Here is a 57,671-nt window from a genome sequence, read left to right as displayed (position 1 = left end):
CGGAATGCCAACCTATCACTTGGCGAATATTGTAGACGACCATTTAATGGAAACGTCTCATGTGATTCGTGGAGAAGAATGGTTACCTTCTCTACCCTTACACGAATTGTTATACAAAGCTTTCGGATGGGAAGCACCAAAATTTGCACACTTACCGTTAATTTTAAAACCGGTTGGAAATGGAAAACTTTCCAAACGAGATGGTGATAAACTAGGATTTCCTGTATTTCCATTGGATTGGAACGATCCGGTTTCGGGAGAAAAATCGTCGGGATATCGCGAAAAAGGATTTTTCCCGGGCGCAGTTGTTAACTTCCTGGCTTTATTAGGATGGAACGACGGAACCGATCAGGAGTTATTCACATTGGATGAATTGGTAGCGAAGTTTGATTTAGGACGTGTACACAAGGCCGGTGCGAAATTCGATCCGGAAAAAAACAAATGGTTCAACCACCATTATCTGGTACAACAATCGGATGCTTCTCTTGCTTTAGCATTTGATGGTATTTTAAAAGAAAAAGGAATTAACAAAGACATCGCTTATGTTGAAAAAGTAGTAGGACTGGTAAAAGAGCGCGCTACTTTTGTAACCGACTTATACGACTTATCGGATTTCTTTTTTGTAGCTCCAGCTACCTACGATGAAAAAGCTGCTAAAAACTGGAAAGAAGACACCGGTTCTATTATGCAGGAATTGGTTTCAGTTGTTGAAAACATAGGTGACTTTACTTCGGTCAATATTGAAACGATTGTAAAGGACTGGATGGCCAAAAACGAGATTGGAATGGGTAAAGTAATGCAACCGTTCCGTTTAAGCCTTGTAGGCGCCTTAAAAGGCCCACATTTGTTCGATATTGTCGAAATGATCGGAAAAGAAGAAACCGTACAACGAATTCAAAAAGCGATTAGTACTTTATAATGACCAAACCTCCTTTTTAGGAGGTTTTTTTATAGAATTTCGTATCTTAACCGAATAAACCATTAAAAACTACATTTTATGTTTAGTTACTTTATTATTGTTATTCTCGTATTTCTCTTTTTAGCCTCGTTTTTCACGGTTAAACAGCAAACATCCGCGATAGTGGAACGTTTTGGAAAATTCAACAGCATCCGTCATTCCGGATTACAATTAAAAATTCCGGTTATTGACCGTATTGCCGGTAAAGTGAATTTAAGAATCCAGCAGTTAGATGTGATCATTGAAACGAAAACAAAAGATAACGTATTCGTTAAAATGAAAGTTTCCGTTCAGTTTAAAGTAATTCAGGAAAAAGTGTACGATGCGTTTTATAAACTGGAATATCCGCACGATCAGATTACGTCGTATGTATTTGACGTAGTGCGTGCTGAAGTACCGAAATTAAAATTAGACGATGTTTTTGAAAGAAAAGACGACATTGCGATCGCTGTAAAACGTGAGTTAAATGAAGCGATGACAACATATGGATATGATATTATCAACACGCTAATTACCGATATCGATCCGGATATTCAGGTAAAAAATGCGATGAACCGTATTAATGCCGCCGATCGTGAAAAAACAGCTGCAGAATATGAAGCGGAAGCCAGTAGAATTCGTATTGTAGCCAAAGCGAAAGCCGAAGCCGAAAGTAAGCGTTTACAAGGTCAGGGTATTGCCGATCAGCGACGTGAAATTGCGCGCGGATTGGTAGAAAGTGTGGATGTATTAAATAAAGTAGGAATCAACTCTCAGGAAGCCTCAGCATTAATCGTTGTAACCCAACATTATGATACGTTACAGGCAATCGGATCGGATACGAATTCGAATTTGATTTTATTACCGAACTCACCACAAGCCGGAAGTGATATGTTAAACAACATGGTAGCTTCTTTTACAGCATCGAATCAGGTTGGTGAAGCGATGAAAAAAGCGCAGGGAAAGAAGAAATCGAATGATGATTTCCAACGTCCGGATCATTATGATACCACAGCATTACCGGAAACGGAATAAATAAAACAAAAAAAGCGGCATTAGCCGCTTTTTTATTTGAATAACCGGTTAAAAATAAAACCGATTAATAGATTTTGAATTGTTCCCGATTTCGTAAAAAATGAACCTATGGAACGAACCACTCCGGAAGTAAATACTCCTGGTGTAAGATCATCCCGTGTTTTTTCGACTGCATAGACCAAACGTCTGTAATCCAGTTCTTTCTGTACTTTTAAGATTTCCAGTTCACGGTTGATTTCATCATATGACGAATATTTTTTTCTTTCCATAGTTAATCATTAAAAAAGAATTCGGAAAATTTTTCCAGTATCGGGCCTTCCACGATTTTATCTTTGATATAGTAAACCACGATACAAAGGATCAGATAAATGACACCCACAATTAAGAAACCGAGTGCATAACTACCCAACATATTACCTAAAGCAAAGGCACCGGCTATAGACAAGAAAAGTACCATCAACATCAGGAAGATACTCAAAAGGAAAATTTTAAGTATCATTGTTGTTGACTTCATGGCGACTTTAAAAAACCATAGTTTATAGTAAGCCACGTTGGAGTCGAATAATGCTTTGGCATTATCCTGAATTTGTTCGGTATTTTCTTTTAATTTTTCAAAAGCCATAGCCTACTTTATTTAGTTGCTTTAGCGTGCTGTTTTTTAAGATCTTCTAATTTTCTTTCCAACGTAGCAATAACGTCTTCGGTTTTATGATCAACATTAGATACTAAATGATCAAATTCACTTTCCAAATCCATTTTGGCTCTGCTAAATTTATGTTTGAGGTTATGGGTTGCCTCGTTAAACTTGTCTCGTAAGTGATCTCTTTCCTTGTCGAAACCATCTTTAATTTTTCTTCGGGTTTTAGATCCTTTATCGGGAGCAAATAAAATTCCGACACCGGCACCGATAGCTGCTCCGGCTAAAAGTGCCAATAATGTGTTACCTGTGTTATTAGACATAATCTCACTTTTTAAAAATTAATAATTATAAACTTACGAATTTAATATTCATAAATACGTTAATAAGTCGTTAATAAAAACTTGTTTTTTAAAATAATGAAATTAAAAGCTTTTTAAATACGTATTTTTTTAGAGATGCAAAATCTATTTAACCAAAAAAGATAATGGATTTAACAGCGTTTTATAAAGTCATTTTTAATAGATTTTAAAAATAATAATTATAATTTTAATCGATATAATATATAATAGAAAAGAGCTTCTAAAAAGAAGCCCTTTATCATTTTTGTCTATTTGCTCTTTCTTCAGCCCGAAGTTTGGCAGATGTTTTAAAATCTCCGGTATGTGACCATCCCGGAGGATAAAAAATATATTTTAGACGATCGGAAAATTTAATATCCGGTTGAGAAGCATCCCGCCAGATATCTTTCCATTCGTGGAATACAATATTAAGGGGTCCTTTATCTTCAATTTCGGAAGTAAGTCCGAAACGCACTTCTTCATAATTCGGATCTTCTTTTTCAAAAGTTCCAAAAATACGATCCCAGATAATTAATCCCATTCCCATATTACGATCCAGGTAACGCGCATTCGAAGCATGGTGTACTCTGTGATGGGATGGTGTAACCAAAATCCATTCTAAAATACCCATACTTTTTACGGTTTTGGTATGTACCCAGGTTCCGTAGATCTGAATAATCGCATAAGCGGCCATAATATGCCACGGATTAAAACCTAAAAAGGCTATTGGCGAAAAGAACAAATAGCGGTATAAAGGTTGTAAAACCGGTGATCGAAATCCGGTGGTAATATTAAAATAACCGGAATTATGATGCGTTACGTGTACAGCCCAGAACATTCTGGAGTGATGATCTACATAATGATGGACATAGTAGGCAAAATCCTGTAAAAGGAAAACACCAATCCAATACCAAACACTGCTGTATTCCAGATCGAAAATGCGGTGTTCGTAAAAGTAGAACATAACCCCAATAGCAAAGGCTTTCATGATAATGTCCAAACCATAGTTCAGACAAGCCATATAAATATTGGTAAGCGTATCTTTCGTATTATAAAAATGCTTTTTATGCGAATAGCTGTAAAACATTTCAAATAAGATGATTAGGATATGCAACGGAGCCGAATATAAATATACATTGGCTACGGCCTGTTCTCCAAAAAAATGATCTAACATAACTTTATTCTTTACTTTCCACTTTTGCCCATGTATCGCGAAGGCCAACGGTTTTGTTAAAAACCAGTTTATCAGCAGTAGTGTCGCGATCTACACAGAAATATCCCAAACGTTGGAATTGGAATCGGTCACCATCGACTGCCGTTTTCAGGCTAGGTTCCAGGTATCCGGTAATGATTTCCAATGAATTAGGATTTAAAAACTCTTTGAAATTAATCTCTTTATTACCATCCGGGTTTTCATGTGAAAACAAACGGTCGTAGATTCGGATCTCAGCCGGAACAGCATGCGCAACCGATACCCAGTGAATGGTACCTTTTACTTTACGCTGACTTGCTTCCGAACCGCTTCCACTTCTACTGTCTTCATCATAAGTAGCATGAATTTCGGTAATATTTCCATCAGCATCTTTAACCACGCTTTCCCCTTTAATGATATAGGCATTTTTTAAACGCACTTCTTTTCCAAGGGTCAAACGGAAAAATTTACTGTTCGCTTCTTCTAAAAAGTCCTCTCTTTCAATATATAATTCTTTTGAAAAAGGCACTTTTCTATAGGTCATTATTTCTTCTTCCTGATTGTTTTCGGCATCCAACCACTCCTCTTTTCCTTCTGGATAATTGGTAAGGATCAGTTTAACCGGATCCAATACGGCCATTACGCGTGGTGCCGTTTTGTTTAGATCTTCGCGAACGCAGAATTCCAGTAAGGAAACGTCAATCAGGTTATCGCGTTTGGCAATACCAATTGTATCAGCAAAATTACGGATGGCAGTTGGTGTATACCCTCTTCTGCGCATTCCGGAAATGGTCGACATTCTAGGATCGTCCCATCCGGTAACATGTCCTTCCTGAACCAATTGTAGTAATTTACGCTTACTAACGACGGTGTGCGAAAGATTTCTACGTGCAAATTCACGTTGTTTCGGACGTACTTTGTCGGTATCAATAATCTGATCTAAAAACCAGTCGTACAATTCGCGGTGAGGTAAAAATTCCAGTGTACAGAACGAATGTGAGATTTGCTCCAGGTAATCGCTTTCACCATGTGCCCAGTCGTACATCGGATAGATACACCATTTTTCACCGGTTCTGTGGTGGTGTTTGTGTAAAATACGATACATGATCGGATCACGCATTAGCATGTTGGTAGAAGCCATATCAATTTTGGCTCTTAAAATATGCGTACCTTCTTCGAATTCACCGTTTTTCATTCGTTCGAATAAATCCAGGTTTTCTTCTACCGAACGGTTTCGGTACGGACTATCAACACCCGCTTGTGTAGGCGTTCCTTTTTGTTTGGCCATTTCTTCCGAAGTCTGACTGTCGACATAGGCTTTTCCTTTTTTGATCAGCGCTACAGTCCAGTCATACAATTGTTGAAAATAGTCGGAAGCATAACATTCTTCTGCCCATTGGTATCCTAACCATTGTACGTCTTTTTTGATTGCATCTACGTATTCCTGCTCCTCTTTAGCCGGGTTGGTATCATCAAAACGCAGGTTAACCGGCGCCTGATAATCCAATCCTAATCCAAAATTAAGACATATGGAACTGGCATGACCAATGTGTAAATAGCCATTAGGTTCCGGTGGAAAACGGAATCGCAATTTATCTTGAGATAAACCATTTTTTAAATCTTCCTCAATGATTTGTTCGATAAAATTTAATGATTTTTCTTTTGTTGACATAAAATAAAATTAGAAAGGCAAATTTACCAAAAATGTTGTTTATGTCGGTATATCTTTAAAGGGTTATTATCAAAATGGCTTTAAAAATTCGTACTTTTATCCGTCGAAGGACTAATCTATTATCGAATACGTTTAAAAATGGGAATCATTAAGTTAAAAAACATCCGAACCTTTTCGTTCCACGGGTGTTTGGAAGAAGAAAGTAAAATCGGATCGGATTACAGTGTGGATTTGGAAGTAAAGACAGATTTGCGGAAGCCGTCTGAAACAGATGAATTGGTCGATACGGTCGATTATGTACATTTAAACCGGATTGTCCGGGAAGAAATGGCGATCCGTTCGAAATTATTGGAACATGTAGCGAAGCGTATTCTGGTTCGGATTTTTAAGGAAATTCCTTCAGTATCGAGAATTACAGTAGCAGTTTCCAAGCTAAACCCACCAATTGGCGGCGATGTGGAAGCGGTTACGGTTCAAATGGAAGAATACCGTAGTTAACAGCCTGTTGAAAACGAGCGCATTATAAAATAAGTACAATAAAATGTCGAAATTGAATTTGAATTTCAAAATATTTTAGTAAGTTTGCGCCCTACAATACTGGCATCGTGGCCGAGAGGCTAGGCAGCGGTCTGCAAAACCGTCCACAGCGGTTCGAATCCGCTCGATGCCTCAGGAAACAAAAAGAGCGGTTATATTAACCGCTCTTTTTTTATAACTATAATTTACTATTATTTTTTCTCTTCTATTTTTTCCAGTGTATTTTTTACAAATTCCTTTTCTTTAGGAAACCATCCCTGGAACATCAATACCAATCCGAAAACGATTAACAAAATACTACTTAATTTTTTAACTTTCAGAATGTTAGCTGGAGTCAGTTTCTTACGAAGTTGTTTGGCTAACAAGATTTTTCCGATATCCGTAATGAAATAGGAACCAATCACTGCACTAAAAAACGTTAACATACGGGAAGGCACCATATCCAGTTTTGGTCCGAAAGTAATGATAATCGCCAGCCAGAATCCTAAAACCCCGATATTGATAAAATTAAGTAGGAATCCCTTGATAAAAAGGCTGAAGTAATCTCTTTTGATCAATTCGACAACTTCCTCATCTTCTTCAACGGATTTACTTTGTCTGCGGAGTTTAAAAAAGGTAATCATACCATAGGTAAACATCAGAATACCGCCAAAAATAAACAAAGCCGGATCGTCTTTAATACTTTGAATCAGTCGGACACTACTAAAATAAGCAATAGCAATAAAAACGATATCCCCTAAGACTACTCCAACGTCAAATGACATGGCCGCGCGAAATCCTTTGGTAATACTGGTTTCCAAAAGCACAAAAAAGACAGGGCCGATCATAAAACTTAAAAAGAATCCTAACGGAATTCCGGTAAGAATATCGTCTATCATGAAAAGGTATTTAAGGTGAATAAGCGTAAAAACACTGTTACTACAATGTTAAATTACAAATATAGTTTAAAAAATCCGATAGGTTTAAAACGATTGTCTCAAATCGACCGGAAAGCGGGGTTATTATATAAAAAAATCCCAACTACTAACGAGTCGGGATTTTTGCTATTTTGTTTCAGTTGTAGTGGAATTATTTTTTAATGACGTCGATATTTCCACCGGCAAATGTTTTCTGATTCACTTTTTTCGGATTTCCGTAAATGGTAATGTCTCCTCCTGCTCTAGTTTTGGCATCAACCAAATCGGTTGCAAAAACATCGGCTTCGCCACCAGCATTCACCGCAACAGTTGTTTGCGACGTTTCAAAAGTTTTGGCATTTACAATACCACCAGAGTTGATCACAATATCTTGATTTTCGGCTTTACCACTCAGTTTAACGATTCCGCCTGTAGTAGCACGAATACCCGCTTTTTTAACATCCAAAGCCACTTTAATTTGACCGCCTTTATTGGCATTCACGGTAAAATCCACGCCTTTTAAAGTAGCATCACTGGAAACATAAGCACCTTCGCTGGCTTCGATACTTTCTACATTTTTACAGTAAATAATTGCGGTGATGTCTTCCCCTTTTAGGAATTTATCCAACGGCATACGGATTTTTAAATCGCCATTTTTGTTTACAATTTCCACTTTTTCAGCACCTTGACCTTTTAATTCAATTTTGCTTTCGGAAGAAGGAACTAATTGAGCCGAAATTTTATCGAATACTTTTACCGCTGTAAAATCACCTACGTTTTTAGTCACCTGAGCAAAACCAAACTGCGTTGCCAATAGGAATGTGACTATTGCGAAACTGTTCTTAAAAGTTGTTTTTAGCATCGTTTTCTGTTTTTAAAATGTTACGAATCTTTCTTTTTGATAAAATGAAAATCCAGTTGTTTTTTAACCAGATCGGCATTTTTCACTTTTACGATGACTTCGTCGCCCAATTGGATTATGTTATGTGATATTTCGCCAACTAGAGCATATTGCTTTTCGTCGAATGTATAGTAATCGTCGCGGATTTCGCGGATACGCACCATACCTTCACACTTATTTTCAATAATTTCCACATAAATACCCCATTCGGTCACACCGGAAATAACGCCCAAAAACTCTTCGTCTTTATGATCCTGCATATACTTCACCTGCATATACTTGATACTGTCGCGTTCGGCATTGGCTGCCAGACTTTCCATGGTAGAGGAATGCATACATTTTTCTTCGTATACTTCCGCATCGGCCGACGCACCGCCATCGAGATAATGTTGTAGCAAACGGTGTGCCATAACATCGGGATAACGACGAATTGGTGATGTAAAATGCGAATAATAATCAAAAGCAAGTCCGTAGTGACCTATGTTTTCGGTTGAATAACTGGCCTTACTCATACTTCGAATCGCCAGTGTATCCACCAGATTTTGTTCTTTTTTACCCTGTACATCTTCCAATAACGTATTCAGGGATTTTGAAATCGAATCCTTGGATTTGAAATTAAGCGAATAACCGAATTTAGAAATCACAGTTTGTAAGTTGATCAACTTATCCTGATCCGGTTCGTCGTGGATACGATACACAAATGTTTTCTTTTGTTTTCCGATAAATTCTGCCACTTTTCTATTGGCCAGCAACATAAATTCTTCGATCAGATGGTTGGCATCCTTAGCGACTTTAAAGTACACTCCGGTTGGTTCGGCATTTTCGTTTAGGTGGAATTTCACTTCTACTTTATCGAACGAAATAGCCCCGTTTTGCATTCGTTTTTTTCTAAGGATTTTAGCCAGCTCGTTTAATTTTAGCGTCGCTTCCACAATAGGTGCATCTACGGTATACTCGTTTCCGGTAAGCGAAATTTCGGCTGGAATCTGATTTCCTTTGGTTTCGATAATGTGTTGTGCTTCTTCATAAGCAAAACGCTGATCGGAATAAGTTACTGTTCGACCAAACCATTGGTTGACCAATTCGGCTTTTTCATTCAATTCAAAAACAGCTGAGAAGGTATATTTTTCCTCATGTGGACGTAGTGAACAGGCAAAATTAGAAAGCACTTCCGGAAGCATCGGTACTACCCGATCGACCAAATAAACGGAAGTCGCACGTTGGTAGGCTTCATCGTCCAATACGGTTCCTTCCTGAACATAATGCGAAACATCGGCAATATGGATTCCGATTTCATAGTTTCCGTTTGGAAGTTTCTCGAACGACAAGGCATCATCAAAATCCTTAGCATCTTTCGGGTCGATCGTAAACGTAAGCGTATTCCGCATATCGCGACGCTTTAGAATTTCGCTTTCCTGAATGGAAGTGTCCAGTTTTTTGGCATAGACCTCTACTTCTACAGGGAAATCATACGGAAGTCCGTATTCAGCCAGGATCGCATGGATTTCGGTATTGTGTTCACCTGGTTTTCCAAGCACTTTTGTAACCACCCCAAACGGGCTGTCAGCTTTAGCCGGCCAGTCTTCGATATGAACCAGAACGACATCGCCGTTTTGCGCCTCTCCCATTTTTTCTTTCGGGATAAAGATATCGGTATACATTTTCGGATTGGCCGACGTCACAAAAGCAAAGTTCTTTTGGATATCGATCACACCTACAAAATCGGTTTTTTTGCGTTCGATAATTTCAACAACTTCTCCTTCCGGTCTTCGTCCTTTTCTACGATTGTAGATATAAATTTTTACTTTATCCCCATCTAAAGAATGGTTCAGATTATTGGTTGGAATAAAGACATCATCTTCCAGATCCGGACAAACAAAATAAGCTGTTTTTCGGCTGGTCATATCGATTACACCTTCAAAATAATCGGCTTTTGTGATGATACGGTATTTACCGCGGTCCACTTCTTCTATCTTTTCTTTGGCGGTAAGGTATTTTAATTCTTTGATGATTTCATTCCGACTTTGGGTATCATTCAGTTCCAGAACAGCAGCTATTTGTTTGTAGTTGAATGTTTTGTTAGGATCTTTGGAAAGTATTTTAAAGATTTTTGCAGAAAAGTCTTTCCCTTTGTTGCCTAACTTTTTGTGTTTCTTACTCATAAATTCTTTTCTAATATACTGCTAAAATTACGAATTAGTATTCACAATCGGGGAAGAAAGAATAAGAATTATAGAAATAATAACTTTTGTATCTTTAGCAAAACCTTTAAACGATGAATGAATTTGTTACGGTAGCCGTTTTTGATTATCCGCACGAAATTGCCGTGCTAAAACATTTATTGGAGCAACAGGAAATCCGTTATTTTTTTGAAAATGAGACGATGATGAACATTGCGCCTATGTATTCGCAGGCTTTGGGAGGGATTAAACTAAAAGTACATCCGGATGATATTGAAGCCGTACGGGCGATTCTTAAAAAATTAAACGACGACACCAATTTAAAAATTGTTTAACAGTATTCTTTGCTAACTTTGCAGTAAACAAATAAACAACAACACAATGAGAATTTCAATAGGGAACGACCATGCCGGTCCGGACTATAAACAAGCGATTTTAAAACATCTGGAAGCCCAGGGTCATACGGTAATGAATCATGGAACTGACACTTTCGACAGTGTGGATTATCCCGATTTCGGTCACCCGGTTGCATTGGATGTTACAGAAGGAAGATCCGATTTTGGTATTGTAATTTGCGGAAGCGGAAACGGTATTGCCATTACGGTTAACAAACATCAGGGAATCCGTGCGGCATTGTGCTGGACAAAAGAAATTGCAGCTTTAGCGCGTCAACATAACGATGCGAATATTATCAGTATTCCGGCGCGATTTACCTCAATTCAACAGGCTGTGGAAATGGTAGATACCTTTTTAGCAACCGCTTTTGAAGGCGGACGTCATGCGAATCGTGTGAATAAAATCCCGGTTTGTCAATAGACTAGAGAATAAAGAATAAAGAGAAAAGACTCCGATAGCGTTATAATAAAAAAGCTTCCATTTGGAAGCTTTTTTTATTTGTTACAGTACACCTGACAGGTTTACGAAACCTGTCAGGTGTACTAGGTATAGCACATTTTAGACAATATCTTTAATAAACTCCTGAAAAGTCCCGAATGGCAAATTGCTTTTTTTCATATTCGAAATAAACTGATCCAATCGGTTTTCCATTTTTACGCCGGTATTTTTACGGACATAACCCGGGAATCCAAAACGTTCGAAATCGTCCAGATCGGTAAATTCCCATGGGTGGAAATAAATGTTAAGGTACTTATCTTTTTTATAGGTCCATTTGGCAATGCGGCTATACAAACCCAATGGAAGATTGTGAAACGACAACCAGAAAAGCGGAAACCGTACCAATGGACTCACCGAAGCCGGTATCTGTAAAACGTTGTCTTTCGTATAATAAGTCCGGGAAATATGCAGGTTGTTATACCTTCCGGGAAGATAGGTCGGATTAATCGAACTGTTATACACATAACCGGCTTTGGCCACCTCTTTTTCATCTACCGGCATCATGCGCGGCATACGGAAACCGGTTACGGTCATACCGGACAGTTCTTCCAGTTTTTCTTTGGATTCCTTTAAATGCGGTACTTCAAAATTGGAATGGTAATAGGTATGGGAAGCCAGCTCATGCCCTTCTCTTTTGATACGTTCGATAATTTCAGGCGCATTAATAGCAAAAGTGGCCGTACTAAAGAACGTCGCTTTTACCTGATGTTTTTGGAGAATATCCAATATTGCATGTGAACCGGTAATAGACATTTGAATCTGATCGTCGAATGAGATGTCTTTTCCGTATTCGAACGGCATGTCGAATTCTTCAATATCAAAACTTAATAAAATCATGACTGATCTTTTAAATTGGTAGAACGGATAATATAATTTGGTCGGTTTTTGGTTTGCATAAACATCTTACCTACATATATACCAATGATTCCCAGCATAATAAGCTGTAATCCACCAAAGAAAACAATGGTAATAATAATGGAAGCCCAACCGGAAACTTCGATATGATTATAAAAAGCATACACCACATACGGGATATATAACAACGATAATAACGACATGATCAATCCTACATAAACCGCAGTGTACAAAGGTTTTATACTAAAAGAAGTCACCCCATGTAAGGCCAGGCGAACCATTTTTTTAAAGGAATACTTACTGGTACCGGCAAAACGTTCGGCCGGTTCATAACGGATACCATATTGTTTAAAACCAAGCCATTTGGTAAGTCCTCTTAAAAAGGGTTCGGTTTCATGAAAGTTTCGGAACACATTTACCACTTTACGATCCATCAGTCTGAAATCGGCTGTACCGGCTTCGAGTTCAATGTCCGAAAGGGAATTAACCAGTTTATAAAAAAGATTCGAACTGCTTCTTTTGGCTTTCGAAAGCCGTTTGTCTTCTTCACGGATGGTATATACGATATCAAAACCTTCCTCCCATTTTTGAAGCATTTCCGGAATGATTTCCGGTGGATGTTGCGCATCGCAGTCCAACGAAATCACACAATCACCATAGGCATTATCCAAACCGGCTTTTACGGCCAGTTGATGTCCGAAATTCTTGGAAAACTCCAGAAAATAGGCATTGTTATACTTGTTTGCGAGTTCTTTTACGGTAACCAGTGTTTCATCCTTACTCCCATCGTCCACAAAAATAACCTCCCAGTTATACGGTAGCGTACTAAAAACGGAATGAATATTTGTAAAGATATTCCGGATGTTATCCGCTTCGTTATAAGCAGGAATTACAATAGAGACTAATTTTCGCATACGGTAACGGATTTAGGTTTGAAATCTTTTGTGAGCATTTCATAAATTATTGTAAACCAAATGATAACACAAGGTAAGGCTTTTAACGCATGATTACGGATAAAAACACGGGCCACTTTAGGAAACAAATCGGTTGGTGATAGCGAGGTTAGTAAAATAGCAAAAATCAATAACGCGATTTCCCATTTGGAATGTTGCGCTTTGCTCATAAACCAGATGGCCACACCGGTAAACGCGATGATATAGGTTGGCGATTCGGAACCACTGCTAAAAATCACAGTAAAAATCAACGTCGATGCCAGTAATAGCAAACGAAACTCCAGGAATTGAAATTGTTTTATTCTGAGATAAGTCGCGCCAAAAAGTACTACACCGCCCAGTAAAAACGGCGTATTCGGAATGGTAGAATCACCCAAAGACCGTCGAACCATTCCCATAAAGGAAATATCCTGGTAGGAATCCAGACTGATATTCGACGAATTTTTATAAACCAGTGTATTGAACCATTCTACGTAGGTATCGATAATAAACTTAGGCGATGACAAAAGCATTGGTACCACAAAAAGTACCACCGCCCAAAAAATAAGCCCAAGAATAAACTGTATTTTTTTCTGTGTAAAAAAGAAAAATGCCAGACCAACAATTCCATATAATTTGATCATTGTACAACTTACAATAGGGAAGGAGGAAATAAAATTTTTATTTTTCAGTGTATAGGAAAAGGCAATCAGAATAGCGCCCGTCAGGAAAATATTAAACTGAAAACTCAGCAAAGCCGTAATCAACTCATTGGCGCAGATTAGTGCGATAATGGCCTTTACTTTGTTCGAAAGTGGCAAACTTTTAATTCCGAAAGCAAAGACAAGTACACTACATACATTCCATAACAGCATTCCCAAATAATCCGGTAACAGCGCAAAAGGAGCGATAAATAAGGCAAAAACAGGCCCATAGTGATTTCGATCCCAGTATTCCTCAGGATAATGTGCATAAAGCGATTTGGATTCGATTAAATGCCAGAACGTATATTTAAAAATCGAATAATTATTATAACTACCGTGGTTATACTGTTTAATAGCAATTAAAGCCGCCACTGCCACGAGTATACCAAAAATATATTTGGGTTGTAGCAGAAAAGAAAACCGGGAAAACTTATTTTTTGTAAGATTCGGTATCAAAATATCTTGAATTTAGTAAGGGATTGGACAAATATATAGATTTCAGCGGAAATATTCCGGGCGGTTTTTATTATGATCAAATGATAATATCAAAGATCAAAATAATGTCTGAGCAGCATCAGTATTCCGATTTGCAAAACCAATACTACCGAAAATTTCCATAGAAAAGACGATTTGGCGGTTTTATGACCAAAAAGCAACATTGCGCCTATAGCACCGATACTTCCGCCAATAAAACTAATCGCAAGCAATGTTTTTTCGGATATCCGTTTTCGTTGGGTAACCGCCAGCCATTTGTCGATGCCAAAAACAACGAAAGCAAAAACATTCATGCTGAGTACATAACAGAATAATGGCTGCATTGTTATAAAATTTCTGCCAAAGATAGTATTTTAGCCTGCACAATCCGTTTTTTAAAAACAGGGTTTGCGACATTTTAACAAGCAATTTATTTATAGGATGACGAATATTGAGTATATACTAAAGCATGTTTCGACGGCTCCAAAGAACATAGAAAGTACCTTACAGCTTTTGGCAGAAGATTGTACGATACCCTTTATTGCCCGTTACCGAAAAGACAAAACCGGAAATCTGGATGAGGTTGTTATCGAACAGATTGCGAAACTAAATGTGGTTTTCGAAGCCATTAGTAAACGAAAAGAGGCCATTTTAAAGTCCATTGCGGAACAGGAAGCCTTAACACCGGAACTGGAACAAAAGATAAGTAGCAGTTTTAATCTGAACGAATTGGAAGATTTTTACCTGCCGTATAAGAAAAAAAGAAAAACCAAAGCCGATGTAGCCCGTGAAAACGGATTGGAACCACTGGCTAAAATCATCATGGCGCAAAATGCCGATGATCTCGATTACATTGCCTCAAAATACCTGAATGACAAAGTAGCAAACGAAGACGAAGCACTTCAGGGTGCGCGCGATATTATAGCCGAATGGATTAATGAAAACATGTATATCCGTAAAAACCTGCGAAGAATGTTCCAGCGAAAAGCGGTGATCGAAACCAAAGTGATAAAAGCGAAAAAAGACGAAGAAGGAGCCAAAAAATTCGAACAATACTTCGAATGGTCGGAACCGATAACCAAAGCACCGTCACATCGTTTACTGGCGATGTTACGTGCTGAAAAAGAAGGCTATATCAAATTAAAAGTCGATATCGAACAGGAGGAAGCGCTGGAGTTTATCGAAGAAAACATCATTAAAAACAAGAAAGAGACCGCCACGCATCTCAAAAAAGCGATTGGCGACAGTTATAAAAGATTACTGGAACCGGCGATTTCGAACGAAACCTTACAGGAAGCAAAAGCAAAAGCCGATGCGAGTTCGATTCAGGTATTTGCCGGAAATTTAAACCAGTTGCTATTGGCACCGCCATTGGGTGAAAAACGCATTCTGGCAATCGACCCGGGATTCCGAACCGGATGTAAGGTGGTTTGCCTGGACGAAAAAGGGGATTTGTTGTATAACGAAACCATTTTTCCGCATGCGCCACAAAATGAAACGGCAATGGCAATGAAAAAAATCCGCTCGATGGTCAATTCGTATAAGATCGATGCAATTTCGATCGGAAATGGAACGGCGTCCCGGGAAACGGAATTTTTTATTAAAAAAATAGCGTTCGACAAACCCATACAGGTATTTGTAGTAAGCGAAGCCGGAGCGTCGGTATATTCAGCGTCCAAAATTGCCCGTGACGAATTTCCGAATTACGATGTTACCGTTCGTGGCGCTGTATCGATTGGAAGACGATTATCAGATCCGTTAGCCGAACTCGTAAAAATTGATCCGAAATCGATCGGAGTAGGACAGTACCAACATGATGTTGATCAGACGCAGCTTAAAAGCGAACTGGATACGGTGGTAACCCGTTGTGTAAACTCCGTTGGAATTAACCTGAATACGGCGAGTAAATCGTTGTTGCGTTATGTGTCCGGAATAGGCGAAAAGATGGCCGAAAACATCGTGGCGTACCGATCGGAAAACGGCGCTTTCGAAAGTCGGAACCAACTAAAAAAAGTGCCGCGACTGGGCGAAAAAGCCTTCCAACAAGCGGCAGCTTTTATCCGAATCACAAATGCCAAAAACCCGTTGGATAATTCGGCGGTACACCCGGAAGCTTACGGCATTGTGGAGAAAATGGCAAAAGACCTTAAAATATCGGTTAACGATTTGATTGCGAACAAAGAAAAAATAAGTGCGATACCATTGGAAAACTATGTTACCGATGCGGTTGGACTATTAAGTTTAAAAGACATTGTAAAAGAGTTGGAAAAACCGGGATTGGATCCGCGGAAATCGGCCAAAGTTTTCGAGTTCGACGCCAATGTTAAAACGATCCGCGATTTGCGCACCGGAATGGTATTACCGGGAATTGTAAACAATATTACCAATTTCGGCTGTTTTGTGGATATTGGAATCAAGGAAAGCGGATTGGTTCATATTTCCCAGCTCAAAGAAGGATTTGTGAGCGATGTAAACGAAGTGGTAAAACTACACCAGCATGTACAGGTAAAAGTGACCGAAGTCGACGAAGATCGTAAACGTATACAGTTAAGTATGATACTGTAAAGCAAAATAAAAAGAGGCTGTAAAAAATAAACAGTCTCTTTTATTTTTAAAAAAGTCGTTTACTTTTACAGCCTCTAAAAAAAAGTATTACAAAAAATTACTCTTTGGTTTCGTCTTTCTTAGGAGCGGAAGGTTGATCGTCTTTAGCCGCATTTTTGAATTCTTTAATTCCGGAACCCAAACCTTTCATTAGTTCAGGAATTTTTTTACCACCGAATAAAAGTACAATTACCACTACGATCAGGATTATTTCTGTTGCACCAAGCTTTCCCATTGTTACTGTGTTTATTATTTCAAAAAATTAATTCGTAAATCGAGAGAACAAAGTTAGGTATAAATCCAATTAGACGAATAAATAATTAAAGCTTTTTAAGGATGAGGGGCTAAATTTAGGATTTCTTTAACCTAAATCATAAAAATCAATATAGGTGGAGGATTAAGAAAGCCGGTATTAAATTATTATATTTGTGAATTAAAAGAAAATAATGTCTGCGAAGCGACTAAAACGACAGCTTTTAAAAAAGAAATTATTCAATAAAAACCGATTGGTTATATTGAACGAAGATACGTTTGAAGAGATATTTTCTCTGAAGTTAAATCTGATGAACGTTTTTGTGAGTCTCACCGTATCTACGATATTCCTGATTACCGCAACCACGTTTATTATTGCCTTTACACCCTTGCGGGAATATATTCCGGGTTATTCATCGACCAAACTTAAAAAGGAGGCCACACAACTGGCTATAAAATCCGATTCGCTGGAACAGGTGATGCGGCAGAACAACTTGTATGTGGAGTCGATTAAAAAAGTGCTTACGGGTAATTTGGATTATGCCCGGTTAAACAAAGATTCCATAAAAGTAGAAGACAAAACCACTGAAGTTGCCGATCTGAATCCGTCGCAAACCGATTTAAAACTACGGGAGCAGGTTCGTCTGGAAGACAAATACAATGTTTTCGAAAAAGCCAAACCAAGGGTAAATCTGGTTTTATTACCACCGGTAAAAGGCCATATTGTAGAAAAATACAATGCAAAAAACAAACATTATAATATTAGTATCGCGCTGACGAAGAACACACCAATCAAATCGATTGCAAACGGCACCGTAATTTTTTCCGACTGGACACCAACCAACGGACAGGTTATCATCATCAGACATAACGACGGAATACTTTCGGTTTATAAACGAGCCGCATCTTTAACCAAATCGGAAGGAGACGTGGTTAAATCGGGAGAAGTGATTGCTTTGGCCGGAATTACCGGAACCTATCCGGATGTACAATTACACTTTGAACTCTGGAAAGACGGTTATCCGATCGATCCGACGCAGTTTATTGATTTTGAATAACGAACTATGGAGTGGACAACAAATCTGTTACAATTACCTTTATTATGTGGTGGAATTTTTATCCTTGCCGGATTAATTCAGTATTGTTTTACGCCTAAAAAAATAAACAGTTTATACGGTTATCGTACATCAGGCTCGATGCAATCACCGGAACGTTGGGAATTTGCACAAAAATATTCTGCGATAGAATTGATCAAAGGTGGTGGTATATTGATTGTACTGGCAATGATACCTTTGATATGGCCCAGCCTAAAGAATGGTGAATTCGTTACAAGTATGGCACTGGTATTGCTTTTTGTGTTTATCCTGATATACCGCACCGAAAAAGCATTGAAAAAAAAGTTTGCCGATAATCCTAAATAAAATCAAATGTCGATAAAGTCGATTATTGCTAAAGTACTAGCCGGAAAAATTTATAAGAATACGCGAAAATGGGCGGATAATCCGGTTGCCACCCAACAAAAGATATTTTGGGAACTGATTCGTTCGGCTCAAAATACCCAATTTGGAAAAGACCATCAGTTTGAAAAATTTACATCGGTAGCCGATTTCCAAAAACAGGTTCCGGTTCGCGATTATGAACAACTGCGACCGTATATCGACAAGATGTTAACCGGTGAAGCGGACGTATTATGGAAAGGAAAACCCTTATATCTGGCCAAAACGTCCGGAACGACGTCCGGAGCCAAATATATTCCGTTAACCAAAGAATCGATGCCGTATCATATTGAAGCGGCACGGAATGCGATTTTACATTATATCCATGAAACCGGAAACGCGTCGTTTGTAGACGGCAAAATGATTTTTTTGCAGGGAAGTCCGGTATTGGACGAGAAAAACGGAATCAAACTGGGCCGACTTTCGGGAATTGTGGCGCATTATGTTCCGAAATATTTACAGAAAAACCGGATGCCAAGTTGGGAAACCAACTGTATTGAAGATTGGGAAACCAAAGTTGATGCGATAGTAGAGGAGACCTATCACGAAAACATGACGGTCATCTCCGGAATTCCGTCGTGGGTACAGATGTATTTTGAAAAGCTAAAAGAAAAAGGCAACAAACCGGTAGGCGAGATCTTTAAAAACTTTAACCTGTTTATCTACGGTGGCGTGAATTACGAACCCTATCGGGCGAAATTCGAAAACCTGATCGGACGGAAAGTCGACAGTATCGAACTATTTCCGGCTTCCGAAGGCTTTTTTGCCTATCAGGATACGCAGAAAGAAAAAGGAATGCTACTGTTGTTGAATTCGGGTATCTTTTACGAATTTATCAAAAGTGACGAATTTTTCCAGGAAAACCCGAAACGTTATACCATAGGCGAAGTAGCACTGGGAATCAATTATGTTTTGATTATTTCTACAAACGCCGGATTATGGTCCTATAATATAGGTGACACGATTCAGTTTACGAGTTTGCAACCGTATCGGGTACAGGTTTCGGGACGTATCAAACATTATATTTCTGCATTTGGTGAACACGTGATCGGAAAAGAAGTGGAAGCCGCTTTACAAGAAGCGATGGAAAATACTGATGTTCGGGTTAATGAATTTACCGTAGCGCCGCAAATTACACCAACCGAGGGCTTACCGTATCACGAATGGCTGATTGAATTTGAACAGGAACCGGAAGACATGGTCTTATTCGAACAAAAATTAGACAAAGCCATGCGAACCCAAAACGTTTATTACGACGATTTGATTTCCGGAAATGTATTACGAACCGTGGTTGTGACAAAAGTAAGCAAGAATGCATTTCAGGAATATATGAAGTCCGAAGGAAAACTGGGCGGGCAAAATAAATTACCGCGCCTTTCGAACGATCGGAAAATCGCCGATAAACTGAACAGACAATAATGTATAAGGCGTTATTTTTTTTATTATTCTTTTCGATAAGTAGTCCTGCACAAATTCGAGGAACTGTCGTTAACGAAACCCAACAAGCGGTTTCCTATGTTAATATCTGGGTTGAAGATGAAAATAACGGGACAACGGCCGATGTAAACGGGGATTTTACTATTTTCGAAAAAAATCCGGAGAAGGTTTTAGTATTCAGTGCATTGGGTTATGAAACAAAGAAAGTAAAAGGTACCGAAGCGGCAAAAGTGGTTTTAAAGCAACGTCCGTTACAGCTTCAGGAAGTGGTGATTACCGGAAAGAAAAGCAATAAAACGACAACCGTTGGCGATTATAAAAAAGGAGGGATTAATCATTTCTTTTCCAGTGGAAAAAACCCGTGGATTGTAGCGCGCTATTTTCCGTTTGATAAAAACAGTGCCAAAACACCCTACCTTAAGGAATTGATGATCATGACCGACTCGGAAGTGGATCCGGCAACATTTATCCTGCATTTTTATGAAGTAGGAGAAGATGGAAGTCCGGGAAAAGACCTAACTGATAAAAATCTGATAATTGAAGCGGCAAAAGGAAAACAAAACACCGTGGTAAAACTGGACGGTTATGATTTGGAAATCGGAAAAAAAGGCATCTTTGTAGCCGTCGAATGGCTTATTATCGACGAAAACAAATACGATTTTAAAACCGATGTAAAAGATACGGCTTCGGGGAGTTATACCGTTAGTAACTTTTCCGGAACCCGATACGAACCCAGAATCGGAATAATACCGTCTGAAGAAAGTACTTCCTGGCGGTTTACGATGGGACGATGGTCGCGATTTGACAAACCAATCCAATCGGGTATCGGGAAGTATAACAACAAGTTTAATGAACTTGCGATAAAGTTAACTTTAACAAACTAAAAAATAAAAATCCTACATTTGTGGGTTACTAAATAGAAAGCATATGAAAGAGATTAAAAACATTTCGCGCTCACGCGCACAGGAATCATCGGCAGCAATTGAACGTTTGTATATTACCATGCGTCATTTGTTTAACAGAGGATTCTACAAACCCATGGGCGTTTCGGGAGAAACATTACGGGAAGCCTTATTGTCTTTGCGTCCGGAAATATATGGGTCGATTGCGGAAGAAAAAGTAGAGTTAAACGGATTATTATATGTAATCGAACGTTTACCCATTGGTATTGAAGAATGCCGTTATATTAACCTGACATCAGATGAAGGCTATTCAAAGTCGCATTTTCAGGCGATAGTACCGCCAAAAAGAAGACGAAACTGTTACCGTATCGACGACGAACAGATGAATATCGAAATTACCCGTGGTCGTTCGGATATCTATGATATTTTAACGCACCTTACTTTTATTTTTATCGAATCACATAAAATTAAAGACCGGGTATTAATCGACGAAGATGGTCGTTTAACGCGTGACTGGGAAAAACTGGAGCAGGTTATCCTTCAGAATAAAAAACTGACGTTGGTAGAACGCGAAAAAGCGATTTCGCATGTATCGAATATTTTAGGAAGAACCTTTGCTGAGGTATTGGATATTTACGACAGTTTTGCAACCCAACAGGCACCGGAACGTTTCCTACACATTATTTACTGGTTAGGAAAACTGGCGATAGAAGAGGTGGTCGATAATAACAAACGAACTATTACTTTTAGCCCGATTCTGAGAGAACGTTTGGGTCACCATATCCATGGAGAGATCTGGGCGAATAACATCAAAAAAGTTTTACTGAAAAATAAATTAATCCACCGTCCGATTCATGTGATCAGTGCGAATATGCACAGTGTGATGAATTCCTTATTTGCGACACACGTATTAAAAGGAAAATTCAAAGACCAGTCGGATTTTGTGATTTACGAAGAATTGAGCAAATCGTCCAATAATGATTTACGTTCTAAAGCGGAAGAATTCGCGATAAAACACGGTATGATTTCACTTCCGGATACTTCGGGAACCAACATTGATGTTCAGATTTTCGATACGGCAAAAATTGACTGGAACAAATCGGCATTTCCAAATGCAAAAGTCGAAGGCGAACATCCGGTAATTATCGTGATGGATTACGCCTTTGGTGAGCAGGCTTACGAAACGATCGACGAACTCTTAAAACCGTATAAAGACGGACAGGAAAAAGTACTCCTGAACGTAGAATCGGTTTCGATTATGGGGAAAGCCGGTATTTTAGAAGGAGGAAAAGGCGACATTATGATTCCGTCGGCACATATCAACGAAGGAACGGGAGATAACTATCCGTTTGACAACGAGCTTTCGGCCGAAATGTTCGAAGGAAATGAGATTCCGGTTTTTGCAGGACCAATGATAACGGTATTAGGAACATCGTTACAAAATAAAGACCTGCTAAAATTTTTCCACGAATCGACTTGGGGTGTGATTGGACTGGAAATGGAAGGCGCCTACTATCAGAAAGCCATCCAGTCGGCTTCCAAAATTAGAAAAAGTATCCCGTCAAATGTAAAAGTGCGTTATGCGTATTATGCCTCGGATAACCCATTGGAAACAGGAAGTACATTAGCTTCGGGAGGATTAGGAACAACCGGAGTTAAACCAACCTATTTAATTACAATTAAGATTTTAGAACAAATTTTTAATATAAAATAAAACCTATCCACTTACTATGAATAATAACTCTAATTCGACTCAGTCAGAAGATCAGGAAATCGATTTATCACATCTTTCAAAAAAAATTGGAAACTTATTTCAATCTTTTTTAGATTGGATTTTTGATGGGATACTATTTTTTAAACGCAATATTATCATTATCTCTATTTTGTTCGTTTTGGGAGCCGGATTAGGATTTTATCTGGACAAAGCAGAACGGGTATATAACAATCAGATCATTGTAATCCCCAATTTTGAAAGTGTCGACTATCTGTATTCGAAAGTAGAGTTATTAAATGCCAAAATCAAAGAGCGCGATTATCCGTTTTTAGAAAAACTAGGAATAAAAGATGCGGATAAAATATCGAGAATAGAAGTAGAACCGATTGTTGATATCTACAGATTTATTGATAACAGCGAAGAAAACTTCCAGATGATCAAATTGATGGCCGAAGATGGAGATATCAAAAAGATATTGGAAGACAATGTGACGAGTAAGAATTACAAATTCCATACCATATCGTTTATCACACATGGATTAACAAACAGAACGATGACGTTGGAACCGTTAATGAAATTCTTTAATGACAGTGATTATTACAGAACGATTCAAAAAGAAAGAATTGGAAACCTGGAGTTAAAAATTAAAACAAATCAGGAAACGATTAACCAGATCAATGGTATTTTAAATCAGTTTTCTTTAAATACGAGTTCGCAACAAAAGAGCGACAAGTTGGTTTATTATAATGAAAACACGCAGTTGAATGACGTGATCAAAACAAAAGATCAACTGGTAAATGAGTTAGGTTATCTGAATGTTCAGATGCACAACTATAAAGAAATTATAAAGGAAAGCAGCTCGATAATCAATGTACGCAATACCAAATCGGTTAATGGTAAAATGAAACTGGTTTTACCAGTACTTTTTGTCGGACTGTTTTTATTAGCCGGAATGCTGCGTTCTTTCTATAAAAAACAAATGATTAAAAGAAACTTAGCATAAGCATGAAAAACATATTAATAACCGGAGGTGCGGGATTTATAGGCGCTAATTTTGTAACTTATTTTATAGAAGAGAATCCGGATATAAACGTAATTAATTTAGACAAGCTGACGTATGCCGGCGATTTGGCCAATCTGGAAGAGGTGACCAATAACAGTCGGTATACCTTTGTACAAGGCGATATTTGCGATCGTGAATTGATCGAGACGCTTTTTGAAAAATATGATTTTTCGGATGTGATCCATTTTGCAGCCGAATCGCATGTGGATAATTCAATTTCCGGACCGGAAGCGTTTATCCGTACGAATGTTGTGGGAACATTTAATCTGTTGGATGTAGCCCGTAAGCATTGGATGAAGGGACCGAATGAATATAAAGAAGGATATAAGCAATCGCGTTTCCATCATATTTCCACCGATGAGGTTTATGGAACCTTAGGTACGACCGGATTGTTTACAGAAGAAACGCCTTATGCGCCCAATAGTCCATATTCGGCTTCAAAAGCCTCTTCCGATATGATTGTAAGAAGTTATTTTCATACCTATGGAATGCAGGTGGTTACGACCAATTGTTCCAATAATTATGGTCCAAAGCAGCACAATGAAAAGCTGATTCCAACGATTATACGCAAAGCCATTTCCGGAGAAAATATTCCGATTTATGGTAACGGACAAAATGTAAGAGACTGGTTGTATGTGTTGGATCACTGTAAAGGAATCGAATTGGTTTTTAAAAATGGAAAAGCAGGCGAAACCTATAATATCGGAGGTCGAAACGAGCGAAACAATCTGTATATTGCCAATACAATTTGTGAGATTTTGGATGAAATGCACCCAAAAGCCGAAAGCAGTTATAAAACACAGATTGTTTTTGTAAAAGACCGGCCGGGACACGATTTGCGATATGCGATCGATGCCACTAAGATTGAAACGGAACTGGGATGGAAAGCCGATGAAAATTTCGAAACCGGAATTCGCAAAACCATTGCCTGGTATCTGGACAAATTCGACAAAAAATAATAAAAGCTAAATAATCATTTAATAACATGAAAGGGATAATATTAGCAGGAGGCTCCGGCACCCGATTACACCCGCTTACGCTGGCCGTGAGCAAACAGTTAATGCCAATCTATGATAAGCCGATGATTTATTATCCGCTTTCGACATTAATGTGGGCCGGAATCCGTGAAATATTGATCATTTCAACGCCACATGATTTACCGTTATTCCGTCAATTATTAGGCGACGGAAGTAAACTGGGTTGTCATTTTGAATATGCCATACAGGAACACCCGAATGGACTGGCGGAAGCCTTTATTATTGGTAAAGATTTTATTAAAGACGATAAAGTGGCCCTGATTTTAGGGGACAATATTTTTTATGGAACAGGATTGGCCGAATTACTTCAGGCGAATAACAATCCGAATGGTGGAATTATTTATGCGTATCACGTACTGGATCCGGAGCGTTATGGTGTAGTTGATTTTGATAAAGACGGAAAAGTACTTTCAATAGAAGAAAAACCGATTTACCCAAAATCAAATTATGCGGTACCGGGGATTTATTTTTATGATAATGATGTCGTGTCGATAGCTGAAAATATCAAACCAAGTAATCGCGGAGAACTGGAAATAACCGATGTCAACAAAGAATACCTGGAAAGAGGAAAGCTTCAGGTGAGTATTTTAGACCGCGGAACCGCCTGGCTCGACACCGGAACATTCCAGTCGTTAATGCAAGCCGGACATTTTGTACAGGTTATCGAAGAACGTCAGGGATTAAAAATCGGAGCTATCGAAGAAGCGGCCTATCGAATGGGATTTATTGATGCCGAACAATTACAGCTTTTGGCAGAACCGTTATTAAAAAGCGGATATGGAAAACACTTACTAAGCATATTAGAATAAAAAAATGACAATTACCCCTACAAGACTATCCGGTTGTTATATACTCGATCCCAAAGTGATTCAGGATGCGAGAGGTTATTTTATGGAAAGTTTTAATGAAAAAACATTCCGTGAAGCAACCGGCGAAGCCGTTCATTTTGTACAGGACAACCAATCGTTTTCGTCCAGAGGCGTCCTACGGGGTTTACATTATCAGACCGGAGAACATGCACAGGCAAAACTGGTACGTGTTTTACAGGGAGAAGTTTTGGATATCGCGGTAGACATTCGTCCGGAATCGGAAACCTATGGCCAGTATGTAGCCGAATTATTATCGGCCGAAAACCAAAAGCAATTATTTATCCCAAGAGGATTTGCACATGGTTTTTTAGTATTGAGCGAAACAGCGACGTTTTTTTATAAATGCGATAATTTTTACAATAAAGAATCCGAAGGCGGGATTATCTATAACGATCCAAGTCTGGCAATAGATTGGAAACTGGAAGCATCGGAATTATTGATTTCCGAAAAAGACCAATTCCTACCCACCTTGGATAAAGCCCGAAAAATATGGTAGTACTGGTAACCGGTGCATCCGGACAATTAGGGCAATCGCTACAATCCATTTCGGAAAACTATCCGGAAATGGACTTTATTTTTGCGTCGTCATCCGATCTGGATATTACGGATACGGAAAAAACCATCGCTTTTTTTCGGAAAACAAAACCGGCCTATTGTATTAATACGGCGGCGTATACTGCAGTTGATAAAGCCGAAAGCGAATCCGAAAAAGCATTTCAGATCAATGTAAAAGGATCACAAAATTTGGCGGAAGCCTGTGCCGAAACCAATACCGTTTTACTTCATGTTTCAACGGATTTTGTTTTTGATGGCGAAAAGACCACGCCTTATACCGAAGAAGATATTCCAAATCCAAAAGGTGTTTACGGAAAAACAAAATTAGAAGGGGAACAGGTTATTCAAGCGGCCTGGCCAAAACACTATATAGTAAGGACTTCCTGGGTGTATTCGGAATTCGGAAACAACTTTATGAAAACGATGCTACGACTGGCTTCCGAAAGGGATACTCTTAACGTGGTTGATGATCAGATTGGAACACCAACTTATGCGGTTGATTTGGCCGAAGCGCTCGTTGCAATAATCCGTTATGATTTCCAAAACGATACCAAGCCGTATGGCGTTTACAATTTTAGTAACGAAGGTGTTTGCAGTTGGTATGATTTCGCTAAAAAGATATTTGAAGTGAATCAAATAAGCATTTCGGTTAATCCAATTCCTACAACAGCATATCCTACACCGGCGCAAAGGCCTAAGTATAGCGTATTGGATAAATACAAAATAAAGACTACTTTTGGTATCACCATTAACAGTTGGGAAAAGACATTACGACATCATTAAATTTTTAATCGAATATAGTATAGGTATAATAAAATACTATATTTTTGCCCAAAAAATAAGCATTATGAAAACAAAAATTATTATAGCAGGTTTATTTTTATCCTTTTTAACGATTTCCTGTAAAAACGAGGAAAAAAAGGCAGATACTACAACTGAAGCGGTAAAAGAAGTGGTTCAGGAGAACACATTTGATGTTTCTGTAGACATGATTATCAAAAAAGACGATGATTTGATTCTGTATTACAAAGACGGATCTAACGAGTGGTTTGATGACGACCATGTAGTTTGGATGGGCGTTAAAGGGAAAAATGAGGTTCAAACGGTGACTTTTAAATTACCGGAAGGCATTGTTCCGATCGATTTGCGATTGGATGTTGGAAGAAATGAAGACAAAGGTCAGGAGCCAATTTCAATTAAAAAATATAAAATTACCTATCTTGATAAATCGTTCGAAGTAAACGAAAACCAGCTTTTGGAATATTTAAAACCGAATCAGTGTATTAAATATGATGCTGCGACAAAATTATTCACCTTACAAAAAGATGACAAAGGGTATTACGATCCGTATTTTGAAAGCACCAAAGCATTTTACCCTCAAATCGCCAAGATTGCGGCAAACTTATAATTAGATAAAAATAAAATATAGAATAAGGTTAACTTTATATTTTAGTTAACCTTATTTATTTTTAACACCATATATTTTTTGTTTTGATTAAAATTATACTTCGAAAAACACTTAATCATTTGTCTTTAATTATATTAATGGTTGGAGCTATTTGTTTTTTTGGAGCGAATATTTTATTAAAAAAAAAATTAACGATAACAGAATATGGGGAGTACTCCATACTCGTAAGTTATTTTTCACTGGGATTTATCTACGGCCTTTTAGGATTGGAACAGGTTTTCATACGCTTTTCACAGGCACCCAGCAGAGGAAAAATAATCACCCAGCGTTTTCAGATTAAGACAATAATTACTACAGTACTCACAACCTCGGTACTAAGCACCATTCTTTTTTATTGGTTTTACAGTGAAATATTACCGAATATACTATTAGTATTTCTGAGCACGGTATCGATGACATCGTTGATGTATTTTTTTTCGGCTTTCCGACTAAATACCGACTTTGTATTTGCGCAATTCATATCCAATTTATGGCGTATAGCACTGTTAATTTTGGCGGTATCGTTATTCTTATTTCGGGGAACTAATGCTTCCGATTTTATATTATATGGCTTGTGTTATAGTATTATACTTTGTTTTTTACTGGCTGTTTATTATTATCGTAAAGAGATAAAACTGGAGTTTAACGAGGCGTTCACTAAAAAAGAGATATTGATCTCGGGATTTCATTTTTGTATTGCGATAACCTCTTTTTCTTTGATTACATTTGGAGATCGTTTTTTAATAGAGAACAAATTAGGAATTGAAAACTTTGGAGAATATTTTTATCTGACGAATTTTTTTTTAGCGCCATATACCATTCTACAAAACTATGTTGGATTCAAACAACTGATATTATTTAAAGCCAATTTTAATAAAAAGTACTTTTCGGAATTTAACAGGAAAGCTATTTTATTTGGCTTACTGTTAGGATTTTTATTAGCATTAGGGGTTTATATTCTGAACAGTTTGAGAATTATTGATATAAATATACAGGAACATTGGAGTACAATATTATTGATTTTGTTAACCGGAATCTTACGATTGTATTCCTCTTCCATAAATTCGGCTTTTGAGGCAAGAACTTCAATTGAAACCTTACGGAAGGCCAATATTTATATAGCATCGCTTACGGTGATTTTGATTTTAATAATATTTCTTTTTATTAATTCGATCGATATGATACTGATATGTATCAGTTTGATTTGGTTCCTTAGAAGTGTCATACACCGACATTTATTGATGCACCAGATGAAAACCATACTATAGAGATGATAACATTAAAAAATATTTATAAGCTATTATTTTTACTGGGTATTTTTTTTATTCCGTTTAATTCTTTTGAAGGAATTAAGGAATTGGGAGAATTCAAAAAAGAATCTGGGGCCTACTTTTTACTGCTGGGTTTGGTCTTTTTAGGATTGGATATACTCCTCAGTAGAAAGATTTCGATTCCCTATAAAAATTATATTATAACTATTCTTTGGGTTTTTCTGTTATGGTGTATTTTTAGTGTAGTAGTAAATTTTCCGTTTATTCAGGAGAGTTACTATAAAAAAACAACGGGAATCAACCGGTTTATTCGGCAATACTTTGTGATCATCATGTCGGGTGTTGCTTTTTTTATGTTATACTGGAATGTAATTGTAAAAATGTCGGCAAAAGAAATTTTGCTCATGATACGGAAAGTCTTTTTATATTCTTTCATCGTTGTATCGATCTACGGCTTTTTGGAAATTTTATATATCTATTTTGGAGTATATCCGGCTTATACATTACTGCGTTTATTTGATTACTTTCCTTTTACAGAATACGATTATGATGTAAACCGAAGAATCTCATCGGTTACTTTCGAAGCACCGGCATTAGGCCTTTATTTAATAACCGTTGCCGGATGGATGTTTAGTTATATCATCACACATAAAGGATATGTCCGTTACATCCCAACATTAGTGGTGATCATACTCACCTATTATTCCGGATCCAGAACAGCACTTATTGTTATTACATTACAAGCGGTGGTTTTCTTTGGGATTATTTTAAACAACCGACAAAAATTAATGGCAATTTCAGGAATAGCAGCTATGTTTGTTCTCTTTGGAACCATGATTGTGGTGTTTAAAGGAGATAAAATAATAAATGATATGGGGAAGAAGTTGGAATCTCTTGACTTTAAAAGCAATTTAAAGAAAAATATATCCAATCAATCCCGGTTTGGTATCCAATATGCGAATATGATGGTTTTTAAAGAAAACCCTATAGTGGGCGTTGGTTACGGACAACAGGCCTTTCATGCGTTAAATTATTATCCGATATGGGCCAAAAAAGACAATTATGAATTTCCCTATATTTATCTAAACAAAAACAATCCGATGTTTCCGCCGGGATATAATATCTATGTTCGTTTATTGGCAGAGACGGGTATTATTGGTTTTTCGATTTTTATATATTTGTTATATCAGATAGGAAAGCAAAGCGTAAGGATTATCAAAAATAGCGAAGATGAAATAAAGATTTTAGGAATCATCATACTGGTAAGTCTTATCGGATTTATAATGAACTGGTTTCAGTCCGATACGTTTCGGATGTATGGATTTTGGATTTGCCTAGCAATATTGATCCGAATATCCGACCTGAATGCGATTCAAAACAAGTTAAATAAAAATACACACAAATAATGACACCATTAGTTAGCGTAGTAATCCCTGTTTATAACGCACAATCAACAATTATACAGACGATACAATCGGTAATCAACCAAACCTATACGAATATTGAACTGATTTTGATTGATGATGGATCGAAAGACAACTCCAATAGTATAATGAAAGATTATATTGCTAATTCGGATCGAAACATTAAATTAGTAACGAAAGAAAACGGAGGTGTTTCTTCTGCCAGAAATAGGGGAATTGACGAAGCGACGGGAGAATTTATAGCCTTTTTGGACAGTGACGATGAGTGGTTGCCAGAGAAAATAGCAACTCAAATGACTGTTTTTCGTGAGAATCCAAATATTGACTGTTTGGGAACAAACATGAATCAGGAAGTACATAAAAAGATGTTCGGAGTACAATTTGAACGATTAACAAAAATCACTCCGCGATTAATGTTACTAAAAAACTTTTTATGTATTCAGACCACATTAACAAAAAAAGCAGTAATCGATGATATCGGCTATTTTTATACCGATCAGGATAATGAAGACTCCAATATGATGATCCGTGTTGCCAATAAGTACAACAGCTATTTATTAAACGAACCCTTTGTACTTTACGGAAACGGAAAACCGGTTTATGGCCATTCCGGATTAAACTCCCGTTTGTGGGAAATGGAGAAAGGCGAATTAAAAAACGTTTCCATGGCTGTTAGAATGAAGATTATTAGACCAATTGAATACCCGTTATTTGCAGGATTCAGCTTGTTAAAATACTATCGGAGAGTTCTCGTAACCTTTTTCAGACGAATATGCTAACGATAAAAAACTATTTAAACCAATCGTACGACTACCTCCTTATTGCGTTGATTCTGATCCTTCCTTTTTCCAAAGGATTGCCAAATGTAATATTGGGATTGCTGGCATTGGTTTTTATACTGGATTATAAAAAAAAATACTTCCAAGAGTATTTCCAGTCTCCGTTACCCTATTTAGCTGTTTTAATTTTATATGTTAGCGGACAGGCACTTATTAACGGTACTTTTATGTTGGATCTTAACATTTATAAAAAGTACTTTTATCTGATCCTACTTCCGATACTTTTTTTTAAGATCAATAATATCCAACGGTTTAAAATACTGTCGTTGATCGCGATTAATGCTTCAATTATAGGATGTCTATTCCGAATTTTTAAATTTTATTCGAAGTTTAAATTTTTCCCGTTTGCCGATGGTTGGACCACCAATTTTGTATTATTACAGGAAAGGCCGTATATGGGTGTTTTCTGTGTTATCGGAATTATTCTGGCATTTGAACAACTCCATAAAAAAAACAAAGGCAAATATTTCTATTTGTTCAGCATTCTTTTTTCACTTGCCTTTATTCTATTTATAACTGTTAGAATGGCCATGATAACCGTATTGGTTTTGTTTATAATCTACCTGTTCGGATACTTAAAAAGTAATACGATACGAAAAAGGCTCATTCTTGCTGGATTTATACTTTTTCTGGGGACTGTATTTATGCTGAATAAAAACATTTCGAAACGATTTTTTATCAACAGTACACTAGAAAAAACAATCGAAAACATTAAACAATCCGAGCCTCGGGTAATCATTTTTGGCTGTTCGGGAAAAATAGTACAGCAAGACGATTTCTCTTTTTTATTTGGTTTTGATTCCTACACGAAAATTAGCGAACGACTCGTTGCCTGCTACGATGACTCGATTGAAGACTACTCCAGAAAAAGCTGGTTTTTGGAAAGCAAATTTAACTCCCATTGCCAGTTTATCGATTTTTACCTGATAGGAGGCATTATAGGACTACTCCTTTTTGTAACGTTTATTATAAAAACCTTTCTCTATAGTTATAAAGATTTTTTTGCAATGGCTGTTTTTGCTGCTTTTGTGATGTTTTTAATAGTTGAGAATGTTTTTTACAGGCAATTCGGCTGTTATATTTTCTCTATATTTGTTTCACTATATATAATAAACGTAAGCAGGATTGATGGAAAGAGTTAAAATTGCACACATATTACATTCTGTTGGAGGAGTAGATGTATATTTAAGACTGATTTTAGAAAATGTAGACCGTAATAAAATAGAAAACATTGTAGTTCATGGTGAATCCGATACACAAAAGGAATTTGTGGATAAAGAAGGAAAGACCATAAAAAATTATAAGACTACCATTATTCGTAATATTTCTTTTTTTAAAGATTTCAATGCGATACGTAACACCTATAAAATTTTAAAAAAAGAAAAGCCGGATATTATCCATGCCCATAGTGCCAAGGGAGGTGTTATTGGTAAGATAGTAGGGAAGCTTTTGGGTGTTAAAATCCTGTATACACCACATGCGTTTTCGTATTTAAGTGCGCAGAGTAATCTAAAGCGAAACATTTTTCTAACCATTGAAAAAAATCTGGCAAATGGAAACAGTACAGTTTTGGCTACTTCGGATTCTGAAAAAAACAGAGCGATAAAGGAAGTAGGCTATAAGCCGGAAAAGGTTATCGTTTTTAATAATTGTATTGAACCGATAGGCGAAATACAACCCTTATCGATACCAAAAACCTGGCCGGATGAATATATTTGTTGTGTAGGACGACCATCATATCAAAAAAACATTGAGCTGATGATCGAAATCTTGTACGAACTAAAAAAAGTAAGGCCAATACATTTACTGGTTATCGGAGTAGGACATCATTCCGATCAGTTGGAATCCGTAAAAAGCCTGATCAAAGAAAGAGATATGACAGCGTATGTAACCTTAATTGACTGGACCAGCAGAGAGGACGTTTTTAATTTAGTGAGCCAATCAAAAATGTATATCTCGACATCCCGTTATGAAGGAATGCCATATTCCATAATCGAAAGTCTGGCATTATCCAAACCCTCGGTCGTTAGCGATTGCGACGGTAACAGAGATTTAATAGTGGACGGATATAATGGATATATAGTAAAAAATAATAATATCGAAGAATTTAAAGATCGGATTTTGGAATTGATCAATGATGAACAAAAGCGTAAGGAATTTTCAGCAAATGCCTATCAGTCTTTTTCGGATCATTTTAATATTAAAAACAACATTTCCAAATTAGAATCGATATATTCTAACTTTAGATAATTTTATCTAAATGAAAGCACTATTTTATGACGAAAGACACAATTAAACAGATCATACAAAAAGAAAAATTTCAACCGGGATTATTAGGTTTTTTTATAAATCATAACTTTTTTATTCGACACGCTTTAAAAAGTATGATAAAGGAAAAATCCAAATTATTAACCGGAGAGCTATTGGATTTTGGTTGTGGGAACAAACCGTATTTGAATTATTTTGGACATCTAAATAAATATATCGGAGTTGACTTAAAAATAGAAGGAAGGGATGAAAACCATAAATACGTAGATCGATTTTATGATGGACATGTTATACCTTTCGAAGACAATCATTTCGACAGCTTGCTATGTACGGAAGTGTTAGAACATGTTTTTAACATCGACGAGTTATTAAAGGAAATGAATCGGGTTTTAAAACCAAACGCGACGGCTTTAATAACCACTCCTTTTATGTGGGAAGAACATGAAATGCCGCATGATTTTGCTCGATATACGACACCGGCGTTAAAACATTTGTATGCATCGAATGGTTTTGAGGTCGTTGAAAATCATAAAACCGGGAATCATGTATTGGTCCTTTTTCAATTCACATTAAATTACCTGAATAATATTTTGCCCAAAAACAAACTCGTAAAACAAATATTAATGGTACCGTTTATTTTTACCATTAATATATTGGGTAGTATTTTTGGTACAATTCTTCCCAAATCTAAGACAGTATATTTCAATAACATTTTTGTACTGCGGAAAATAAAATAAGGAATCCCCTTACACCATATTTTACCCTTTATAAGGAGTCATCAAAAACAGTATTTTTATGATTCCTTAAAATAGTATTTGTTGAAAATTTAACAAGCGCAACAATTCTGTAACGCCAGGTTTTATAATGCAAGCAGGTCGATGTCAATAAATAATTAAATCTGAAATTTTGTACGACTTAACTAGCTTGATACATATGTTTTTTTTTATCTTGCATGGATTAATTGGAATACATGAAAAGAATATTAATTACAGGAGCAGCAGGGTTTTTAGGATCACATTTATGCGACAGATTTATTGCGGAAGGATACTTTGTGATTGGGATGGACAATCTGATCACGGGAGACTTAAAAAATATTGAGCATTTGTTTAAAAATCAAAATTTTGAGTTTTACCACCACGATATAACCAAGTTCGTACATGTTCCGGGTCAATTAGACTATATACTGCATTTTGCCTCTCCGGCAAGTCCGATCGATTATCTTAAAATTCCAATACAAACCTTAAAAGTAGGATCGTTAGGAACGCACAATCTGTTAGGATTAGCCCGTGTAAAAAAAGCAAGAATCTTAATTGCATCGACTTCAGAAGTATACGGCGATCCGTTAGTACATCCGCAAACAGAAGAATATTATGGAAATGTAAATACCATCGGGCCACGAGGTGTATATGATGAAGCCAAGCGTTTTCAGGAATCCATTACAATGGCCTACCATACTTTCCATGGTGTAGAAACCCGTATTGTTCGGATTTTTAATACTTACGGACCGCGAATGCGTTTAAACGACGGTCGTGTTATTCCGGCATTCATTGGTCAGGCATTACGTGGTGAAGACCTTACTATTTTTGGAGACGGTTCGCAAACCCGTTCGTTCTGTTATGTAGACGATCAGGTGGAAGGGATTTTCCGATTACTACACTCAGACTACGTATTGCCGGTTAACATTGGTAATCCGGATGAAATTACGATAAAAGACTTTGCTGAAGAAATCATCAAACTTACCGGAACAGATCAAAAAGTAGTGTATCGTCCATTACCAGTTAATGATCCGTTACAGCGACAGCCAGATATTACTAAGGCAAGAGAAATCCTGGGTTGGGAACCGAAAGTATCCCGTTCCGAAGGAATGAAAATTACCTATGAGTATTTCAAATCATTATCGACAGAGGAATTATTAAAAGAAGAGCATAAGGATTTTTCTAAATATATATTTTAGTGCGTAGAACTACCGGCCGGTATTCCGGATATATTAGACCTTTTTCTTATTTGTTGGATTTGATTATCATCAATATTCTGACAGGGGTTTTATTACCCGAAACAATAGGATTTTATTATAATATATTCATCAGTATCACCTGGATTACCATTGCGCTGAATATTGGTTTTTATGAAGTCTATCGTTATACAAAAGCGATCGAGATATTTGGGAAAATACTAAAACAATATGCGTTGTTCCTGGTATTTAGTTTTGCCTATATCGGGTATTTCTCCAAATATTCCCAACCTTCGGAAACCATAAAATACACCACAACTGCAATGGCACTGGTCGCAGCGTTTAAATTTGCAGTATTTTATTTTCTAAAACGGTTTCGGGTTGTTTTCGGTGGAAATTTCCGCAGAGTGATCATCGTCGGACAAAGTAAAAATATATGCCAACTTCAGGAATTTTTTATCGAGAATCCCGATTATGGCTATAAACTGGAAAAGGTATTTCATTTCGACAAAAATGAATCAACCGAAAACATAGAGTCATGCTTTAAGTTTGCTCTGGATCGGGATATAGATGAAATTTATTGTTCCCTGCAGGATTTATCCAATTCACAAGTAAGTAAGTTTGTCGACTTTACGGATAACAATCTGAAGTTACTGAAGTTTTTACCGGACAGTAAAGAAATCCTTTCCCGTAATTTGGTGTACGACTACTACGGCTATATTCCTATTATATCGATGCGAAACATTCCGCTGGACAAGCCGTTTAATAAAATTATAAAAAGAGTTTTCGATATTTTTTTCTCACTATTAATTATCATTGGATTACTTTCCTGGTTAACACCATTGTTAGCCATTCTGATAAAAATGGAATCCAGAGGGCCGATATTCTTTAAACAAAAGCGAAACGGACTCAACTACAAAGAGTTTAACTGCTATAAATTCCGATCGATGCGACCGAATGAAATCGCCGATTTGGAACAGGTTTCTAAAAACGACCCCCGAATTACCAGAATCGGACGTTTTATTCGTAAGACGAGTATCGACGAATTACCGCAATTTTTTAATGTGATCCTTGGCGATATGTCGGTTGTAGGGCCACGACCACACATGGTGAGTCATACCGAAATGTATGCCCGAAGTGTGGATAAATTTATGGTACGCCATTTTATCAAACCCGGAATTACCGGATTGGCACAAACCAATGGATATCGAGGCGAAGTAGAAACGAACTACGACATCATTAATCGGGTGAAATACGATATTTTCTATTTGGAAAACTGGTCGCTTTTACTCGATATCAAAATTATTTATCTTACCGTTTACAACGCTATTAAAGGAGACGAAAAAGCCTATTAATGTCACAGCGGGTTTCCATAATAACACCAACATTTAATTCGGCGCAATTTATAAGCGAAACGATCCTGTCGGTTCAAAACCAGACGTATCCGGATTGGGAAATGCTTATTGTGGACGACGCTTCGACGGATGAAACCGTAACCATAGTCAAAACATTTGCGGAACAGGACAACCGGATTCGACTGTACGAATTGGATCGTAATTCGGGTGCCGGAGTAGCACGAAATCAGGCATTGGAAAAAGCCACTGGTCGGTATATAGCTTTTTTGGATGCCGATGATTTGTGGAAACCGGAAAAACTGGAAAAACAGCTCGCTTTTTTAGCACAAAACAAACTCCCTTTTACCTTTTCATTTTACGATTGTATTGATGAAAATGGCGTCCCGTTACAAAAAAGAATCAAAGCACCTGTACGACTTCGTTACCGACAATTGTTCTTTTGCAATTTTATAGGAAACCTAACTGGACTATACGATACGGACTATTTTGGAAAAATTCCGATCGCCTCCTTCCGTAAACGTCAGGACTGGATCGTCTGGTTAACCATTTTAAAACAGATAAAAACGGCACAACCCGTTCCGGAAAGTCTGGCATTTTACCGAATCCGAAAAGACTCGATTTCGGCGTCAAAAGGAAGTCTTTTAAAACACAATTACCGAATATACCGCGATTTCCATAGGAAAAGCAGTGTCGTAGCCTTTTTTTGTATGATAGGATTTTTGTTTACCCAATTGCTGATCAAACCCCGTTTTATAGCGAAATTATAGCAACGACTGGAATTGTTTTAGCTTCCCTCTGTTGGATCGGGCTAAGGTCGTTTTCCGATTAAAAATAAAAGTAAGTCCGGTTTCCAGATACAGCGCAATGGCAGCTTCAATCTTCTGAATCTGATCCGCTGTTAATTCAAAATCACTCACATAATCGATCTCAAAAGTATCCCGCTGGATTTGTTTGATGATAAATTCCTTTACATTACCATCGTCTTCGATAATACTTTTGGTAATATAATAAAACGTAAGTCCCGGTGCTTTTTTACCACTTGGCAAAATGGCTACATCATTCGTGCGTCCCGTTAGTTTTTTTAAAATTGTTTTTTTAGCCGTACTCGATTCGTCCAATGCGCCGATATCACCAATGTCATAACGAATAAAAGGATGTGCTTTATTGTATAAAGACGTAATCACAATACGACCTTCCTGACCGTTTGGAACCGGCTTATTTTGCTCGTCTAGAATTTCCACAAATAGCGTTTCGGTATTCACCTGCCATTCGCCCTCGGGATTCTGAAAGGCGATCAGATCCAATTCGGATGCGCCATATTCGTTTACGATTGGAATGCCAAATTGTGTTTCCAGTAAAATTTTATCCTCCTCAAAAAGCATTTCCGAAGTGACCATACAAACCTTTAACGTTGGACAAACGGTTTTAAGTACGATATTCCGCGCCTTTAAAAACTTGGCAAACAAAACAATCGAACTGGTATACCCGTTGATATAATCGAATTTTTGGGTTTTAAATTTTTCTAAAACCTGTTCCAGAAAACCGTCGGATAAATCAAATATCGGAAAGCGATAGCGGTTGCCTAAATAATCTTTTAAACGCTCTTTATAATAACCCGCTTTGTCCAATGGAATACCATAAAAACGCGCCTGATACGACGTGTTGAAATCGATACCATACCAACCGAAACGATAAAAAAAGGACGCCCAAGTTAGTGCATGTACATATTTATCTTTTGCAAAAATAAACGGATCACCACTGGAACCGGAGGTTTTATTGACAAACGTATTGGAAACGGTATACCCTTTGGAAAGACGGTTTTGCAAGGGTTGTTGCAACTCTTTTTTAGTTAGTACCGGTAAATCGGACCAGTTGTGATACGTCTTTTTTCCGACCAGTTTTTGGTAAAAAGAATTGTGTTCCAGATGGAATGTAGCGATTTCCTTTTGTTTAAAAGCGATATAATCCGGGTAGTCTTTTTCCGGAACAGCGCGAATGGATTCAAATTCCGATTGTGCTTTCTTCATCGGGAAACCACTGATTTTTAAAGATAAATCGAATAGTCGGAACACGGGTGTCAATTTTAGTCAAAGTTAGAAAAACAAATGAAGCAGCCTATAGGCTGATAAACTTTTTAGCATTAAAATTATAATATCCATTCAAAACGGAGTATTTTTGACGTTTCAAAAAACAACACAACAAATGACAATTTTATTATTAGGATCCGGCGGAAGAGAACATGCTTTAGCCTGGAAAATGCTACAAAGCGAACACTGTTCAAAACTACTGGTAGCACCCGGAAATGCCGGAACTGCAACGATAGCCGAAAATGTAAACATCAACCCTAACGATTTTGAATCGGTTAAAAACCTGGTACTGACCGAAAAAGTGAGTATGGTTGTCGTAGGACCGGAAGACCCATTGGTAAAGGGGATTTTCGACTATTTTCAACAGGATGCTTTGTTACAAGACATTCCGGTCATTGGTCCGTCAAAAATCGGTGCGCAATTAGAAGGAAGTAAAGAATTTGCCAAAGAATTTTTGGTAAAACACAATATCCCAACAGCTGCTTACGACAGTTTTACAAAAGACACCGTAGAAGCCGGATGTGAATTTTTAACGACGTTACAACCGCCCTACGTTTTAAAAGCGGATGGATTGGCAGCCGGAAAAGGGGTTTTGATCCTTCAGGATTTGGCCGAAGCACAAGCCGAATTGCGTAACATGTTGGTAAACGAAAAATTTGGAAGCGCGAGCGCGAAAGTTGTCATCGAAGAATTTTTGGATGGAATCGAATTGAGTTGTTTCGTATTGACCGACGGAAAGAGCTATAAAATATTACCAACAGCAAAAGACTATAAACGAATTGGAGAAGGCGACACCGGATTAAACACCGGAGGAATGGGAGCCGTTTCGCCGGTACCGTTTGCCGATGCTGTTTTAATGGAAAAAATAGAAAGTCGTATTGTAAAACCAACAATTGACGGATTGCAAAAAGACGGAATCCTGTATAAAGGATTTGTATTTATCGGTTTGATCAATGTTAGAAACGAACCATATGTAATCGAATATAACGTTCGCATGGGCGATCCGGAAACAGAAGTGGTGATGCCGCGTTTAAAATCCGATTTGGTAACCCTTTTCAAAGCAGTTGCGACGCAAACGTTAGATCAGGTGGAATTGGAAATCGATCCGAGAAGTGCGACAACCATTATGGTAGTTTCGGGTGGCTATCCGGAAGACTATGAAAAAGGAAAAGCTATTTCCGGATTGGAACACGTAGACGGATCCATTGTTTTTCATGCCGGTACGACGCTACAAAAGGATCAGGTGGTAACCAACGGAGGCCGTGTTTTGGCCGTAACATCCTATGGGGACACGTTTCAGGAAGCCATAAAAAAATCTTATCAAAATATAGATAAACTACATTTTGATAAGATGTATTTTAGAAAAGATATCGGTTTCGACCTCTAATATTATTTTAAAAACGAGTGGGCTGTAGTATCCTGACTATCTTCGCCGCTGTCTTTGTGTTTCTTTAACTCTTTAATCCAGTAGTAAGTAGCACCACAACAGATGATGATGAAAATCCAGTTTAAAAGATTCGCAGCCCACCAGTTTGATAATTCCAATTTTCGCATCAAATCCATAGGGGCGAATAGTATGTCTACGAATAAGTACTGTATTCCTTCAAAAAATGCTTTCATTTTTGTTTAAGTATTATATTTACAGTCACAAAAATATAAAATATCTACATGATAGCAAGCCTTTTTAATAAATCTAGACCGTTAAATTATGCGATAATTAGTTTATTACTGGTTTTATTTTACTTTTTATACCTGACACAATACCCGGAGTGGACCGAATATTATACCACGGTCATACAAAAAATAGGCTTGTTGGTAGTATTAACAGGATCGTTGTTTCTGGTTCGTTTCGTTACCAAAAGGAACGGATTGAGCAAGGATAACAGCTACGCGCCGTTCTTATTTTTGCTTTTTCATATCTTGTTTCCATCGGTTTTGGTAAACACGAATATTATTCTGGCGAACTTTTTTATCCTGTTGGCACTTAGACGATTAATATCGTTGCAATCGCTGATCACGCCCAAAGAAAAGATCTTTGATGCCTCACTATGGATTTTTGTAGCGACACTATTTCACTTTTGGAGTATCCTTTTTATAGTGTTGGTTTTTGTGTCGATTGTATTTCACGTATCGCGGGATTACCGGAACTGGATTATTCCGTTTATAGCGCTTTTTACGGTAGGCATTTTGTTCACATTGGCCGTTATCGCCGGAGAGCGGGATCTTTTATTTATTGTGTTGGATAAGGCTTATATCAGTTTTGATTTTACCTATTTTGAAAATATTTACCAGAATATTGCCTTGGCGATTTTCTCCTCGATTGCGGTATTGTTTTTTGTGACGCAGTTACTGGCATTATCCAACCGACCGCTAAACATGCAGTCGTCCTACAAAAAAGTATTGTTTTCTTTTGTTTTGGGTGTTGGGATTTATGTCCTTTCAGCCAGTAAAAACAATAGTTTCCTGGCCTTTACCTTTTTTCCTTTAGCGGTAATGGGGACCAACTTTATCGAAAGTCTGGACAATAAATGGGTACGGGAAAGTGTGATGTATTCCCTGATTGCAATCAGCTTTTTTATCTTTTTCGCGCAGGTACTATAATTTACTACCGTAGGCCAAATCACCGGCATCGCCCAATCCGGGAACGATATAGTTTTTAGCATTCAAACCTTCGTCCAGAGCGGCTACCCAAAGATGGCAGTTGTTTGGCAGGTTTTTTTCAAGGTATTCGATTCCTTCCGGAGTTGCGATTACAACAGCAATGTGGATTTCTTTTGGGGTTTCCTCTGCCATTAGTTTTTGGAAAACCGCTACAAGAGATTGTCCGGTTGCCAGCATCGGATCGATCAGAATCAGGTTTTTATTTTCGAATGATGGCGCTGCCTGGTATTCCACTTTAATCTCGAAAAAATCGTCGTTATTCGGATGGAAACGCATGGCCGAAACAAAACCGTTTTCGGCATCGTCAAAGAAATTCATAAAACCGGTGTGCAATGCCAATCCGGCTCTTAAAATAGAACACAACACTACATTGTCTTCCAAAGCGGTTGTTTTTTTGATACCCAATGGTGTCTGTACATCAATCTCTTTATAGGTCAGAATCTTACTCAATTCATAGGCCATCACTTCACCGATACGTTCGATATTTTTGCGAAAGCGCATACTGTCTTTCTGGATCGTAACATCGCGGATTTGTGATAGGAAATGATTAAGAATACTGTTGTTTTCAGAGATATAATGGATATGCATTTTCGGGATAAAATTTGTATTAGTAGGATAAAAGTATAAAAACTATATTTGTAAATAAAATTTAAACTATGTTTTCACAATTTGCCTTCTCGATTTTCGAGGAAAGTATCAACGATTATCATCAATATGATAATGTAGATCAACCGATTAGCAATCCGTATCCAAAAGATCAGATTGAGCACCTGTTGTATCTGAAAAACTGGATCGATACGGTACAATGGCATTTTGAAGACATTATACGGGATCCGCAGATCAATCCGGAAGCGGCTTTGGTTTTAAAAAGAAGAATCGATGCATCCAATCAGGAACGTACGGATATGGTCGAATATATCGATAGTTATTTTCTTCAGAAATATGCTGATGTTACGGTAAAACCGACCGCAAAAATCAACTCGGAAAGTCCGGCTTGGGCGATCGACCGTTTGTCTATTCTGGCCTTGAAAATTTATCACATGAATGAAGAAGCGAATCGTGTGGAAGCTACGGCCGAACACCGTGCAAAATGTCAGGAAAAACTAAACGTATTGTTGGAACAGAAAAAAGACCTGACGACAGCGATCGACGATTTGCTAACCGATATTGCGAGCGGTGATAAATATATGAAAGTATACAAACAGATGAAGATGTATAATGACGAGGAATTAAACCCGGTATTATATCAAAACAAAAAGTAGCCATCGGGCAACATGTCTAAGATCAAACATATTTTAGTAATACGACTGTCGGCAATGGGCGATGTGGCAATGGTCGCACCGGTATTGCGCGCTTTTGTTTCGCAATATCCCGATATAAAGATTACGGTCGTATCCCGTCCGTTTTTTAAACCCTTTTTTAGCGGAATTCCCAATGTGGTTTTTTTTGATGTCGATTTACACGACCGTCATAAAGGGCCAAAGGGGTTGTTACGTCTTTTCTGGGATCTGAAAAAATTAAAAGCCGATGCTGTGGCCGATTTACACAATGCCATCCGATCAAAAGTCATCCGGAAATTATTCGGACTGATCGGGAAAAAGGTCGTGTATATGGACAAAGGCCGAAAAGAAAAAGAAGCCTTAACCCGCGCTGAAAACAAAATATTTCAACCCTTATCATCCACATTTGAACGTCATGCACTGGCTTTTAAAAAATTAGGATTCCCGATTGACTTAAGTCATCCGGTTTTTCCGCCAAAAGCCATCTTAAGTGAAACTGCTTTACAAAGCACCGGATCAAAACAGGAAAAATGGATTGGAATTGCGCCATTCGCACAATATGATACCAAAATGTATCCGTTGGATCTGATGCAACAGGTAGTGGACGAACTGGCTAAAAAATCAAATTATAAGCTATTTCTTTTTGGAGGCGGACAGGATGAAGTGAAGCAATTGGAGGCCATGCAAAATGGAAATCCTGCGATTGTGGTGATTGCCGGAAAATTAAAATTGTCACAGGAAATGGAAGTCATCAGCAACCTGGATCTGATGGTTAGTATGGATTCTGGAAACGGCCATATTGCAGCCATGTTAGGTGTTAAGGTGGTTACGATATGGGGCGCTACCCATCCGTATGCCGGATTTAGACCGTTCAACCAGCCATTGGAGAATTCGATACTTCCCGACCGGGAGAAATACCCGTTATTGCCAACCTCAGTCTATGGGAATAAACTGGTTGAAGGTTATGAAGATGCCATGCGTACGATTAGCCCGGAACAGATTATCGCTAAAATAGAATCGATAGTATAAAACACAGTACACCACACAGCACACCTGACAGGTTTTCAAAACCTGTCAGGTGTCTAAAGTTAATATAACCTGACAGGAGTTAGCAAGTTATCCAAAATACAAAAGCCTTTCAATTCGAAAGGCTTTTGTTATATTATACATCGTCGTAATCGATATAAATTTCATCGGAAGTCGGATGTGCCTGACACGTCAGGATTAATCCTTCGGCGATTTCGCGATCGGTCAGAATGGAATTCTTTTTCATTTCAGCCGATCCGTTGGTGATTCGCGCCAGACAGCTACTGCAAATTCCGCCTTGACAGGAATACGGAGCATCAACACCTTGTTTTAAAGCGGCTTCCAGAATCGTTTGTTTCTGCGCCATTTCAAACGTAGTTTCCTCATCGTCCACCAAAACGGTAATTTTGGTATGTCCGCCCAAGGTTTTTTCAATTTTGGTCTCGTTGGATGATGTTGTAAAAAGCTCAAATTTGATATCTTTTTCCGCTACGTTGTTTTCTTTTAAAACAGTACTTACGGTAGCAATCATTTCCTCTGGTCCGCACAAATAATATTTGGCAAACGACAACGAAGCATGTTTGTTTTTGATCACGAAATTCACCGTTGAGCGTTCGATACGGCCAAAAAGAGAATCTTCCGCACGCGCCTGACTAAATACATAGTGTACAAAAAAGCGACCGACATATTGTTGTTGTAAATCGTGTAATTTTTTATAGAAAATCGTGTCTTCCGGCGATTTGTTTCCGTAAACCAAAACAAAAGTACTGTTGGGTTCGTTTTCCAAAACCGAAAGAATAATAGCCATTATTGGCGTAATACCACTACCGGCTGCAAAAGCAGCATAACTGCGCTGATTGTCGGCTTTCGGTTCGAACGTGAATTTTCCTTCCGGAACACCAACTTCGATCGTATCACCGGCTTTTAGTTTTTCATTAGCATAGGTCGAAAAGAAACCATCGGAGACAGCCTTAACCGCAATTCGCAATTCACCACTGTTCGGGGAAGAACAGATCGAATACGCCCTACGGACTTCTTTTCCGTCTGGGGAATATTTTAAGTTAAGATACTGACCTGCTATAAATTGGTATTCGGGTTGCAAGGATTCCGGAACCTCAAAAGAAACCGAAACGGCTTTTGCAGTCTCTCTTCGGACTTCTTTTACTGTTAATGCGTGAAATGTTGACATGGTATGTTTGTTTGCTACAAATGTACTAAACCTTAGTCCTTTTCGTAAATCTTATCACAAAAAATAATACATCAAATACAGATGCATAAATAACTTATGTATATATTTGTTTACATTTTAAAATAAGATGAAAAACGCACAATTGTATAAAGGAAGCCTTACGACAATCATTATGAGGTTGTTAGAAGAAAACGGACGGATGTACGGCTATGAAATTACCCAAAAAGTAAAGCAGCTAACCGATGGTGAGCTAAATGTAACAGAAGGAGCGCTTTATCCGGCCTTACATAAACTGGAAGCCGAAGGTTTTTTGGATGTCGAAATGGAAAAAGCCGGCAATCGGCTACGGAAGTACTACAAACTCACCGAAAGCGGCGAAAAAGAAACCGTAAACCGCCTGGCCGAACTGGAAGCTTTTATCCGGAATATGCAGGCATTGGTAAAACCGAATCTGGAATTATAATATAGAGAAAAGAGAAAAGATGCAAAACAATAGTGTGCCAAATCGACTTATCGATACAGTCGAAATCGAAAAACTCTATGCTTTTACCGACAAGCATTTTGTTCCGTATTATGATTTACAAACCGAGCTGGTCGATCATCTGGCCAATGCAATAGAGGCACAATGGTTGATTAATCCAAACCTTTCCTTTGAAGACGCCTTAGCACTTGAATTTAAAAAATTCGGCGTTTTCGGATTTACGACGATAGTAGAGGAACGTCAGGCAGCACTTTCAAAATATTACTGGGGAAAAATATTTCGGGAGTTTGCAACGTTTTTCCGGTTTCCGAAAATAGTATTGATGCTTATTATGACGGGCATCTTATACCGAACCCTACTATTGAGCAGTTATAATAATTACATCATTCTGGCTTTGTTTGGTATAATGGGAATTATTGAGATTACAGCCGGTTATCAATGGTATCGGAAAATCCACCATCAGCAAAAAGTCACCGAAAAAAAGTGGTTGCTACACGACATTATACGAAACATATACATTATGGTTCCGGTGATGCTGTTTGCAAACAGTCTGAATTTCCTGTTTAAAATGGCGGTAAACGGAACCTATGGACACTGGCAGATTGTGATTTTTACGATCATCATGGTACCGCTTGGTTTTTTGGAATATGTGCGAATCGTAAAAATGCCGGTGCTGATTGATCAGGAAATGGCTCGAATTGTTAAAAACCATCAGTTTGTAAAATAATTTGTAACAAATGCTGAGAAGCTGCATCTAACCTTTAACTAAAACCACCAAATTTACATGTTAAAGCACTTCATTACTCTGGAATGGAAATCTTTTGTCCGATCGGCTTCATTTGGGTCGAATATGGTTCTTAAGATTTTTATGATTTTAGCGGGATTGTATTTTATTGCCTTGTTTTTATTATTGGGCGCGGGTTCCTACTACATGCTCGAAGAAAACAACTTAAAACCGTTTCCGACGATCACAACGTTTTTGATCTATTATTTTTTCGCCGATATTTTAATCCGCTTCTTTTTACAGAAAGCACCGGTTATGAATATCAAACCGTTGTTGTTTATCAACATCCGAAAAAATAGTATTGTCAATTATGCGTTGGGAAAAACCTTACTGTCCTTTTTTAATGTAACACATCTGTTTTTCTTTATCCCGTTTTCAGTGGTATTGATGGTGGAAGGATTTGCACCACTAGGCGTAATGAGCTGGTTGATTAGTATGTTGCTAACCGTTTTTGCAATCAATTATCTAAACATACTGATCAACAAAAAAGACTCTCTGTTATATGGTATCGGTGCGCTGGTCGGATTGATAGGTGTGTCACAGTATTATTCGTTTTTCGATTTGACGCTGTATACCGGACGCTATTTTTCGGCACTTTATGAAACGCCATGGCTGATCATCGTTCCGTTAGCACTTTTCATAGGGTTATATAGTGTAACCTTCGGCTTCTTTAAAAAGAACCTGTATCTCGATGCCGGATTGGCAACCAAACACGAAGTCGCCAAAACCGAAGAGCTAACCTGGTTAAACCAGTTTGGTACTTTGGGAACCTTCCTTAAAAATGACATCCGACTTTTAAAACGAAACAAACGTTCCCGTATGACGATTGGGATGAGTGTATTATTCCTGTTTTATGGCTTATTATTTTTTACGAATAGTATCGAAGCCTATCAGGCACCACTCTGGAAAATATTCGCCGCCATATTTGTAACCGGAGGTTTCCTGTTAAACTTCGGACAATTTGTGCCGAGTTGGGACAGTGCGTACTATCCGCTGATGATGAGTCAGAATATAAAATACCGCGATTACTTGAGCTCGAAATGGTGGTTAATGGTTATCGCAACCGTTATTTCAACGCTACTGGCCAGTTTCTATTTGTATTTCGGAATTGAAGTTTATCTGGCGATATTGGTTGGAGCTATTTATAATATGGGAGTTAATGCGCATATCGTACTTTGGGCCGGAGCCTACATCAAAACTCCAATTGACCTTTCGTCGAGTAAAAATGCCTTTGGTGACCGACAAGCTTTTAATGTAAAAACCCTATTACTGGCACTTCCAAAAATTGTATTACCATTATTATTATACGGAATCGGATATTACACTGTAAGTGCAAACTTCGGATTTGCGCTGGTGGCCGGAGTGGGTGTAATTGGATTTGCATTCCGTAATAAAGTATTTACGATTATCGAAAAAACCTACAAAAGCGAAAAATATCAAGCACTGGCGGCATACAAACAGAAAAACTAACAATACTTTAAAAAGACATATATATGATACAAGTCACCAACCTGTCGAAAACCTATAACGGAACCACCGTATTAAATATAGAAAACCTTGAAATTAAAAAAGGAGAAAGCTTTGGATTAGTAGGGAATAACGGAGCGGGAAAAACCACTTTTTTTAGTCTGCTATTAGATCTGATTCAACCGTCTACCGGACATATCATCAGTAATAACGTACAGATTAATCTAAGTGAAAACTGGAAACCGTTTACAGCGGCCTTTTTGGACGAAAGCTTCCTGATTGGCTACCTGACGCCGGAAGAGTATTTCTATTTTATCGGGGAATTACGCGGACAAAATAAAGCCGATGTGGACGCTTTGTTACGCGAACACCAGGACTTTTTTAACGGAGAAATCCTGAATAATAAAAAATACCTGCGCGACCTTTCGAAAGGAAACCAGAAAAAAGTGGGGATTATTGCCACATTAATTGGTAATCCGGAAGTGATCATTCTTGACGAACCGTTTGCCAACCTCGATCCGACAACACAGATCCGGTTAAAAAACATAATTAAAAAACTAGCGGATAATCCGGAGGTAACCGTGTTGGTTTCCAGTCACGATTTGTTGCACACCATTGAAGTCAGTAACCGGATTGTCGCCCTGGAAAAAGGCAGAATTGTAAAAGATATTCATACCAACGAAGAAACCCTGCAAGAGCTCGAAACATTTTTTGCTTTATAAAATGCTATCCCTCCCACAAAGAGGGATATTGTTTTTTTAGAAACAAATTTTTCCCATATCAAAAAGAAACGTATTTTTACCTCTCTTTATACTAAAAAAAGAAATTGGAAGTTAAAGAACTAAAAACGTTTTATATTGAAAACCAATCTGTTTAAATACGCCTTAAGCGTAGGGCTCGTTCTTTTTTTGCTGGCATGTTCCACAAAGAAAAACTCATTTGTAAGACGAAACTACCACGCTGTTACAGCCGAATATAACATTTTATATAATGGAGGCGTTGCTTTCGATAAAGGAGTGGAGGAATTAAAAGGGACTTATAAGGACAACTTTTGGGAAATTCTACCTGTAGAACGAATGCAGGATATCGATGCCGGAACCCTTCCCGGCCAGACTAAAAATGCCAATTTCGACAGAGCGGAAACCAAGGCAATCAAAGCGATTCAGAAACACTCCATGTATATTGAAGGCGGTGAAAAAAATCCGCAAATGGATGAAGCGCATTTATTGCTAGGAAAAGCCCGTTATTACGACAATCGCTTTATTCCGGCTTTGGAAGCGTTTAATTATATTTTGTATAAATATTCCAATAGCGATAAGATTTACGAAGCCAAAGTATGGCGGGAAAAAACCAATATCCGATTGGAGAATGAAGTTCAGGCGATTAAAAATCTGAAGAAACTTTTAGAAGATCAGAAAATTAAAGGACAGGTACAAGCCGATGCGAATGCTATTTTGGGACAGGCCTATATGAACCTTGGCTCTATTGATAGTGCTTTGGTAAATTTAAAAGTAGCGAAAGACCTGACCAAGCATAACGAAGAAAAAGCCCGTTACCATTTTATTATCGGTCAGTTATACGAAAGTATGAATTACCCGGACAGCGCGTATGCTTCGTTCCAATCGGTTATCGATATGAACCGAAGATCGCCACGTCGTTATGTTATTCAGGCGCATGCCAAACAAGCACAACAATTCGATTACAAAAAAGGCGATACGCTGGCTTTCCTGAAAAAATTCAACAAACTGGCGGAAGATCGTGAGAACCGTCCGTTTTTGGATGTGATCAATCATCAGGTAGCTTTGTTCTATGATAAACAAGGTAACAAGCGTCAGGCGAAGAAATACTACAACAAATCCCTGCGTTCGATGTCGCAGGATAATTATCTGGTAGCGTCCAATTACCGCAATCTGGCGGAGATCAATTTTGATGATGCCAAATATTTAACAGCGGGACAATATTACGACAGTACGATGTCTAAATTGAACCCAAAAACCCGAGAATTTATCGCAATTAAAAAGAAAAGGGAAAACCTGAACGATGTGATCAAATACGAAGGTATTGCAAGGGTAAACGACAGTATCTTATATGTATCCGGATTAGGACCAAACGAGCAACGAAATTACTATGAAGAATACATTGCTAAACTAAAAATTGAAGAAGCGAAAAAAGCACTTGAAGCCGAAAAGTTAAAAACAATGGCTGAGAACAGTGGTTTTTCCGATCCGGGAGCACCAGCTGTAGGATCGAATGCTAGTACAAAAAGCGAAATGATGCAATCCCGTCAGGCGCCACCTTCGGAAGAGTCTACGCCAAAACAGTCGGGAGCGCCTGCAAGTGCCGGAAGTTTTACCGGTGGAAGCACCTTCTATTTTTATAACCAGGCGACTGTCGCTTTTGGTCGAACGGAATTTAAAAAGAAATGGGGGAACCGACCGCTAAAAGACAACTGGCGTTGGTCGACACAAACCATTATCGATAAAGCAAATGAAAATCCGGATGCGGTAGCTGCGGTTGATGAAAACCCGAAAACCCAGGCGGAAGACGAGCGTTTTACTCCGGATTACTATATCAAACAATTGCCAACCGATCCGAAAGTATTGGACAGTTTGGCGAAAGACCGCAATTTTGCGTATTTCCAACTGGGAACGATTTATAAAGAAAAATTTAAAGAATACCAACTGGCGGCATCCCGATTGGAAAAACTACTGGTAAACAAACCGGAAGAACGATTGGTATTACCAGCCAAATACAATCTTTTTAAAATTTACGAAATCATCGATCCGGCCAAAGCAGCGATTATGAAACAACAGATCATTGCCGAATATCCGGATAGTCGTTATGCGCAGATTTTGCTAAACAATATTTCGGAAGGAACCATAGCGGGAAGCCCGGATGAAGTGTACAACAAACTGTTTAAACAATTTGAAAAAGACGAACTACAGGATGTGCTGGCACAATTGGATCCGGTTATTGAAAATTTCAACGGAGAAGAAATGGTTCCGAAATTCGAATTGCTCAAAGCCAGTGTAATCGGACGATTAAGAGGATTGGACGAATATAAAAAAGCGTTGAACTTTGTAGCCTTAAACTATCCAAATGCAGAAGAAGGCAAACAGGCGGAAGTTTTGTTGAAAAACGACATTCCGAAAATGGAAAAACTGGAATTAGGAAAAGAAAATCCATCCAGCTGGAAGATTGTATTCCAGATTCCGTATCCAAATGCAAACGATGCGAAAACCAAAGCCTTAACCGAAAAATTAAAGAAATATATAACCGATCGCAACAGCAACCGTATCACCTTGTCCAACGATGTGTATACAATGGATAAAAGTTTTGTAATTATACACGGTTTTAGCAGTAAAGAAGCAGCGCTTTCCACGATTAGCGTACTAAAAGATTTTAAAGGCTATAAAGTTTCCGAAAATGCATTTGTGATTTCGAATGACGATTATAAAGTGGTTCAGATCAAGAAAAATCTGGACGCGTATCTGGCAACCCTAAAATAACTTTTAAAGCAAGTAACAGTAAGATCACAGGAATAAACCCTGTGGTTTTTAAAAGCAATAATACCATGTTTGAAAAACAACAGAAAAAGTCTTACACGGATTTATTAGGTAAAACCAATAGAATAGTAGAAGGAACAACCATCAAAGGTGATATTATTTCACAAGCCGATTTTAGATTGGATGGGAATCTGATTGGAAATTTTAATTCAACAGGAAGACTTGTTATTGGTCCGGCCGGAAATGTAACAGGTGATATTAAGTGTAATACGGCTGATATTGAAGGGAGATTTAACGGAAAGATTGAGGTAACCGATATGCTGAGCATTAAATCAAAAGCCTCGATAAAAGGAGAAGTAATCGTTGGGAAACTGGCGGTAGAGCCAGGTGCCGATTTTAGTGCGACCTGTGTAATGATGGAAGCCGCATCCGGAAAAACAACCAAAGCAACAACCACAACAAATGAAACAGGATCAGGATCAGGAGAGAAAAACACGTAATAAGTGGCTGGCACTCATTAATATCCCGTTTCAGATGGGGATCATTATTTTTGCCTTTGCGTTTTTAGGGAACTGGCTCGATGAAAAATATCCGAATCCTAACGATCTGTATGTAAAAATCCTTACGCTGCTGGGCGTTTTTATAGCGCTATATAATGTAATAAGGCAGGTAAATCAGTTAAATAAATAAAATAAATATGAGCAGGAAAAAATATGCTGTAATCTTTCGTTTGTTTCAAATTGCTCCTATCCTGGCACTTCTGCATATTCTTATTTTTAAGTTTGGTGTTTCGACTCAGACCTATCAGGAATTCCACTATCCTATATATGGGATTTATCTTTTCTTTCTACTACTTTCCGTAGCGATATTACTTTTTTTAATTCGGATAAAAGAAACCAAACCGGAGCAGATTGGTTTTGTTTTTTTAGTATTGATCAGTATTCAATTTGCACTGAGTTATGTCTTCCTGATGCCGGTACTGGAGCGGGACGGAACGAGTGTATATATAGAGAAAATAAACTTTTTTGTGATTTTCATTATTTTTTTGACATTAGAAGTGTTTTTAACGTCAAGATTATTAAATGATAAGCCAGAGAAGTAGTTGAAATTAATAATTAGAATAAAAAAGAGTAGCAATAACATTGGAATATTAATTAAAAATGTACCTTTGCACCAAATTTAAGGACCGTAAAAATTAAGATATTTAATAAGGTATGGTGATTTCAAAAAAACCTGTCAGAATTATTCTAGCGACTTTTGCAGGGCTATTGTCTTCGATAGCTTTCGCAAACCCGGTAGTAGACACTACACATGTAGCAACAGCAGTAACGCATGAAGCTCATGCAACAACAGAGGTTGCTCACAATGAAGCTTCTCATGGAGACGAGCACGCAACTCAGGATCCAAAAGACAAAGTAACAGCTTACATTGAACACCATTTACAGGATTCGCATGATTTTGTTTTCTTCTCGGATGAGAAAGAAGGAAAGCATTACGGATTTTCATTACCGGTTATCTTATTGGATAACGGATTAAAAGTTTTTTCTTCTTCAAAATTACACCACGGAGAAGCAGTTGCTGAAGTAGACGGGAACTTCTATAAATTATACCACGGTAAAATTTACAAAACCGATGCTGCCGGAACAATCAACTACGATGAGCACCATCATCCAACTAACGTAAAACCGTTGGATTTTTCAATCACTAAAAATGTAGTGTCCATGTTGTTTACATCAATCTTGTTATTCTTGATGTTTACAGGTTTGGCACGTTCGTATAAAAAAGGAGCTATTCCAACAGGATTCGGAAGAGTATTGGAGCCACTGATTATTTTTATCCGTGACGAAATTGCAATCCCGAACATCGGAGAGAAAAAATACAGAAAATACATGGGTTACCTGTTAACAGTATTCTTCTTTATCTGGTTGTTAAACCTTTTAGGAATGACGCCACTTGGAATTAACGTAACCGGAAACATCGCAGTAACAGTTTGTTTGGCATTGTTCACGTATTTTATTACACAATTCAGTGCGAACAAAGAGTATTGGGGACACATTTTCTGGATGCCGGGTGTACCGGTTCCGATGAAAATCATCTTGATGCCAATCGAGATCCTGGGAACTTTAACAAAACCATTCGCATTGTTGATCCGTTTGTTTGCCAACATTACAGCAGGTCACGTGGTAATCATGAGTTTGATTGCGATGATCTTCGTAGGGAAAAATATTTATGCGGATATGCCAATCTCTTTAGGATTAACCTTGTTTATCTCGGTTATTGAAATTTTGGTAGCATTCTTACAAGCGTTTATCTTTACCATGTTGTCATCTTTATTTATTGGTATGGCGGTTCAGGACCACCACCATGATGAGCACGGTCACGAAGAAGAAAATGTAATTATTTAATTTAGAAGTTTAATTTTTTTAATATATACTTATGGGAAGTCTTAATTTAATCGGAGCTGGTTTAGTAGTAATCGGTGCAGGTTTAGGTTTAGGTAAAATCGGTGGATCTGCTATGGACGCTATTGCTCGTCAACCAGAAGCTGCTGGAAAAATTCAAACAGCGATGATTATTATCGCTGCTTTATTAGAAGGTTTAGCATTCGCTGCTTTAATCTTAGGAAAATAATAAAGAACAGAAAAACAATACCTGTAACGGTTGGTTGCAGGTGTTGTTTTATTTAGTAAGAAAAAATTAAATCATAATATATTCAGTATAAAATGGAGAAATTAATTAACGATTTTTCATTCGGTTTATTCTTTTGGCAAGCGCTTATCTTATTAGTGTTAATTTTACTTTTGGTTAAATTTGCCTGGAAACCAATCATGGACTCAATCACGGCTCGTGAAGAAGGTATTAGAAATGCTATTGCTTCTGCAGAAAATGCGAAGAAAGAAATGCAAAACCTTAAGGCTGATAACGAAAAATTGTTAGCTGAAGCTAGAGCTGAAAGAGATACTATGATCAAAGAAGCTCGTGAAATCAAAGAAAAAATGATTGCTGATGCAAAAGAGGAAGCTCAGGTGCAAGGTAACAAAATGATTGAGCAGGCTAAAGCTACAATTGCAAGCGAAAAGAATGCTGCGATGGTAGAATTGAAAAACCATGTATCGACATTATCATTAGAGATTGCTGAGAAATTATTGAAAGAAGAACTGGCTAACAAAGAAACTCAAACCAAATTGGTTGAGAAAATGTTAGATGAAGTAAAATTAAATTAATCGTTATGGCAAGAGCAGCGATTAGATATGCAAAAGCAATTTTAGATATTGCAAACTCGAATGGCCAGGCGGCTACCGTAAACAACGATATGAAATCGATAGTTACGGCTGTAGCAGAAAGCAAAGAGTTAAAAAATTTTTTAGCAAGCCCGGTAATTAAGGCGGATGTTAAGATTTCGGCATTATCAGAAATATTTGCTTCTGTACAGTCAGAAACAAAAGGGTTATTCCGCTTACTTTTAGAAAACAAACGATTTGAGATTTTACCAGAGGTAGCATCACAATATAACGCTTTGTTCGACGAAATGAACGGTGTAGAAACAGCAAAAGTAACGACAGCTTTTCCGATTACCCCGGAGTTGGAAGCAAAAGTTTTAGCGAAAATCAAAGAATTTTCAAATAAAACCATCACCTTGGTAAACACTGTAGATCCATCTATTTTAGGAGGATTTGTGTTGCGAATTGGTGACAAACAATACAACGCTTCAATAGCAAACCGATTAAGAGAATTAAAAAGAGAACTAAGTAATTAATATTTACCACACTGCAAAGTGTTTAAATTATAAATCAAGATGGCAGAAATTAAGCCTGCTGAAATTTCAGCAATATTAAAGAAACAATTATCTGGTTTTGAATCAGGAGCCACTCTGGAAGAAGTGGGAACAGTTCTTCAGGTGGGTGACGGTATCGCCCGAGTTTATGGTTTATCTAACGCACAATACGGTGAGTTAGTACAATTCGAAAACGGGTTAGAGGCAATTGTATTGAACCTTGAAGAAGATAATGTAGGTGTGGTATTATTAGGTCCGTCTACTGGAATTAAAGAAGGGTCAACTGTAAAAAGAACACAACGTATTGCTTCATTAAAAGTTGGTGAAGAAATGGTTGGTCGTGTTGTAAATACACTAGGTCTCCCAATTGATGGTAAAGGACCAATCGGTGGTGATCTTTATGAGATGCCATTAGAAAGAAAGGCTCCTGGAGTAATCTTCCGTCAGCCGGTAACAGAACCGTTACAAACAGGTATCAAATCAATTGACGCCATGATCCCTGTAGGACGTGGACAACGTGAGTTGGTTATTGGTGACCGTCAGACTGGTAAAACTACAGTTTGTATCGATACCATCTTAAATCAGAAAGAATTTTACGATGCTGGAAAACCAGTATTCTGTATATATGTAGCCGTTGGACAAAAAGCATCAACAGTTGCGGGAATTGCAAAAACATTAGAAGAAAAAGGAGCGATGGCATATACGGTAATCGTAGCTGCAAATGCTTCTGATCCTGCTCCGATGCAGGTTTATGCACCATTCGCTGGAGCAGCTATCGGAGAGTACTTCCGTGATACAGGTCGTCCTGCATTAATCGTTTATGATGATTTATCAAAACAAGCGGTTGCTTACCGTGAGGTGTCTTTGTTATTACGTCGTCCACCAGGACGTGAGGCGTATCCTGGAGACGTTTTCTACCTTCACTCAAGATTATTAGAGCGTGCTGCTAAAGTTATTGCTGATGATAGCATCGCTAAAGATATGAATGATTTACCAGAATCATTGCGTCCAATCGTTAAAGGTGGTGGGTCGTTAACAGCGTTACCAATCATCGAAACACAGGCGGGTGACGTTTCTGCGTATATTCCAACAAACGTAATTTCGATTACAGATGGTCAGATCTTCTTAGAGTCCGATTTATTCAACTCTGGGGTTCGTCCGGCGATCAACGTGGGTATCTCCGTATCTCGTGTAGGAGGTAATGCTCAGATCAAATCGATGAAAAAAGTATCCGGTACATTAAAATTAGATCAGGCGCAATTCCGTGAATTAGAAGCATTCGCGAAATTCGGTTCCGATCTTGATGCTGTTACTTTAAACGTAATCGAAAAAGGTAGACGTAACGTTGAAATCTTGAAACAAGCGGTAAACGATCCGTACAAAGTGGAAGATCAGGTTGCAATTATCTACGCTGGAACGAAAAACTTATTAAGAAATGTTCCGGTAGAAAAAGTAAAAGAATTTGAAAAAGATTATTTAGAATTCTTAAAAGCGAAACATAAAGATACTCTTGATGCTTTAAAAGCGGGTAAATTCACAGACGAAATTACTGACGTTTTAGAAAAAGTAGCTAAAGAAGTTTCTGCAAAATATTAATAATTAGATAGTCTGAAAATCCGGAGAACTACTTCGGATTTCAGATTGTTTTATTTCAAATCGACAAATGGCAAATTTAAAGGAAATACGTAATAGGATTACTTCTGTTTCATCTACGATGCAAATTACATCAGCGATGAAAATGGTATCTGCTGCTAAGCTGAAAAAAGCACAGGATGCAATTACAGCAATGCGCCCTTATGCCGAAAAATTAACAGAGTTAATACAAAATTTAAGTGCGTCGTTAGAAGGTGATGCTGCTGGAAAATTTGCAGAACAACGCGAAGTAAATAAAGTATTGATCGTAGCCATTACATCAAACAGAGGACTTTGTGGTGCTTTTAACGCCAACGTAATCAAACAGGTAAAAGGTCTTACGGAGGCGTATGCCGGTAAACAAATCGACGTGATTACAGTAGGTAAAAAAGGAAACGATGTTCTTAGAAAAGTAAATAATGTAGTGGACAATCAAAGTACACTTTTCGATGCGTTGACTTTCGAAAATGTAGGTGCTTTGGCAGCAACATTAATGGAAAAATTTGTGGCTGGAGAGTATGATAAAATTGAGTTGGTGTACAACCAGTTTAAAAATGCAGCGACTCAGATTGTTGTTACGGAACAATTTTTGCCATTAGCGCCAATTGAAGGTACAGCTATTGCCTCTTCCGATTACATTTTTGAACCATCAAAAGAAGAAATTGTGTTGACGTTGATACCAAAATCATTAAAAACACAATTATACAAAGCAATCAGGGATTCTTTTGCTGCAGAACACGGAGCGCGTATGACAGCAATGCATAAAGCAACCGATAATGCAACGGCTTTAAGAAACCAGTTAAAGCTTACGTATAACAAAGCACGTCAGGCTGCCATTACAAATGAGATCCTTGAGATCGTTGGTGGAGCGGAAGCTTTGAACAACTAAGATTTTTGTTCCGGTAAAATCGGAATTCAATAGAAGCCGCAGGATTTCCTGCGGTTTTTTTGTTTTACTACACCTTTTACACCTGACAGGTTTCAAAAACCTGTCAGGTGTTTTATTATATAAAGTATGTAGATCAAAATAATTTTCGGCTCGGATTTAGTGCTATCTATCATATAATGGTAGTTTTTTTATTTACGGATAATCGATTTTTTACAACGGATCA

The 57,671-nt window shown here is 37.8% G+C and carries 61 protein-coding genes and 1 tRNA gene (1 of these 62 running past the window's edge); 45 read left to right on the top strand and 17 right to left on the bottom strand.

Translation table 11 applies throughout. The features are described 5' to 3' along the window. A protein-coding gene (gltX, locus tag E6C50_RS16500) for a glutamate--tRNA ligase (protein ID WP_136404348.1) crosses the window boundary here: on the top strand, positions 1–919 show its 3' portion. Its footprint begins 593 nt before the window's first position; the window shows 919 of its 1,512 coding nt (coding positions 594–1,512); the start codon falls outside the window, past its left edge; its stop codon occupies positions 917–919. Between the two features lie 78 nt (positions 920–997). Next, positions 998–1,972, top strand: coding sequence for an SPFH domain-containing protein (locus E6C50_RS16495; protein WP_230979027.1), 975 nt, complete (start codon positions 998–1,000; stop codon positions 1,970–1,972). Positions 1,973–2,004: 32 nt separating this feature from the next. On the opposite strand, the gene E6C50_RS16490 is transcribed toward E6C50_RS16495, so the two are convergent. The 5 genes from E6C50_RS16490 to E6C50_RS16470 all read right to left on the bottom strand — a co-directional run bounded on the left by E6C50_RS16490 (position 2,005) and on the right by E6C50_RS16470 (position 5,814). After that, a complete protein-coding gene (locus E6C50_RS16490) occupies positions 2,005–2,241 on the bottom strand; it encodes a DUF6327 family protein (protein WP_136404347.1) in 237 nt (78 codons plus the stop codon). 2 nt (positions 2,242–2,243) lie between these two features. Further along, positions 2,244–2,594 carry a phage holin family protein gene (locus tag E6C50_RS16485; RefSeq protein ID WP_136404346.1) on the bottom strand — a complete coding sequence of 117 codons (351 nt, stop codon included), beginning with the start codon at positions 2,592–2,594 and terminating at the stop codon, positions 2,244–2,246. Positions 2,595–2,602: 8 nt separating this feature from the next. After that, on the bottom strand, positions 2,603–2,932 hold the full coding sequence (locus tag E6C50_RS16480) for a YtxH domain-containing protein (protein ID WP_136404345.1): 330 nt from the start codon (positions 2,930–2,932) through the stop codon (positions 2,603–2,605). A 277-nt stretch (positions 2,933–3,209) separates the two neighbouring features. Then, positions 3,210–4,124: a sterol desaturase family protein gene (locus E6C50_RS16475; protein WP_136404344.1), complete on the bottom strand. Its 915-nt coding sequence runs from the start codon at positions 4,122–4,124 to the stop codon at positions 3,210–3,212. 4 nt (positions 4,125–4,128) lie between these two features. Beyond that, positions 4,129–5,814, bottom strand: a complete 1,686-nt coding sequence (locus E6C50_RS16470) for a glutamine--tRNA ligase/YqeY domain fusion protein (RefSeq protein WP_136404343.1) — start codon at positions 5,812–5,814, stop codon at positions 4,129–4,131. Between the two features lie 138 nt (positions 5,815–5,952). On the opposite strand from E6C50_RS16470, the gene folB reads away from it, so the two are divergent. Continuing rightward, entirely contained in the window at positions 5,953–6,312 is a 360-nt protein-coding gene (gene folB / locus E6C50_RS16465) for a dihydroneopterin aldolase (protein ID WP_136404342.1), read from the top strand. 101 nt (positions 6,313–6,413) lie between these two features. Beyond that, positions 6,414–6,484: transfer RNA gene (locus E6C50_RS16460), tRNA-Cys, on the top strand. 58 nt (positions 6,485–6,542) lie between these two features. On the opposite strand, the gene E6C50_RS16455 is transcribed toward E6C50_RS16460, so the two are convergent. From E6C50_RS16455 to rnr, 3 genes are all read right to left on the bottom strand, one after another. Then, on the bottom strand, positions 6,543–7,229 hold the full coding sequence (locus E6C50_RS16455; protein WP_136404341.1) for a LysE family translocator: 687 nt from the start codon (positions 7,227–7,229) through the stop codon (positions 6,543–6,545). 190 nt (positions 7,230–7,419) lie between these two features. Further along, complete coding sequence (locus tag E6C50_RS16450; protein ID WP_136404340.1) at positions 7,420–8,109, bottom strand: head GIN domain-containing protein; 690 nt, start codon at positions 8,107–8,109, stop codon at positions 7,420–7,422. A gap of 20 nt (positions 8,110–8,129) precedes the next feature. Then, a complete protein-coding gene (rnr, locus tag E6C50_RS16445; protein WP_136404339.1) occupies positions 8,130–10,310 on the bottom strand; it encodes a ribonuclease R in 2,181 nt (726 codons plus the stop codon). A gap of 113 nt (positions 10,311–10,423) precedes the next feature. Here rnr and E6C50_RS16440 point away from each other — a divergent pair, with 113 nt between their 5' ends. Then, a complete protein-coding gene (locus tag E6C50_RS16440; protein ID WP_136404338.1) occupies positions 10,424–10,663 on the top strand; it encodes a putative signal transducing protein in 240 nt (79 codons plus the stop codon). A 46-nt stretch (positions 10,664–10,709) separates the two neighbouring features. Then, positions 10,710–11,144 (top strand): ribose 5-phosphate isomerase B, encoded by a 435-nt coding sequence (gene rpiB / locus E6C50_RS16435; protein WP_136404337.1) that lies wholly within the window; start codon positions 10,710–10,712, stop codon positions 11,142–11,144. A gap of 138 nt (positions 11,145–11,282) precedes the next feature. Here the strand turns inward: rpiB and E6C50_RS16430 are convergent, their stop codons facing one another. The 4 genes from E6C50_RS16430 to E6C50_RS16415 all read right to left on the bottom strand — a co-directional run bounded on the left by E6C50_RS16430 (position 11,283) and on the right by E6C50_RS16415 (position 14,531). Beyond that, positions 11,283–12,059: a polysaccharide deacetylase family protein gene (locus E6C50_RS16430; RefSeq protein ID WP_136404336.1), complete on the bottom strand. Its 777-nt coding sequence runs from the start codon at positions 12,057–12,059 to the stop codon at positions 11,283–11,285. After that, positions 12,056–12,991: a glycosyltransferase family 2 protein gene (locus E6C50_RS16425; RefSeq protein ID WP_136404335.1), complete on the bottom strand. Its 936-nt coding sequence runs from the start codon at positions 12,989–12,991 to the stop codon at positions 12,056–12,058. Before E6C50_RS16425 ends, E6C50_RS16430 begins: the two co-directional genes overlap by 4 nt. Beyond that, positions 12,979–14,169, bottom strand: coding sequence for a glycosyltransferase family 87 protein (locus E6C50_RS16420; RefSeq protein WP_230979026.1), 1,191 nt, complete (start codon positions 14,167–14,169; stop codon positions 12,979–12,981). Before E6C50_RS16420 ends, E6C50_RS16425 begins: the two co-directional genes overlap by 13 nt. An 89-nt stretch (positions 14,170–14,258) precedes the next feature. Continuing rightward, positions 14,259–14,531: a DUF1294 domain-containing protein gene (locus E6C50_RS16415; protein ID WP_136404334.1), complete on the bottom strand. Its 273-nt coding sequence runs from the start codon at positions 14,529–14,531 to the stop codon at positions 14,259–14,261. Between the two features lie 97 nt (positions 14,532–14,628). Here E6C50_RS16415 and E6C50_RS16410 point away from each other — a divergent pair, with 97 nt between their 5' ends. Next, positions 14,629–16,752: a Tex family protein gene (locus E6C50_RS16410; RefSeq protein ID WP_136404333.1), complete on the top strand. Its 2,124-nt coding sequence runs from the start codon at positions 14,629–14,631 to the stop codon at positions 16,750–16,752. Positions 16,753–16,849: 97 nt separating this feature from the next. On the opposite strand, the gene tatA is transcribed toward E6C50_RS16410, so the two are convergent. Next, entirely contained in the window at positions 16,850–17,026 is a 177-nt protein-coding gene (gene tatA / locus E6C50_RS16405) for a twin-arginine translocase TatA/TatE family subunit (protein WP_136404332.1), read from the bottom strand. A gap of 211 nt (positions 17,027–17,237) precedes the next feature. Between tatA and E6C50_RS16400 the strand changes: the two genes are divergently transcribed. The 20 genes from E6C50_RS16400 to E6C50_RS16305 all read left to right on the top strand — a co-directional run bounded on the left by E6C50_RS16400 (position 17,238) and on the right by E6C50_RS16305 (position 37,438). Further along, positions 17,238–18,101, top strand: a complete 864-nt coding sequence (locus tag E6C50_RS16400) for a murein hydrolase activator EnvC family protein (RefSeq protein WP_136404331.1) — start codon at positions 17,238–17,240, stop codon at positions 18,099–18,101. A gap of 6 nt (positions 18,102–18,107) precedes the next feature. Further along, complete coding sequence (locus tag E6C50_RS16395; RefSeq protein WP_136404330.1) at positions 18,108–18,464, top strand: SdpI family protein; 357 nt, start codon at positions 18,108–18,110, stop codon at positions 18,462–18,464. A 6-nt stretch (positions 18,465–18,470) separates the two neighbouring features. Then, positions 18,471–19,958, top strand: coding sequence for a GH3 family domain-containing protein (locus E6C50_RS16390; RefSeq protein ID WP_136404329.1), 1,488 nt, complete (start codon positions 18,471–18,473; stop codon positions 19,956–19,958). Beyond that, entirely contained in the window at positions 19,958–20,860 is a 903-nt protein-coding gene (locus tag E6C50_RS16385; protein ID WP_136404328.1) for a carboxypeptidase-like regulatory domain-containing protein, read from the top strand. The genes E6C50_RS16390 and E6C50_RS16385 overlap by 1 nt, the downstream gene beginning before the upstream one ends. 43 nt (positions 20,861–20,903) lie before the next feature. Continuing rightward, positions 20,904–22,592 (top strand): DUF6909 family protein, encoded by a 1,689-nt coding sequence (locus tag E6C50_RS16380; RefSeq protein ID WP_136404327.1) that lies wholly within the window; start codon positions 20,904–20,906, stop codon positions 22,590–22,592. Between the two features lie 16 nt (positions 22,593–22,608). After that, positions 22,609–23,595 (top strand): hypothetical protein, encoded by a 987-nt coding sequence (locus E6C50_RS16375; RefSeq protein WP_136404326.1) that lies wholly within the window; start codon positions 22,609–22,611, stop codon positions 23,593–23,595. Positions 23,596–23,597: 2 nt separating this feature from the next. Next, complete coding sequence (gene rfbB, locus E6C50_RS16370) at positions 23,598–24,614, top strand: dTDP-glucose 4,6-dehydratase (RefSeq protein ID WP_136404325.1); 1,017 nt, start codon at positions 23,598–23,600, stop codon at positions 24,612–24,614. 26 nt (positions 24,615–24,640) lie between these two features. Next, complete coding sequence (rfbA, locus tag E6C50_RS16365) at positions 24,641–25,501, top strand: glucose-1-phosphate thymidylyltransferase RfbA (RefSeq protein WP_136404324.1); 861 nt, start codon at positions 24,641–24,643, stop codon at positions 25,499–25,501. A gap of 4 nt (positions 25,502–25,505) precedes the next feature. Continuing rightward, a complete protein-coding gene (rfbC, locus tag E6C50_RS16360; RefSeq protein ID WP_136404323.1) occupies positions 25,506–26,057 on the top strand; it encodes a dTDP-4-dehydrorhamnose 3,5-epimerase in 552 nt (183 codons plus the stop codon). Continuing rightward, positions 26,051–26,899 carry a dTDP-4-dehydrorhamnose reductase gene (rfbD, locus tag E6C50_RS16355; RefSeq protein ID WP_136404322.1) on the top strand — a complete coding sequence of 283 codons (849 nt, stop codon included), beginning with the start codon at positions 26,051–26,053 and terminating at the stop codon, positions 26,897–26,899. Before rfbC ends, rfbD begins: the two co-directional genes overlap by 7 nt. A 64-nt stretch (positions 26,900–26,963) precedes the next feature. After that, the gene (locus E6C50_RS16350; RefSeq protein ID WP_136404321.1) at positions 26,964–27,524 is read left to right on the top strand and encodes a hypothetical protein; all 561 of its coding nucleotides are present in this window, start codon (positions 26,964–26,966) and stop codon (positions 27,522–27,524) included. 119 nt (positions 27,525–27,643) lie between these two features. Then, positions 27,644–28,831: an MATE family efflux transporter gene (locus E6C50_RS16345; protein WP_136404320.1), complete on the top strand. Its 1,188-nt coding sequence runs from the start codon at positions 27,644–27,646 to the stop codon at positions 28,829–28,831. A 2-nt stretch (positions 28,832–28,833) separates the two neighbouring features. Then, the gene (locus tag E6C50_RS16340) at positions 28,834–30,240 is read left to right on the top strand and encodes an O-antigen ligase family protein (protein ID WP_136404319.1); all 1,407 of its coding nucleotides are present in this window, start codon (positions 28,834–28,836) and stop codon (positions 30,238–30,240) included. After that, entirely contained in the window at positions 30,240–31,037 is a 798-nt protein-coding gene (locus E6C50_RS16335) for a glycosyltransferase family A protein (RefSeq protein ID WP_136404318.1), read from the top strand. Before E6C50_RS16340 ends, E6C50_RS16335 begins: the two co-directional genes overlap by 1 nt. Next, on the top strand, positions 31,031–32,239 hold the full coding sequence (locus tag E6C50_RS16330) for an O-antigen ligase family protein (protein WP_136404317.1): 1,209 nt from the start codon (positions 31,031–31,033) through the stop codon (positions 32,237–32,239). Before E6C50_RS16335 ends, E6C50_RS16330 begins: the two co-directional genes overlap by 7 nt. Continuing rightward, positions 32,226–33,347, top strand: coding sequence for a glycosyltransferase (locus E6C50_RS16325; RefSeq protein WP_136404316.1), 1,122 nt, complete (start codon positions 32,226–32,228; stop codon positions 33,345–33,347). The genes E6C50_RS16330 and E6C50_RS16325 overlap by 14 nt, the downstream gene beginning before the upstream one ends. A gap of 134 nt (positions 33,348–33,481) precedes the next feature. Further along, the gene (locus E6C50_RS16320; protein WP_230979025.1) at positions 33,482–34,102 is read left to right on the top strand and encodes a class I SAM-dependent methyltransferase; all 621 of its coding nucleotides are present in this window, start codon (positions 33,482–33,484) and stop codon (positions 34,100–34,102) included. A 233-nt stretch (positions 34,103–34,335) separates the two neighbouring features. Further along, entirely contained in the window at positions 34,336–35,319 is a 984-nt protein-coding gene (locus tag E6C50_RS16315; protein ID WP_136404314.1) for a UDP-glucuronic acid decarboxylase family protein, read from the top strand. Beyond that, positions 35,319–36,671, top strand: a complete 1,353-nt coding sequence (locus tag E6C50_RS16310) for an exopolysaccharide biosynthesis polyprenyl glycosylphosphotransferase (protein WP_136404313.1) — start codon at positions 35,319–35,321, stop codon at positions 36,669–36,671. The genes E6C50_RS16315 and E6C50_RS16310 overlap by 1 nt, the downstream gene beginning before the upstream one ends. Continuing rightward, positions 36,671–37,438 carry a glycosyltransferase family 2 protein gene (locus E6C50_RS16305; protein ID WP_136404312.1) on the top strand — a complete coding sequence of 256 codons (768 nt, stop codon included), beginning with the start codon at positions 36,671–36,673 and terminating at the stop codon, positions 37,436–37,438. Before E6C50_RS16310 ends, E6C50_RS16305 begins: the two co-directional genes overlap by 1 nt. On the opposite strand, the gene E6C50_RS16300 is transcribed toward E6C50_RS16305, so the two are convergent. Further along, positions 37,433–38,743 (bottom strand): phenylacetate--CoA ligase family protein, encoded by a 1,311-nt coding sequence (locus E6C50_RS16300; RefSeq protein ID WP_136404311.1) that lies wholly within the window; start codon positions 38,741–38,743, stop codon positions 37,433–37,435. The two genes, E6C50_RS16305 and E6C50_RS16300, sit on opposite strands and share 6 nt — an antisense overlap. A gap of 130 nt (positions 38,744–38,873) precedes the next feature. Here E6C50_RS16300 and purD point away from each other — a divergent pair, with 130 nt between their 5' ends. Next, positions 38,874–40,145 carry a phosphoribosylamine--glycine ligase gene (gene purD, locus E6C50_RS16295; protein WP_136404310.1) on the top strand — a complete coding sequence of 424 codons (1,272 nt, stop codon included), beginning with the start codon at positions 38,874–38,876 and terminating at the stop codon, positions 40,143–40,145. A gap of 2 nt (positions 40,146–40,147) precedes the next feature. Here purD and E6C50_RS16290 read toward each other — a convergent pair whose 3' ends face one another. Beyond that, positions 40,148–40,378, bottom strand: coding sequence for a DUF6341 family protein (locus E6C50_RS16290; protein ID WP_136404309.1), 231 nt, complete (start codon positions 40,376–40,378; stop codon positions 40,148–40,150). Between the two features lie 48 nt (positions 40,379–40,426). Between E6C50_RS16290 and E6C50_RS16285 the strand changes: the two genes are divergently transcribed. Further along, positions 40,427–41,359, top strand: a complete 933-nt coding sequence (locus E6C50_RS16285) for a DUF6427 family protein (RefSeq protein WP_136404308.1) — start codon at positions 40,427–40,429, stop codon at positions 41,357–41,359. Here E6C50_RS16285 and upp read toward each other — a convergent pair. Then, positions 41,354–42,007: a uracil phosphoribosyltransferase gene (upp, locus tag E6C50_RS16280; protein ID WP_136404307.1), complete on the bottom strand. Its 654-nt coding sequence runs from the start codon at positions 42,005–42,007 to the stop codon at positions 41,354–41,356. The two genes, E6C50_RS16285 and upp, sit on opposite strands and share 6 nt — an antisense overlap. Before the next feature lie 68 nt (positions 42,008–42,075). Between upp and E6C50_RS16275 the strand changes: the two genes are divergently transcribed. After that, a complete protein-coding gene (locus E6C50_RS16275) occupies positions 42,076–42,681 on the top strand; it encodes a DUF4254 domain-containing protein (protein WP_136404306.1) in 606 nt (201 codons plus the stop codon). A gap of 12 nt (positions 42,682–42,693) precedes the next feature. After that, on the top strand, positions 42,694–43,728 hold the full coding sequence (locus tag E6C50_RS16270) for a glycosyltransferase family 9 protein (RefSeq protein WP_136404305.1): 1,035 nt from the start codon (positions 42,694–42,696) through the stop codon (positions 43,726–43,728). Positions 43,729–43,861: 133 nt separating this feature from the next. Here E6C50_RS16270 and E6C50_RS16265 read toward each other — a convergent pair whose 3' ends face one another. After that, positions 43,862–44,914: a ferredoxin--NADP reductase gene (locus tag E6C50_RS16265; RefSeq protein ID WP_136404304.1), complete on the bottom strand. Its 1,053-nt coding sequence runs from the start codon at positions 44,912–44,914 to the stop codon at positions 43,862–43,864. A 127-nt stretch (positions 44,915–45,041) separates the two neighbouring features. Between E6C50_RS16265 and E6C50_RS16260 the strand changes: the two genes are divergently transcribed. The 14 genes from E6C50_RS16260 to atpG all read left to right on the top strand — a co-directional run bounded on the left by E6C50_RS16260 (position 45,042) and on the right by atpG (position 57,448). Continuing rightward, entirely contained in the window at positions 45,042–45,377 is a 336-nt protein-coding gene (locus E6C50_RS16260) for a PadR family transcriptional regulator (protein WP_136404303.1), read from the top strand. Positions 45,378–45,396: 19 nt separating this feature from the next. Next, on the top strand, positions 45,397–46,122 hold the full coding sequence (locus E6C50_RS16255) for a hypothetical protein (RefSeq protein WP_136404302.1): 726 nt from the start codon (positions 45,397–45,399) through the stop codon (positions 46,120–46,122). 57 nt (positions 46,123–46,179) lie between these two features. Next, positions 46,180–47,649 carry a DUF5687 family protein gene (locus E6C50_RS16250; protein WP_136404301.1) on the top strand — a complete coding sequence of 490 codons (1,470 nt, stop codon included), beginning with the start codon at positions 46,180–46,182 and terminating at the stop codon, positions 47,647–47,649. A gap of 23 nt (positions 47,650–47,672) precedes the next feature. After that, complete coding sequence (locus E6C50_RS16245; protein ID WP_136404300.1) at positions 47,673–48,368, top strand: ABC transporter ATP-binding protein; 696 nt, start codon at positions 47,673–47,675, stop codon at positions 48,366–48,368. A 135-nt stretch (positions 48,369–48,503) separates the two neighbouring features. Further along, positions 48,504–51,155, top strand: a complete 2,652-nt coding sequence (porW, locus tag E6C50_RS16240) for a type IX secretion system periplasmic lipoprotein PorW/SprE (protein WP_136404299.1) — start codon at positions 48,504–48,506, stop codon at positions 51,153–51,155. Positions 51,156–51,220: 65 nt separating this feature from the next. Then, complete coding sequence (locus E6C50_RS16235) at positions 51,221–51,652, top strand: bactofilin family protein (RefSeq protein ID WP_136404298.1); 432 nt, start codon at positions 51,221–51,223, stop codon at positions 51,650–51,652. Beyond that, positions 51,615–51,842, top strand: coding sequence for an AtpZ/AtpI family protein (locus tag E6C50_RS16230; RefSeq protein ID WP_136404297.1), 228 nt, complete (start codon positions 51,615–51,617; stop codon positions 51,840–51,842). The genes E6C50_RS16235 and E6C50_RS16230 overlap by 38 nt, the downstream gene beginning before the upstream one ends. A gap of 7 nt (positions 51,843–51,849) precedes the next feature. Beyond that, positions 51,850–52,254, top strand: a complete 405-nt coding sequence (locus E6C50_RS16225) for a hypothetical protein (RefSeq protein ID WP_136404296.1) — start codon at positions 51,850–51,852, stop codon at positions 52,252–52,254. Between the two features lie 112 nt (positions 52,255–52,366). After that, complete coding sequence (gene atpB, locus E6C50_RS16220) at positions 52,367–53,557, top strand: F0F1 ATP synthase subunit A (RefSeq protein ID WP_136404295.1); 1,191 nt, start codon at positions 52,367–52,369, stop codon at positions 53,555–53,557. A gap of 31 nt (positions 53,558–53,588) precedes the next feature. Further along, complete coding sequence (atpE, locus tag E6C50_RS16215) at positions 53,589–53,783, top strand: ATP synthase F0 subunit C (protein WP_136404294.1); 195 nt, start codon at positions 53,589–53,591, stop codon at positions 53,781–53,783. Between the two features lie 92 nt (positions 53,784–53,875). Next, positions 53,876–54,376, top strand: coding sequence for a F0F1 ATP synthase subunit B (locus E6C50_RS16210; RefSeq protein WP_136404293.1), 501 nt, complete (start codon positions 53,876–53,878; stop codon positions 54,374–54,376). Next, positions 54,376–54,909 carry an ATP synthase F1 subunit delta gene (gene atpH, locus E6C50_RS16205; protein ID WP_136404292.1) on the top strand — a complete coding sequence of 178 codons (534 nt, stop codon included), beginning with the start codon at positions 54,376–54,378 and terminating at the stop codon, positions 54,907–54,909. The genes E6C50_RS16210 and atpH overlap by 1 nt, the downstream gene beginning before the upstream one ends. 39 nt (positions 54,910–54,948) lie before the next feature. Continuing rightward, positions 54,949–56,523, top strand: a complete 1,575-nt coding sequence (gene atpA / locus E6C50_RS16200) for a F0F1 ATP synthase subunit alpha (protein WP_136404291.1) — start codon at positions 54,949–54,951, stop codon at positions 56,521–56,523. Between the two features lie 67 nt (positions 56,524–56,590). Beyond that, positions 56,591–57,448 (top strand): ATP synthase F1 subunit gamma, encoded by an 858-nt coding sequence (gene atpG, locus E6C50_RS16195; RefSeq protein ID WP_136404290.1) that lies wholly within the window; start codon positions 56,591–56,593, stop codon positions 57,446–57,448. The last annotated feature ends 223 nt before the right edge of the window (positions 57,449–57,671 follow it).

Source organism: Flavobacterium supellecticarium, from assembly GCF_004801375.1.
Taxonomy (GTDB): Bacteria; Bacteroidota; Bacteroidia; order Flavobacteriales; family Flavobacteriaceae; genus Flavobacterium; species Flavobacterium supellecticarium.
The sequence above is the reverse complement of the archived record's forward strand: the minus strand, read 5'-3'. Positions and strand labels throughout refer to the sequence as shown.

Coding starts and splice junctions, on each gene's coding strand:
- E6C50_RS16495 (WP_230979027.1), top strand. CDS start 998: ATGTTTAGTTACTTTATTATTGTTATTCTCGTATTTCTCTTTTTAGCC.
- E6C50_RS16490 (WP_136404347.1), bottom strand. CDS start 2,241: ATGGAAAGAAAAAAATATTCGTCATATGATGAAATCAACCGTGAACTG.
- E6C50_RS16485 (WP_136404346.1), bottom strand. CDS start 2,594: ATGGCTTTTGAAAAATTAAAAGAAAATACCGAACAAATTCAGGATAAT.
- E6C50_RS16480 (WP_136404345.1), bottom strand. CDS start 2,932: ATGTCTAATAACACAGGTAACACATTATTGGCACTTTTAGCCGGAGCA.
- E6C50_RS16475 (WP_136404344.1), bottom strand. CDS start 4,124: ATGTTAGATCATTTTTTTGGAGAACAGGCCGTAGCCAATGTATATTTA.
- E6C50_RS16470 (WP_136404343.1), bottom strand. CDS start 5,814: ATGTCAACAAAAGAAAAATCATTAAATTTTATCGAACAAATCATTGAG.
- folB (WP_136404342.1), top strand. CDS start 5,953: ATGGGAATCATTAAGTTAAAAAACATCCGAACCTTTTCGTTCCACGGG.
- E6C50_RS16455 (WP_136404341.1), bottom strand. CDS start 7,229: ATGATAGACGATATTCTTACCGGAATTCCGTTAGGATTCTTTTTAAGT.
- E6C50_RS16450 (WP_136404340.1), bottom strand. CDS start 8,109: ATGCTAAAAACAACTTTTAAGAACAGTTTCGCAATAGTCACATTCCTA.
- rnr (WP_136404339.1), bottom strand. CDS start 10,310: ATGAGTAAGAAACACAAAAAGTTAGGCAACAAAGGGAAAGACTTTTCT.
- E6C50_RS16440 (WP_136404338.1), top strand. CDS start 10,424: ATGAATGAATTTGTTACGGTAGCCGTTTTTGATTATCCGCACGAAATT.
- rpiB (WP_136404337.1), top strand. CDS start 10,710: ATGAGAATTTCAATAGGGAACGACCATGCCGGTCCGGACTATAAACAA.
- E6C50_RS16430 (WP_136404336.1), bottom strand. CDS start 12,059: ATGATTTTATTAAGTTTTGATATTGAAGAATTCGACATGCCGTTCGAA.
- E6C50_RS16425 (WP_136404335.1), bottom strand. CDS start 12,991: ATGCGAAAATTAGTCTCTATTGTAATTCCTGCTTATAACGAAGCGGAT.
- E6C50_RS16415 (WP_136404334.1), bottom strand. CDS start 14,531: ATGCAGCCATTATTCTGTTATGTACTCAGCATGAATGTTTTTGCTTTC.
- E6C50_RS16410 (WP_136404333.1), top strand. CDS start 14,629: ATGACGAATATTGAGTATATACTAAAGCATGTTTCGACGGCTCCAAAG.
- tatA (WP_136404332.1), bottom strand. CDS start 17,026: ATGGGAAAGCTTGGTGCAACAGAAATAATCCTGATCGTAGTGGTAATT.
- E6C50_RS16400 (WP_136404331.1), top strand. CDS start 17,238: ATGTCTGCGAAGCGACTAAAACGACAGCTTTTAAAAAAGAAATTATTC.
- E6C50_RS16395 (WP_136404330.1), top strand. CDS start 18,108: ATGGAGTGGACAACAAATCTGTTACAATTACCTTTATTATGTGGTGGA.
- E6C50_RS16390 (WP_136404329.1), top strand. CDS start 18,471: ATGTCGATAAAGTCGATTATTGCTAAAGTACTAGCCGGAAAAATTTAT.
- E6C50_RS16385 (WP_136404328.1), top strand. CDS start 19,958: ATGTATAAGGCGTTATTTTTTTTATTATTCTTTTCGATAAGTAGTCCT.
- E6C50_RS16380 (WP_136404327.1), top strand. CDS start 20,904: ATGAAAGAGATTAAAAACATTTCGCGCTCACGCGCACAGGAATCATCG.
- E6C50_RS16375 (WP_136404326.1), top strand. CDS start 22,609: ATGAATAATAACTCTAATTCGACTCAGTCAGAAGATCAGGAAATCGAT.
- rfbB (WP_136404325.1), top strand. CDS start 23,598: ATGAAAAACATATTAATAACCGGAGGTGCGGGATTTATAGGCGCTAAT.
- rfbA (WP_136404324.1), top strand. CDS start 24,641: ATGAAAGGGATAATATTAGCAGGAGGCTCCGGCACCCGATTACACCCG.
- rfbC (WP_136404323.1), top strand. CDS start 25,506: ATGACAATTACCCCTACAAGACTATCCGGTTGTTATATACTCGATCCC.
- rfbD (WP_136404322.1), top strand. CDS start 26,051: ATGGTAGTACTGGTAACCGGTGCATCCGGACAATTAGGGCAATCGCTA.
- E6C50_RS16350 (WP_136404321.1), top strand. CDS start 26,964: ATGAAAACAAAAATTATTATAGCAGGTTTATTTTTATCCTTTTTAACG.
- E6C50_RS16340 (WP_136404319.1), top strand. CDS start 28,834: ATGATAACATTAAAAAATATTTATAAGCTATTATTTTTACTGGGTATT.
- E6C50_RS16335 (WP_136404318.1), top strand. CDS start 30,240: ATGACACCATTAGTTAGCGTAGTAATCCCTGTTTATAACGCACAATCA.
- E6C50_RS16330 (WP_136404317.1), top strand. CDS start 31,031: ATGCTAACGATAAAAAACTATTTAAACCAATCGTACGACTACCTCCTT.
- E6C50_RS16325 (WP_136404316.1), top strand. CDS start 32,226: ATGGAAAGAGTTAAAATTGCACACATATTACATTCTGTTGGAGGAGTA.
- E6C50_RS16320 (WP_230979025.1), top strand. CDS start 33,482: ATGATAAAGGAAAAATCCAAATTATTAACCGGAGAGCTATTGGATTTT.
- E6C50_RS16315 (WP_136404314.1), top strand. CDS start 34,336: ATGAAAAGAATATTAATTACAGGAGCAGCAGGGTTTTTAGGATCACAT.
- E6C50_RS16305 (WP_136404312.1), top strand. CDS start 36,671: ATGTCACAGCGGGTTTCCATAATAACACCAACATTTAATTCGGCGCAA.
- purD (WP_136404310.1), top strand. CDS start 38,874: ATGACAATTTTATTATTAGGATCCGGCGGAAGAGAACATGCTTTAGCC.
- E6C50_RS16290 (WP_136404309.1), bottom strand. CDS start 40,378: ATGAAAGCATTTTTTGAAGGAATACAGTACTTATTCGTAGACATACTA.
- E6C50_RS16285 (WP_136404308.1), top strand. CDS start 40,427: ATGATAGCAAGCCTTTTTAATAAATCTAGACCGTTAAATTATGCGATA.
- upp (WP_136404307.1), bottom strand. CDS start 42,007: ATGCATATCCATTATATCTCTGAAAACAACAGTATTCTTAATCATTTC.
- E6C50_RS16275 (WP_136404306.1), top strand. CDS start 42,076: ATGTTTTCACAATTTGCCTTCTCGATTTTCGAGGAAAGTATCAACGAT.
- E6C50_RS16270 (WP_136404305.1), top strand. CDS start 42,694: ATGTCTAAGATCAAACATATTTTAGTAATACGACTGTCGGCAATGGGC.
- E6C50_RS16265 (WP_136404304.1), bottom strand. CDS start 44,914: ATGTCAACATTTCACGCATTAACAGTAAAAGAAGTCCGAAGAGAGACT.
- E6C50_RS16260 (WP_136404303.1), top strand. CDS start 45,042: ATGAAAAACGCACAATTGTATAAAGGAAGCCTTACGACAATCATTATG.
- E6C50_RS16255 (WP_136404302.1), top strand. CDS start 45,397: ATGCAAAACAATAGTGTGCCAAATCGACTTATCGATACAGTCGAAATC.
- E6C50_RS16250 (WP_136404301.1), top strand. CDS start 46,180: ATGTTAAAGCACTTCATTACTCTGGAATGGAAATCTTTTGTCCGATCG.
- E6C50_RS16245 (WP_136404300.1), top strand. CDS start 47,673: ATGATACAAGTCACCAACCTGTCGAAAACCTATAACGGAACCACCGTA.
- E6C50_RS16235 (WP_136404298.1), top strand. CDS start 51,221: ATGTTTGAAAAACAACAGAAAAAGTCTTACACGGATTTATTAGGTAAA.
- E6C50_RS16230 (WP_136404297.1), top strand. CDS start 51,615: ATGAAACAGGATCAGGATCAGGAGAGAAAAACACGTAATAAGTGGCTG.
- E6C50_RS16225 (WP_136404296.1), top strand. CDS start 51,850: ATGAGCAGGAAAAAATATGCTGTAATCTTTCGTTTGTTTCAAATTGCT.
- atpB (WP_136404295.1), top strand. CDS start 52,367: ATGGTGATTTCAAAAAAACCTGTCAGAATTATTCTAGCGACTTTTGCA.
- atpE (WP_136404294.1), top strand. CDS start 53,589: ATGGGAAGTCTTAATTTAATCGGAGCTGGTTTAGTAGTAATCGGTGCA.
- E6C50_RS16210 (WP_136404293.1), top strand. CDS start 53,876: ATGGAGAAATTAATTAACGATTTTTCATTCGGTTTATTCTTTTGGCAA.
- atpA (WP_136404291.1), top strand. CDS start 54,949: ATGGCAGAAATTAAGCCTGCTGAAATTTCAGCAATATTAAAGAAACAA.
- atpG (WP_136404290.1), top strand. CDS start 56,591: ATGGCAAATTTAAAGGAAATACGTAATAGGATTACTTCTGTTTCATCT.